This is a genomic window from Stenotrophomonas maltophilia (genome assembly GCF_001676385.1).
Lineage (GTDB): Bacteria > Pseudomonadota > Gammaproteobacteria > Xanthomonadales > Xanthomonadaceae > Stenotrophomonas > Stenotrophomonas maltophilia_J.
Genome location: NZ_LYVJ01000012.1, coordinates 1 through 57,671, shown reverse-complemented (window position 1 = coordinate 57,671; position 57,671 = coordinate 1). Strand labels below are relative to the sequence as shown.

The following is a 57,671-nucleotide window of genomic DNA, read 5'->3' as shown; positions in this document are numbered from 1 at the left end:
GGCCCCATGCGCCTTTCATGCCATTGCACTGGCCGAACACATGATGCAGCAGTACATAGGCGCTGCCCGGCGTGTGGGGGCTGGCATAGTTGCCGACGATGCCGTCGAAGCCGAACAGGGCCTTGACCGGCTCGCTCTCGAACCAGCGGTCCAGGTACTCGGCGGCCGACAGCGTGAAAAGATCCAGCAGTTCCTGCCGCAGCGAGGCATCCAGGGGGGCCAGCTCGCGACCGAGACGGCCCATCTGCCACAGCGCAGGCAACGCGCGCCAACCACCGGCAACGCCGACGTCCGGTGGCGCACGCAAGGCCCACGCGCGCAGCACATCGGCGAAGATCTCCAGGCGTGCTTCATACGCGGGCAGGCGCTGTGCATCCCGCTCGGAGAACTTCGCGATCTCGGTCCGGGTGCGACCATGCGCCGACAGCAGGTAGCGGCCGTCGGGCAATGGCAGGAAGTTGTTGACGGGCCTGTTGATGATGCGCAGCCCGTGGGCATGCAGCTGCAGGTCGTCGATCACCTTTGGCTGCAGCAGCGACACCGTGTATGACGCCACCGAGTTGCGGAAGCCTGGATGAAACTCCTCGGTGACCGCGGCACCGCCCAGAACGCCACGACGCTCCAGCACCAGCACTTTCATTCCGGCGTGCGCCAGATAGGCCGCGCAGACCAGGCCGTTGTGGCCACCGCCGATGATGATTGCGTCCCAGATCATCTGTACCTCGGAAAAAGGGGACGGAGGGGATTAAGTCGCAACTCGCGTGGCTGCACCGGCGGTGGGGATAAACGACTTAATCCCCTCCGTCCCCTTTTTGGATTGCGGCCTGGAGGGTGGCGATGTCGATCTTCTTCATCGGCATCATTGCGTTGAAGGCACGCTTGGCCAGCGCCTTGTCCTGGCTGGTCACCGCCTCGATCAGCATGCGTGGGCTGATCTGCCAGGAGATGCCCCAGCGGTCCTTGCACCAGCCGCATTGGCTTTCCTGGCCACCATTGCCGACGATCGCATCCCACAGGCGGTCGGTCTCGGCCTGGTCTTCGGTCTGGATCTGGAAGGAGAACGCTTCGCTGTGCTTGAACGCGGGGCCGCCGTTGAGGCCGACGCAGGGGACGCCGCACACGGTGAATTCGACCGTCAGCACGCTGCCTTCCTTGCCGTCCGGATAGTCACCGGGCGCGTGATGCACGGCAGTCACCGCGCTGTCCGGCAGGATGCTGGCGTAGAAGGTGGCGGCCTCGAGCGCGCCGTTGTCATACCAGATGCAGATGGTGTTCTTGTGCGCCATGTCGGGGTTCCACGGTGGACGAAGCCGAAGCGATAGCACGCCCGGTGTTAACCCGCGATCGTGCTGCATCCGCAAAAAAGAAGGGCGCCCGGGGGCGCCCTTCGTGCCTCAACAGCGGCCGTTGGCTCAACGCCAGACCTTGATCTGCTCGGCGTCGCTGCGCTGCATCGGCTGGCCGGCCTTGCAGCTGAAGGTGGTGCCGAACGCCGGCAGGTTGGCCAGCGTGCCATTGCTGCGCCACACACCCGGTGCACGGATGTCGGCGGTCAGGCGGCGCACGGCTTCATTGGGCGACAGCTGCTGTGCCCACAGTGCCGACCAGGCGCGGAAGAACCCCTGCTGCTGTGCCGGCTTGGCCTTCGGCTCCTGCGCGGTGTAGGCCGCCCAGGCCAGTTCCAGGCCGGCGATGTCGGCCAGGTTCTCTTCCTGGGTGAGCGTGCCATTGACCTTGGCACCTTTGACGCCGGGGAAGTCGTAGGCGCCGTACTGGGCAGCCACGCGGTTGCCCAGCAGGGTCCAGGCGGTCTTGTCGGCCGGGGTCCACCAGCTGCGCAGCTCGCCCCTGGCGTCGACCAGGGCGCCCTTGGCATCGATGGCGCGGGTCAGCTCATGGCCGACCAGTCCACCGAAACTGCCGAACTTGTCGGCGGCATCGGCCCTGGCATTGAACACCGGGCCCTGCAGGATCGCGGCGGTGACGATCAGGCGGTTCTGCGCCAGGTCATAGGCCAGCGATGGCTGCTGCGGCAGCACATCCCAGCGACGGTCGGCATTGCCCTTGCCGATGCGCTTCATTTCCTCGCGATGGCGCCAGGTCGACGCGATCAGCATGTTGCCACCGAACGAGCCACGGCCCATCGGCTGCACGCTGTAGTCCAGGTCGCGCAGCGGGGTACCGATCTCGATCTTCAGCGCGGCCAGCTTGGCCTGCGCTTCGGTTTTGGCTTCGGCACTCATCCAGCTGCTGTTCTTGACCGCCTCGATCTGGACTTCGCGCACCCTGTCGACGATCCACGCCGCCTGGCGACGATCTTCGGCCGACAGGTACCGGGCGGCATACTCACGGCCGACCATCGGGCCGGCGGCCACATTGATGGCGTCGAGCACGCTTTCCCAGCGCTGCGGCGGCAGGGTCTGGCCTCGCAGCACGCGGCCGCGGAACTCGAATTCGGCGTCGCGGTAGGCCTTGGACAGGTACGGGGCCATGGAATCGCCCACGCGCCAACGCAGGTAGGCCTTCCACTGGTCCGGCTTGAGCCGGGTGACCATGCTGTCGAGCTGCCTGAACAGGCCCGGGTCGGCCAGTGAGACCAGGTCGTCATCCACGCCCTGTGCCTTCAGGAACGCATCCAGCTGCAGGTTGCGGTAGCGGCTGTTGAGGTCGCGGGTGGTGATCGGTGCGTAGTTGTTGAACGGGTTGTTGATGCCGGCCAGCGACTGCGCGTTGCGTGCCAGCTCGGTTTCCAGCGTGATCACCGCCTGCGCTTCGGCCTCCAGCTTCGCGGCCGGTGTACCGGTCAGTGCCAGGATCTGCTTGACGTAATTGCGGTAGCGGCCCATCAGGGCGACGGTGTCGGCGTCGGTGCGGGTATAGAACGCCGGATCCGGCAGGCCCATGCCACCCTGCATGAAGTAGCCGATGTGGCGGTCCAGGGCCTTGAGGTCGACGTCCGGGCCGAAGTTGAACGCCACCGGGATACCGACCTGGTGCAACGCGGCGATCGAGGCGGGGATATCCTTGGCCTTCTTGATCGCGTTGATGCGGGTCAGCAGCGGCGCGATCGGATTGGAGCCGTCTGCTTCCACCGCAGCTTCGTCCAGGCCGCTGGCCCAGAAGTCGCCCAGCAGTTTCTGCACGTTGCCCTGCGGCGCCTTCATCGCGGCGTCGAGCAGTTCGCGCTGCTGCTGGCGGCTGCGATCGACCAGCTGGCCCAGCGCGGTGGTGGCGCCGGTCTGCGGCACCGGATTGGCCTTCAGCCAGCCTGCGTTGGTGGCGGCGTAGAAATCGCTGCACTGGGCGCTGACCGCCGGAGCGCGGGCGGCCTTCTTCTTGGCGGCGAACGCATCATGGGTCGGGACCAGGGTCGCCAGGCTGATGCCCAGGGCGATGGCAAGCGGACGGAAGTTGGGCATGTGGAACGAATCCGTGATGGATTGAGGGCGCGCGCACTATAGCAAGCCGTGCATGGGCGCGGGATGCATGCATCACCGCGCGTTCCAGCCTTTCCCGGCAGAGCGGGGTGCAGAAGAACAAAGGCCCGGAACATTCCGGGCCTTTGCAGGGGTTGCCTCGGCGTCAGCCGGGGATTACCAGATCACCACCTGTTCTTCGCCGGTGCGGGCCATCGGCGAGCCGGCCTTGCACTGGAACGCGGCGGCGAAGGTCGGCAGGTTCGACGGCGCGCCCATGGCACGGAACTGTGCCGGTGCGTGCGGGTCGGTGGCCAGGCGGACCTTGGCGTTTTCCGGGGTGTACTTGGTGCGCCACACGGTGGCCCAGTTGAAGAAGAAGCGCTGGTCGCGGCTGAAGCCGTCCACCTTCGGGTCTTCCTTGCCGGCGCTGGCCTTCTGCAGGGCATCGTAGGCGGTGGCCAGGCCACCCAGGTCGGCGATGTTCTCGCCCAGGGTCAGGTGGCCGTTAACCGCCTGGCCGTCGACCTTGTACTGGTCGAACTGCTTGACCAGCTTGCCGGTCAGGCCTTCGAAGTTCTTCTTGTCCGCCGCAGTCCACCAGTCTTCCATGTTGCCGGTCGGCCCGAAGCGCGCGCCCTGGTCGTCGTAGCCGTGGGTCATTTCATGGCCGATCACCGCACCGATGCCACCGTAGTTCAACGCGTCGTCGGCGTTCGGGTCGAAGAACGGCGGCTGCAGGATGGCGGCCGGGAACACGATCTCGTTCTGCAGCGGGTTGTAGTAGGCGTTGACCGTCTGCGGCGTCATGCCCCACTCGGTCTTGTCCACCGGCTTGCCGATCTTGGACAGGTTGAACCTGTAGTTGAACTCGTTGGCCGCGCGCACGTTGCCCAGGAAGCTGTCGCGCTGGGTCTGCAGGCCGGACCAGTCACGCCACTTGTCCGGGTAGCCGATCTTCGGGGTGAAGGTTTCCCACTTGGCGATGGCCTTGGCCTTGGTCTCGTCGCTCATCCAGCTCAGGCCCTGGATGCGCTCCTTCAGCGAAGCGGCCAGGTTCTTCACCAGGTCTTCCATCTTCGCCTTGGCTTCGGGCGAGAAGGCGACCTTCACGTACAGCTGGCCGAAGGCTTCGCCGGCATCGTCTTCGATGGTGCCCAGCACGCGCTTCCAGCGCGGCTTCTGTTCCTTCTGGCCGTTGAGGGTCTTGCCGTAGAACTCGTAGTTTTCCTGCACGAAGGCGTCAGCCAGATAGGGCGAGGCGCTGTCCACGGTATGGAAGCGCAGATAGGCGCGCCACACCGACGGATCGGCATCACCCAGCGCCTTGCTCACTTCTTCGTGGAAGGCTGGCATGGCCAGCGAGAACTTCTCCGGCGCGGCCACGCCCTGCGACTTGAAGAACTCGGTCCAGCTGAAGTTCGGCGTCAGCTTGTCGGCATCGGCCAGGGTGACCGGGTTGTAGTACAGCTCGACGTTGCGCGACAGCTCGACACGAGACTTGGACGCCTTGGCCAGGCGGGTTTCGAACTTGACCACGTCTTCGGCCTGCTTGGCGGCATCGGCCGCAGCGACACCGGACAGCTCCAGCACCTTGGCCACGTGCGCCTGGTAGGCCTTCAGCTTGTCGGCGTTCTTGGCGTCGGTGTAATAGGTGCTGTCCGGGAGGCCCAGGCCGCCCTGGCTGGCGTAGGCCATGTTCACGGCCGAGTTCTTGAAGTCGGCTTCGGCACCGAAGCCGAACAGGATGTTGTCACCCTTGGCCGCGCTGGTGCGCAGGTAATTGGCGATGGCCGCCTTGTCCTGCAGGCCGTCGATCGCGGCCAGGTCGGCCTTCAGCGGCTCGATGCCCTGGGCGTTGATCTTGGCTTCGTCCATGCCGGTGGCCCACAGGTCGCCGACGATCTTCTCGATGTGGTTCGGGTTCTTCACCTGCGCGACCTGTTCGGCGAGCTGGTGCTGCACGGCCACCGAGCGCTCGTCGAGGATGGTGAACGCGCCCCAGCTGGTGCGGTCGCCCGGGATCTCGTTGGCCGCCAGCCATTTGCTGTTGACGTAATCACCGAAGGCGGTGCAAGCGTCCTTGCTGGCATCCAGGTCGCCCGGCTGGAAGGCGTTGTAGGCGGGCAGCTTGCTCTCGTCGAGCGTGTAAGTGGTTGCTTCGGCGGCAGCCGGCGTGGAGGCGGTGGCGTCCTTGGCCGGGGTGTCAGTCTTGCCGCAGCCGGCCAGCGCGGCCGAAACGGCCAGGGTCAGCAGCACGATCTTGGGAGTACGGGTCACTTGGATGGCCTCCAGGCCGGGTAAGTCAGGGAAGGGCCGCGGGGACGGCCGTGGGCCGAACGATACGCCGCCGGCCTGGCCTGCAAGGGTGTCGAAGGTCATGGGCGGGCGCAAGGGGGCAGGCGGGCGCCGGAAAAGACAGACCCGGCAAAAGCCGGGTCTGTCGGGGGTACTGCGGTTGCTGGGCAATCAGAACTTGTAGGACACGCGCGCGAAGAACGTGCGGCCATACCAGTCGTACTGCGAGGCATACAGCGGAACATTGCCGTAGCGGGTGCCGGCGGTGTTGGAAATCAGATCCGGCTCCTTGTCGAACAGGTTGCGGACACCCACCATGATGGACCAGTCATCCATCTTGTAACCCACCGAGACGCTGTGGCGGAACTGCCAGCCGGCCTTGATGTCGCGGGAGGCGTTCTGGTAGCCGGAATAGGTGAAGTTCGGGTTCAGGTCCTTGTTCGAGGTGCTGCTGGTATACGTACCCTGCCAGTTGTAGGTCCAGTCACCGCGTTCCAGGCTGACGCTGGCCAGGCCCACGGTCTTCGGGCGGCCGATGTAACCGACCTGGTCAGAGGTGGTGATGCCACTCTCGGCCGACGAATCGAACAACTGGTTGGTGTCTTCCAGGGTGTACGTCACCTGCGCTTCGGCGGACAGCTTGCCGAAGGAGAAATCATCGTCGTAGTTGATCTGCAGGTCATAGCCGCGGGTGCGCTCGCGGTTGATGTTGATGTACTTGTTGTAGACGGTTGTGATCTGGTTCGGCGACGCGGCGTCGGTCGGGCTGTTGCGAACCAGCTGGTCGCAGAATGCGTTCGGATACACCGCCGAACCGTAGCAGCCGAACACGATGTCGTACTCGTCGAGCTGGGTGATTTCGCCGCGGACGTCGTAGTCGAAATAGTCCAGCGCCACGTTCAGGTTGGCGAACGTCGGCGTCCAGACCAGGCCGAGGGTCCTGGCCTTGGAGGTTTCCGGCTTGAGCTGGCCGGCGCCACCACCCGAATAGATCGTAGCGCTGCTGCCGCCACCGGCGTAATTGTCCGGAATGCCAGCGGCACCGCAGTTGGCACGGATGAAGTCGTTGTTGCTGTCGCCCCACAGGATGCAGGGGTCGATCTGGTTCTGAGCCAGGAATCCGGTCTGGTTGCCCAGGTACAGCTCATACAGGCCCGGAGCACGGTACGAGGTGCCCACCGTGCCGCGCAGACGCAGCGAAGGCACGATCTGCCAGTTCACGCCGGTCTTCCACACCTTGTCCGAACCGGAAACCGAGTCGTACTTGAATACGCGGCCGGACAGATTGACCGACAGCGACTCGATGCCCGGAATGCCCTTCAGCAGCGGCACGTCCACCTCGGCAAAGGCCTCCTTCACCTTGTCGGTACCCTTGGTGATGTCGGCCGTACTGGCGCCCCAGATGTTGCCCGAGCGGGAGAACTCCGAAGGAGTGTCATTGATCTTGTACTTGCGGAATTCCACGCCGATGGCAGACGCAACGTCGCCGGCCGGCAGGGTGAACAGATTGCCGCTGACGATGGCATTTGCGCTGGTCTGTTCGTACACGGTGTTGCCGGTGTGCCACTGGCCAATGGCATCGACGAGCTCGGACATGCGAGCTCCGCTGAGGAAGCCGGGATCGAAATAGTTCACCGGCATGTCGTCGTTGGTGTAACTCAGGTCACCGGCGCGGCTGGCGTCGATGGCAAGGCCGCTGTAATCACCGCTGGAGCGGCTGTAGCTGGCGTTGACTTCCCAGGCCCAGCTGTCGGTCCACTTGAACTGGCCGTCCAGCTTGGTGGTGCCATAGAAATAATCGACCGTGATCTTGTCGTCGCTGGGGAACGGCATGATGACCTGATAATAGTCATCGGCCGCTTCGCTGTAGACGACCGGGAAGAACTGGCGCCAGCTGTGGGCCTTGGTTTCGCGGCGGTTGTACAGGAACTGGGTCTTCCAGTTGACGCTGTCGAAACTGAAATCGCTGGACGCATACAGCGTCGCACGTTCGCGCTGATTGATGACTTCCTGATCGTCATAGAACGGGAAGTTCAGCACGTCCTCGTAATAGGCCTTGCCGCCATTGGCGTAGGTGGGCGTCGGGCGGGGGCGCGGCTTGTAGCCCGGGAACGGGCCGACAGTGCTGCCATCCGGTGACGGTACGTAGCGGATACCCGAGTTGCTGTACTTGATGATGGTGTTGGCATACAGGTTGCCGGTGCTGCAGCCGCCCAGATCGGTGCCCGCCAGGATCGAGCGATCCTCGCGATCGATCCGCTGCCCATCGGTACCCCACACCATGTCCTGGGCGCATCGGAAGAAGTCACGATCGCCAACGGTCAGCGCATTCAGGCGATCCCACTGCGCGGCAGCGACAATGCTGCCCTTTTCGAAGTTCCAACCGTTGGCGATGGACGCGGAGAACTGCTCGCCAGCGCCATGTTGCGGAACGCTCATCGAGTACGTCATTTCCGGACGGTCGATGCTCTTCTTGGTGATCAGGTTGACCACGCCGGCCAGTGCGTCCGAGCCGTAGATCGAGGATGAACCATCCTTGACGACCTCCAGGCGCTGCAGGATGACCTGCGGAATCACGTTGAGGTCGAATGCGCCGACCTGGCCGCGGGTGCCGGCTGGACCCGGACGCTGGCCATCGAGCAGGACCAGAGTACGGTTCGCGCCCAGGCCACGCAGGGACACGGTCTGCACGCCAGTTCCGCCTTCGACCACGAAGCCGCCGAACTGGTTGTTCATCTGGGTCGATCCTGCCGCGATCGACGAGGTCTGGAGGAAGTCCGCGGTATCGAACTGGCCCGCCGCAACGCCCTTTTCAATCGAGATGACCTGGACCGGAGACGTGGTCTCATATTCAGGCCGCTTGATGAGCGAGCCGGTGACGCTGATCGCGTCCAGGTTGGTTGGGCTCTTGGACGAGCTGCTCGACGACTCGGACTGCGGTGCCTCGACTTCCTGTGCGAATACCGGCGCCGCCTGCAGGCAGGCGAGTACGGCAAGAGTCAACGGGACGCGGTTTGGCTTGGTGCGGCGGTTGGCGTTACGCATTTCGGTTGGATCCCCACTCGTTATGCTTCGGTTAAGCGAGTGTAGATAACGCGTTAGGTAAATGCAACATGAATGAAGGTCCGCTTAATTAATTGTTTTTATTAGGATTTTTTGGGTTTCTCAAAAAAATCCCCCGGAAACTTGCAGTTCCGGGGGACGCTTTTCACATCTTCATGCTAGGGGATGCGCTATAGGCCGTTGGGACCACAGTCATTCTTCAGGAACGATTCGATGAGGCCCAAGGTCTGCCGCTGCTGGCGCGGATACCAGGGCATGCTGTGCTGCTGGTCCGCGATCAGGTGGAATTGCGCGGGAACCTTGTTCTTGACTGCGTCGTAGAAGCCCTGCGCGTGGAAAGCGGGGGTGCGTACGTCGCGGTCGCCAACGAACAGCATCACCGGAATGTTGGCCGACGCAGTGTTGCGCATCGGGTCCATTCCCTTGACCGTCTGGCCCTGCAGGATGCGCTGGATGCGGTTGTCGCTCCATGAAGTGCCGAGACGGGCCAGATCGGTCACCGGCGCACCGGCGATCGCGCACTGGTACGGCGAGCCGGGCCGCACCGTGGCTGCGGCTGCTGCGAAACCGCCATACGAATACCCGAAAATGGCGATGCGGTCCTTTGCTGCATATCCCTGAGCGACCATCCAGGCCGCCCCGTCGTCGTTGTCATCCGACATTTTCTGGCCCCATTCGCGGTCGCCGGCGATCCACAGGTCGCGGCCCAGGCCGGAAGATCCGCGGTACTGGGGCCTCAGTACTGCATAGCCGCGGGACGTAAGCAGGGCAATCCAGCCGGAGGGGTCCCATTGCATATAGTCGCGAGCCCAGGGGCCGCCGTGTGGGTGGATGACGGCCGGCGGCGCCGCGTCGCCCTGCTTCCAGCCTGCAGGAAGATCGAGAATCGCAGGAATCTGCCGTCCGTCGCGCGCCTTGTAGGTGACCCAGCGTTGCTCACCCACCAGGCCCTTGCCGATCCAGGGGCGCTCGTTGCCGAGGTTGACGACCTTCTTGCGGTCCAGCAGCAGGTAGTACGCGGAGGGCGCATCGGGACTGCTTGCGCGGAACAGGATGCGCGAGAAGTCATCGTTGTAGCGGGTGATGTCGATCTGGCGATCCGGCACGGCCGTCTTGAGCGACTCATGGATCGACTTCAGTGTTGGATCGACGTAAACGGTCTGCATGCCCGGGCCGTCGATGGTGAACCCGACCACCTGGTTGAAAGTGCTCGGCTGGGTGCTGAACACCAGGCTGGCGATGGAAAAATTCGGGTTGGCCAGCACCGGTTCCGGGTCGAACTTCTGCGTCGTGGCGTCATACAGGTGCGCCTGGACCTTGTCGGAGAAAAGATCCGTCAGCACGTAATACTTGCCACTGGCATCGTCGACGCCCGCCAGCTCCACCGTATGACGGTTGGACAGGCGGGAATCAAGCGGCTTCTGGGCGACGTACTGGCCCGTTTTCGGATCCAGTATCGACAACTGCTGATCGTAATCACCGCTGACTGGCTCGATCTGTGCCTTTGCCAGCACCTTGCCGCTGCGAGGATCGAACAGGGCCGGCTGGGCGCGGGTTCCCCCACGGAACAGTAATTCGGTTTCCTTGGTCTTCAGGTTGTAAAGATAGTAATTGGAGGTCAGCGTGATTTCGCTGAGCTGGCGGATGATGACCCGGTCCGGGTCCAGCGGCAGCATGTTGACCAGCGAGGCGCTGCCGCCCAGCTCCAGGCAGCGTTGGGTCTGCTCGCTCACACCAAGCTTCCGGGTGTTGTCAGCGAAGGCCTCGCTGAAGCTCTTCTGAGACTGGTCGGTCAGGTAGGTTTTCACCACGAACGTCTTGGTCGCTCCGGACACGCTGCCTTCACCGCAACCACCGAGCTGACCGGTCCATTCCTGGCGACCCACGGCAAGGATCTGGCCGGCCTTCAGCGCACCGGCAGCAATGAATTTCATCCGGTCGCCAGACGGCGTAATGACTTTGGGCGGGCCGCCCATGGAATCCGTGTCCCAGCTCGCCAGCGCCGTTTCCTCGGGGTTGCCGGGCGAAGGAATCAGGGCGACCAGATACTTCCCATCCGGGCTGAGCGATACCGACTGCAGCGCAGGCAGCCGTGCCAGGTCTTCGACGGGAATGGGGGAGGCCTGTGCAAGGGTACTTGCCAGCGCCAATGAAAGGGCCGTGCCCAGTATGCGTGCGGAAATAACGTGCATGTCTCGTCCTTTGCTGCGCGTTGTTCGGGGAATGCTGACTGGATCGTGAACAGGTTGTGACGGTATCAGATGCGCTCGATTTATGTCAGTGCTGGCAGGTGGCGCTGCAACCGTTTGTGCAAGGCAAAAAAAAAGGCCCCGCCGAAGCGGGGCCTGGTCCGGAATGAAACCCGGAAAACGACGGGATTACTTGCCGAAGTCGTACTTGGCCTGGACGTACACGGCGCGGCCGTAGACGTTGTACAGGTAGTTGTTGTACGGCGTGCCCGAAGTGCCCTGATAGCTGTGGGCCTGCTGTTCCGGCATCTTGTTGAACACGTTGTTGACCATCAGCGACAGGGTCAGGTCATCCTGCGCACGGTAGTTCAAGCTGAGGTTGTACGTGGTGTAGGAACCCCACTTGCCTGCCTGGTAGCCCGAAGCCGCATGGGTGTACCCGTAGCCGTTCAGGCCGGCCAGGTAGTTCGGGGTGTGGCCGATGTAGTTGGCGTACAGCGTGGTGGTCCACTTGTCCAGCGACCAGGCCAGTGCCGCGTCGGAACGGACCTTGGCGTAGCTGTCGTAGTTCCACATCGCCTTCGGGTTGCCCAGCAGGTCCTGGTACTGCTCGCCCGGCTGTGCCTGCACCTCACGCTTGAGCATGTTGGTGTAGTTGCCCGAGAGCTGCAGCGAGCCGAAGCGGCCGATGTCCTGCAGGTACTTGAAGCCAACGGTCACGGCCTGCAGGTTCTGGCGGGCCACGTTCATCTTCGGCGTGTACAGCGAGCTCAGGTTGCCGGCCGAATCGCGCACGACCCAGTCGGCCACGTTCTGGCAGGTGGCCGAAGAGCCGTTCGGCAGGCCATTGCGGCAGTAGTACTCGGCCAGCAGCAGCTGGTCGGTGCTGGCGGTGTCGACTTCGTTCTCGATCTTCCAGTTGTAGTAGTCAGCCGAGATCGACAGGTTGGCCATCGGCGCCCACACGATACCCGCGTTCCACACGTCGGCGGTGATCGGCTCCAGGTCCGGGTTGCCGGCGCGTTCGGAGTACACCGAGACGCTGTCGGCGTAGCGGCAGGCGTCGGTATTGCCCGGCACGTAGCCCAGCTGGCCGCAACGGTAGTAGTCGGTCGAGTTGGCGGCGTAGTAGCCACTGCGGCCCTGGAAGGCATCGGGCAGGGTCGGCGCGCGGAAGGCGGTGCCGTACTTGCCGCGGAACAGCAGGCTCTCGATCGGACGGAACTCGACACCCACGCTGTAGGTCGCCTTGTCCACGGTGTTGTCGGCGATCTTGAACGCGTCATAGCGGCCGGACGCGGTCACGGTCAGCGAGTCCAGCACCGGCATGCGCAGCTCGCTGGTCACCGCATAGTTGCTGCGGTGGCCATTGCCGGCCACGGCGGACGAGCCCCACACGTCACCGTCCAGCAGGCGCTGGTCGGGGCTGTAGTCCCAACCCTCGCTGCCGCCTTCGACGACCACGGCCAGGCCGGCGTCGCCGCCCGGCAGCGCGAACAGCGAACCGTTGGTGACCTGGGCGCGAGCCAGGTTCTGCCAGGTGCGGCTGTGGTTGGTGGTGTAGCCGGTGAAGCTGGCGAAGTCTTCCGGCGAGATCGGCGCGTAGAAGGCGGCCCAGTTGGTGTTGTAGATGCCGAAGCCGTCGCGGGTACCCAGCTGCGGGCCCAGCACCTTGTCCGCGAAGTAGCTGTTGATGGCGCTGCCGAAGCGCTGGAACTTGTTCTCATCCAGGCGGTATTCGCCACGGGTGAAGCTCAGGCTGTAGTCCCAGTTGCCCACGGCGCCCTTGCCGCCCAGGGTCACCTGGTAGGCACGGCTCTTGTCGTTGTTCAGGATGCTCTTGTAGCCTTCGCCGCCGATGTCTTCCGGCGCGAAGGCGCGCTGCAGGTTGACCAGCTTGCCCGACGCCTGGTCGTAGAAGCCGCCCATGGTGCTCTTGGTGCCCCACCACAGGTAGTTCGAGCCCGAGGTGAACTCGGTCTTTTCCTTGCTGTACAGCACGTCGGCGAACAACTGGAAGCTGTCGTTCACGTCGAAGGTCATCGACGAGTAGAACTGGCCGCTGTCCTTGCTGTTCTTCAGGGTCTTGTAGCCGGCACCGTAGACCGAGCCGCAGGACTGGCCGGTCGGGCGGTTGCCCAGCACGGTGGTACCACCGAACTGGCCGGCCACGTTGGCGCAGTTGCTCGGGTCCATCATGTACAGCGCATTGGTCTTGGCGTCGATGACCGCAAAGTCATTGCTCGGCAGCTGTGCGGTGTAGCCGTGCGTGTTGTTCTGCCGGGTCAGGTCACGCTGGTAGCCCCAGATCGGGTTGCTGCTTTCGATCTGCACGTTGACCAGGGCGTTGAAGCGGTTGTCCAGCGCCGAGAAGCCATGGGCGCCGCTGACGCGGAAGCTGCTGCCGCCGCCTTCAGTGTAGGCACCGCCGCGCACGGACAGGCTGCCGCCTTCCATGTGGTCCTTCAGGATGATGTTGACCACGCCGGCGATCGCGTCCGAGCCGTACAGGGAGGACTGGCCGCCCGGCAGGACTTCGATGCGCTCGACGATGTCGATCGGAATGCCGCTGATGTTGTTGAAGGCGTCGCCGCCGTTGTACAGCGCCGGATAGGACAGCATCGGGCGGCCGTTGATCAGGTACTTGGTGTAACCCGGGTTCAGGCCGAACATGCCAGCGGCTTCGGCGCCCTGGGTGAAGGAGGCCGAGGTCTGGCCGCCCTGGATGCCGCCGGTGGTCAGCGACGACTGCTGCAGCACTTCGGCGACGCTGTTGAAGCCGCGGGCCTGGATGGCTTCGGCGCTGATGGTCATGACCGGAGTCTGGGTCTCGACCTGGGTCTGCGGAATCAGCGAACCGGTGACGGTGATCTTGTCGAGGTTGGTGGCCTTGTCCTGGGCCATGGCCGGCGAAGCGGCAACCAGGGCGGAAATCAAGGCGACAGCGAGAGAGTTGCGACGTGCGGTGTTGCGAGTGACTTTCATGTAGTTCCGTTTCAGAGAGCAAAAACAATTCGGCACTGCGCCATGCGCCATTCGCGCGCCTGCTCGATGGCAGCCGCAAGCCCAAAAACAGTGCTGAACGAACGTAACATGAACTTAACGAATTTTGCACGAATCTGTAGCAGCCCTGAATTTCAGTCAGGTTACGTCCAGCTTGTATGATGTTGGGTTATTCCCCCTGATGCCGCTGGTGCTTCCGTGAACAGTTCTCCCCGCCGTCCCCATGCCAGCCAGGTCCAGAAGGGGCTGACGCCGCATGCCCGCATCCGCAACGTGATCGCGGTGGGTTCGGGCAAGGGCGGCGTGGGCAAGTCGACCACCGCGGTCAACCTTGCCGTGGCCCTGCAGCAGCTCGGCGCGCGGGTCGGTGTGCTTGATGCGGACATCTACGGTCCCAGCGTGCCGGCCATGCTGGGCCTTTCCGGACGCCCGGAAAGCCCGGACAACAAGAGCATCGAGCCGCTGCGCGCATTCGGCGTGGACACCATGTCGATCGGTTACCTGATCGAAGAAGACACGCCGATGATCTGGCGCGGGCCGATGGCCACCTCGGCGATGACCCAGCTGTTCAATGACACGCTGTGGGACGACCTGGATTTCCTGCTGATCGACCTGCCACCGGGCACCGGTGACATCCAGCTGACCCTGACCCAGAAGATCCCGCTGGCCGGCGCGGTGATCGTCACCACGCCGCAGGACATCGCCACGCTGGATGCGAAGAAGGCGCTGAAGATGTTCGAGAAGGTCGAGGTGCCGGTGCTGGGCATCGTCGAGAACATGGCAGTGCATACCTGCAGCCACTGCGGGCATGTCGAGCACCTGTTCGGCGAGGGGGGCGGCGAGCGCATGGCCGCGCAGTACGGCGTACCGCTGCTGGGTTCGCTGCCGCTGCAGATCGGCATCCGCGAGCAGGGCGATGCCGGCACGCCGATCACCGTGGCCGAGCCCGATTCAGTGCCGGCCCGGGCCTATCGCCATGCCGCGCAGCGCCTGATCGAGGAAGTGGGCAAGCGCCCGCGCGCATCGATCCCGATCCTGTCGTCGCTGCTGTAAGTGCCCGGGCGGGGAGCGCCGGCGACGCCGGGCCCCCTGCTAGAATCCTTGCGCCCCCTCGTACCCAGGACAAAGCATGAGCATCAAGAGTGACCGTTGGATCCGTCGCATGTCCGAGCAGCACGGCATGATCGAGCCGTTCGAGGCCGGGCAGGTCAAGCAGGCCAACGGCCAGCGCATCGTCAGCTACGGCACGTCCAGCTATGGCTACGACGTGCGCTGCTCGCGCGAGTTCAAGGTGTTCACCAACATCAACTCGACGATCGTCGATCCCAAGCATTTCGACTCGGGCAGCTTCGTCGACATCACCGCCGACGAGTGCATCATCCCGCCGAACAGCTTCGCGCTGGCGCGTACCGTCGAGTACTTCCGCATCCCGCGCGACACCCTGGTGGTGTGCCTGGGCAAGAGCACCTACGCGCGCTGCGGCATCATCGTCAACGTGACCCCGCTGGAGCCGGAGTGGGAAGGCCACGTCACCCTGGAGTTCAGCAACACCACGCCGCTGCCGGCGCGCATCTATGCCAACGAAGGCGTGGCGCAGATGCTGTTCTTCCAGGCAGCGGCCGATGACGTCTGCGAGACGTCATACCGCGATCGCGGCGGCAAGTACCAGGGCCAGACCGGCGTGACCCTGCCGCGGACCTGACGATTGCAGGCGATTTGTAGAGCCGAGCCATGCTCGGCTGCCCTGCATTGAAGCCGAGCATGGCTCGGCTCTACATGAGGGAAGGCGGCGCAATGCGCCGCCTTCCTTATTTGCCGCGGCCGAACAGCATTGCGATGCCGACGCCCACCAGTGCCACCGGCCACCAGGTCAGCAGCAGCTTGGACAGGTTCAGGTGCGTCCAGCCGAGATTGCTGGCGAGCATGAACAGGCCGATCAGGATCAGCAGGATGGCGGCAACGAGGTTGAATCGCATCGGCGTGGCGGAGGCTCAGGACTGGGCCGGATATCCTAGCCGTTCCTTCCAATAGGCGACATGCTGGTCCAGCGCCGCCGGCTCGTAGCGGTGCGCCGGGCCGCTGCCCCAGACCGGGCCGGGCCAGGCCGGATCACCGTCATGGCGGCCGATCACATGGAAGTGCAGCTGGCGCACGATGTTGCCCAGCGCGCCGATGTTGATCTTCTCCACGCCATCGTGGCCCTTCAGGGCCTTGCAGGCACGGTTGAGCTCGGTGCGCAGCTTGTCCTGCTGCTCGCCGTCCAGCTCGATCCACTCGGTCACCCCGGTCAGGCGCGGTACCAGCACCAGCCAGGGGAATCGTTCGTCGTTCATCAGCCGCACTTGCGATAACGGTCCTTCCGCCACCAGCACGCTATCGGTGGCCAGGCGTGAATCGAGTTCGAATTCGCTCATCCAAGATGCTCCGTGAAGAAGTCCAGGGTGCGTTGCAGCGCCAGGGCGGCGCTGTCTGGATCATACGCATGTCCGACCTCGCGGTTGAAGGCGTGGTCGGCCGGATAGACATAGGTGGCCATCTGCGGCAGCTTCTCGCGATGGGCCTGGACCGCTTCCGGCGGGATGCTCCTGTCCTGGGCGCCGAAGTGGAAGATCACCGGGGCCTTGGGCGCCTCGTCCAGGAACGGCACGTTGCGTGCGCCGTAATAGCTGACCGAGGGCAGGCCCAGACGCAGGGCCGACAGCAGGGCCACCGTCCCGCCCCAGCAATAGCCCACCGTGCCGACCTTGCCATGCGGTGCCAGCCGGGTGGCGGCGGCACGCACGACTTCCAGCGCCTTCTCCATGCCCAGCGCGGCGACCCGTTCCAGGCCCTGCTTCACGCCCTCGGCGTCGTAGGGCAGCGCATCCGGATCGGCCTCGGCACCATCGACCAGGTCGAAGAACGACGGCGCCAGCACCGCGTAGCCTTCCGTGGCGAAGCGCTCGGCGACTCCGCGGATGTGCGGATTCGCACCGAAGATCTCCTGCACCACCACCAGCCCGCCGCGTGGAGTGCCCTCCGGCAGGGCCTGCCACGCCCGGACCGGCCCGTGGTGCGTATCCAGAGTGATCCATTCGGCCATCATCATCTTCCTCGTTGCAGGGAACAGATCTGCATTGTCGGTGCTGCGCGGGTTAGCGTGGTGTCAGCGGCTGTGCGTGATCAGGCGGCTGCCCGTTCAGAGCGCGGCCGCCAACCCCGGTATACTGGCGCCCTTTCAGGCCCCCGGCCCCCAGGAACCCCTGCCATGCCGGCAGGGGCCCAGGCCCCCAGAGTCCCGCGATTCCATGTCCCAGCTGAACCCCAAAGTCGGCTTCGTCAGCCTTTCTGCCGCATGATTCAGTTGGTTTGACTATCAGGTTGCCTGAGTGTCGCAAGTGGCCATGACCACGAAGGTGATTGCGGTACGCTTCAATCGCAGCGTTTCCAGCAGTAGACGCTACTGCCATGAGGGTACGGCGGCGCAGCGCCCGCGGAATCTGTCCCACGGCCAGGCCGTTGTGCCGGCGGCGAGGCGGGCACGTCTGCCACATCTTGAGCATGGTGGCGCCGGCAACCGGCAGCAGCACGCAGATGGCCAGCAGGGCGACGAAATCAGCCGTTGGCCACCTCCTGCGTTGCCTGCGCCACGGTAGCGGCAGTAGCCCGCTTGCCGGGCAGCATGTTGGCCAGTTCGAACGGGAATGCCACTGCCCCCCCCCCGACTTCTACTGGACGACACGCTTTGTCAGCTTGCCCGACGATCCTCTGACTGTGATCGCCTGCGAGGGGGGGGGGCGAAGCGAGAAGGCGATGGGATCGGGTTTGCAAGTCTGGATCGGCACCAGCAGGGCCCGGCAGACCGTTCCGTTGGAGCACCTGCTACCGGATTTTCCGCCACTCAAGCCCGTTCGGCTGATGAATGGTCGTTTCCCTGGATCTGACAAAGGGCGTTGTTGCTCCACTTCTGCTTGTCAGTGCATTGGAGAGTAAATCCGCCATCGATGGTGTTATTAGATCCTGTCTTGCGCCACTGTATTCATCGCGCTGAAATCGCCCATCTTTGAATCCGTAATGATAATAGGCGCCATGTCCTGTCGATATCATCACTGAGCTGCATCGCTTGACTGGAGGATGGATGGTGATCTTGCGGTCGGTGATACTTGAATGGGTGTTTCGTGCCGCTCTTCGGGGAAGTAATCATAGATGCTCTTGCCGCTGTATTGAAACTCCACCCCTTTTACTGGAATTACTCCCTCCAGCAAGGGGAGCAGTGAGCGGGATATCTCATGCAAATTATCCTCGAATTGGGCTCCATACATTTCAGGTACGAAGTCTCTACCCAAGTCAACTATGAGCAGCTCTCCTGTCTTGTTGAACTTCACTGAAACCCTATGGCTGTTAGAGGCTTGTCCGGGTAGCGGCGGGAGCTCGTCTACAATTTTCTGCGCCTCTTTGGTGAGATCGCTCTCTACCTGTGCCCGATCAGTGGCCTTCATATGGACGACATTTTGGGGGCTATCAGCGACGCTGGAATGGGGGGTTGCCACCACGATCCAAGGGGTCATTAATGCGCCAATGCCAAGAATGGGTGCCAGGTATGACGTATGGCTGAATTTCATAAAGTTCCCTCTTTTGAGTGAAAACTATTGCGGTCCGATGATGTAACGACTCTCTGTCGTCGCAGACATGGCGTCGGCCACACAGCTATTGCCGCGGGTCCGCTTACGCTTTCCCCGGCCCGAGCGTCATCGCCTTTCAGATGCGTCGTGTTTCGGAAGGCCTGTGCTTCGTTACCTCTTGGTGATCATCCTTTCCTAAAGGAGAAGCTCGCGGATCCATGCAGAATCGAGCTGCGTGGGCGCCATGAATCTGCCCTCTCGAGTTGATGCGGACCGCAGATGGAGCATAGGTGCAGGGTTGGCGCGCAGGAGTAGGAGAATTCCTACATGAGCGCCGGTATGCGCCGATTTTAGATCTGCGTCCATGAAATATCGCTTGCAGCGAGTTGTGGTTAGCTTTGACGCGGACAATCACGGGGCTGGTGGCTGGTTTGAAGCCGCTCCGACCTCGGCCCCTGGGCCTCCTGACCCTGCGCCAACCACGGGCGGGGTCGTGGCGGTGCAAAATGTGGGTAGCGAGGCATTAGGTCCGCTTGCCCGACAATGCCGCCAAGATATGGGGGGCTGGGAGGAGCTGCGCGAACGGCTTGTCCCGGCTTGATGCTAAGCCGTCGCTTGCCTTGATAAAGTCGTGGCTCCTACTTATGCAGGAAGCTCTTCGGACAGGCCTAACACTTCTTCCGCATGGTGCCGTTCACCTGCTTGGTCCGCCGGGCTACCGCCGTTGGTCAACTGTAGACCTTCCTCGGCTAATGATGCGCATGATCCTGACCGCCCCGTGGCCATCCCGGAACTTGCGGATGGCGAGCATCGCCGCTTAGGCACGCTCGGGCACGAGCTGGAACGTTTTGTTCTGCGGGTCCAGTTGGGTCCAGCTTGAACCCTTGCCGTTCCAGATGACGCCGCACGAGGTCCCGTCCTGCCACCCCCTGCATTGGCGGTGGATGGCGGCGCGCACGCGCTTGCTCTTCGTGTCCGATTCCTCGTACGCCCGGATCATCACCAGCAGGCTGTAGACCCGGGCTAGCGTGGTGTCAGTGGCTGTGCGTGATCAGGCGGCTGCCCGTTCAGAGCGCGGCCGCCAACCCCGGTATACTGGCGCCCTTTCAGGCCCCCGGCCCCCAGGACCCCTGCCACGCCGGCAGGGGCCCAGGCCCCCAGAGTCCCGCGATTCCATGTCCCAGCTGAACCCCAAAGTCGGCTTCGTCAGCCTTGGCTGCCCGAAGGCCCTTGTCGACTCCGAGCGCATCCTCACCCAGCTCCGCTCGGAAGGCTACGACATCGTCCCGTCCTACGATTCGGCCGATGTGGTAGTGGTCAATACCTGTGGCTTCATCGATTCGGCGGTGACCGAATCGCTGGACGCGATCGGCGAGGCAATGAACCAGAACGGCAAGGTCATCGTCACCGGCTGCCTGGGCAAGCGCCCGGAGCAGATCCGCGAGGCGTACCCCAACGTACTGGCCGTGTCAGGCCCGCAGGACTACCAGAGCGTGATGGAAGCGGTGCACGAAGCGCTGCCGCCCAAGCACGATCCATTCGTCGACCTGGTGCCCGACTACGGTATCAAGCTGACCCCGCGCCATTACGCCTACCTGAAGATCTCAGAAGGCTGCAACCACACGTGCAGCTTCTGCATCATTCCGTCGATGCGCGGCAAGCTGGTGTCGCGCCCGGTCGATGAAGTGCTGCGCGAAGCCGAGCGCCTGGTGCGGGGGGGCGTGCGCGAGCTGCTGGTGGTTTCGCAGGACACCTCGGCCTACGGCGTGGACGTGAAGTACGCCGAGAGGATGTGGCGGGACAAGGCTTACCAGACCCGCCTGAAGGCGCTGTGCGAAGGCCTGTCCGAGCTGGACGCGTGGGTGCGCATGCACTACGTCTACCCGTACCCGCACGTGGACGAGGTGGTGCCGCTGATGGCGGAGAACCGTATCCTGCCGTACCTGGACATCCCGTTCCAGCACGCCAGCCCGCGCATCCTGCGCCTGATGAAGCGCCCCGGCGCGGTCGAGAAGACCCTGGAGCGCGTGCAGAACTGGCGCCGCATCGCGCCGGACATCACCGTGCGCTCGACCTTCATCGTCGGCTTCCCCGGCGAGACCGAAGCCGAGTTCGAAGAGCTGCTGTCGTTCCTCGACGAGGCGCAGCTGGACCGTGTGGGCGCATTCGCCTACTCGCCGGTCGAGGGGGCCACGGCCAACGATCTGCCCGGAGCTGTGCCTGAAGAAGTGAAGCAGGAACGCCTGGCCCGCTTCATGGAGCGGCAGGCGCAGATTTCCGCATCGCGCCTGGAGGCCAAGATCGGCACCGTGCAGCAATGCCTGGTCGACGCCATCGAAGGCGACATCGCGGTGGCCCGCTCCCGGGCCGATGCGCCGGAGATCGATGGCCTGGTGCACATCCAGAATGCCGACCAGGTGCCGCTGCGCGTGGGCGAGTTCGTCGACGTGGAAATCACCGAGAGCGACGAGCACGACCTGTACGGCGACGCGTTGCCGGCGGCTGCCCGCCCGGCATTCGACCTCAGGGTGCTGTGACGGAAGGAGCGGCCGCCCCCGGTCACGGAGGCGGCTCCCGGCGTTTCGTGCCACCGCCGCGTGCGGCGGTCGATGCGCGAGTGTTCGAGCATCCGCTGTTTGCGCAGCTGCAGGGCTACCGTGATCTGCTGGCCGGACCCGATTGGCCGTCCATTGCGGATCTGGATGCGCGGCTGGCGCTGCCCGGCAGACGCCTGGTCGAACAGGATGCCACGTTGCTGGCGGACGGCCTGCACTACGAAGCCCGAATCGCGCAGGGCCGCATCGCCACCCGCGCCGACAGCTGGCACGACCTGTTCAATGCACTGGTGTGGGCCTGCCATCCGGACCTCAAGCGGGCGCTCAACATGCAGCAATGCCTGCACATCAAGACGATGCCGCCTGGCCAGCGCAACCGCGCGCAGGCCGCGTTGACCCAGTTCGACGAGAGTGGGGTGATCGTGCGCGTGCGCAACGGCACGTTGCTGCGCGCGTGGGACAGGCATGACTGGCCTGCACTGTTCGAGCCGGCACACTGGCACAGCGGTGACATCGCCATCGCGGCGGTGTTCGGGCATGCGCTGATGGAGCAGGCACTGTTGCCGGGGCGATTGCTGGTCGGCAAATGCGTGGTGGTGCAGGGTGATGCCGATGATGCCTGTGTCGACGCGGTGACCGCGGCCATTGCCGAGGGCAGGGCCGTGACCGATCCGTTGCAGCTGCGGCCCCTGCCATTGGCCGGCATTCCCGGCTGGCACGCCGTGCAGCATTGCGCCTTCTATCGCAATGCCGACTATTTCCGCCCGCTGCGCGCAGGGCGCACGTACCCGCCACCGTTGTAGAGCCGAGCCCATGCTCGGCTGCGTGGCGCATCAGCCGAGCATGGGCTCGGCTCCACATGGACAGCGAGGCCGAGCATCGGCTCGACGCTACGACGGCTCGTATTCCACCCCGATCACCGCAAAGGTGAACTGCCCGCCGGGCAGCTCCACCGAGAACTCGTCATCCAGGCGCCTTTTCAGCAGTGCACGCGCCAGTGGCGAATCGATGCTGATCCAGCCCAGGCCAGCATCGGTCTCATCCGGCCCCACAATGCGGTAGCGGCTGGTGTCGCCGCTGTCCACGTTTTCCAGTTCCACCCACGCACCGAAGAACACCGCAAGCGGATCGGCCGGCGTGGTATCGACCACGCGCAGCGATTCCAGGCGCTTGGTCAGGTAGCGCACGCGGCGGTCGATCTCGCCCAGCTGCTTCTTGCGGTAGGTGTACTCGGCGTTCTCCGAGCGGTCGCCTTCAGCGGCGGCCGCGGCCAGTGCCTTCACCACCTCGGGGCGTCGCACGCGCCACAGCTCATCCAGCTCGGCCTTCAGCCGTGCGTGCCCGGAAGCGGTGATCAGGGCAGTGCTCTTTTCTGCGGGGGGGCGCCAACGGGACATGCAATACGACTTCTTTTCGGATGACGAATGGGGAGCGGGGTCAGGGCCATTTCCAGCGGAAACGGCCCTGAACTCAACAGTGGCGGCTCAGCGCTTGCCGCCGAAGATGCCACCCAGAATCCCGCGCACGATCTGGTTGCCCAGCTTGGTACCGACCGTGCGCGTGGTCTGCTTGGCCATGGTCTCGATCATGCCCTGGCGGCGCTTGGTGCCGAAGATCGCATCCTTGATCGCCTGGCCGAAGCCGCCCTCCCGCGCGTCGTCCTGTTCGCGGCTGCGCGCGGCCGGTGCCTGCGCCTGTTCGACGGCTTTCTGCGCGCGCTGGGCCAGCAGTTCGGCGGCCGATTCGCGGTTGATCGCGGTGTCATAGCGGCTGCCGACCGGGCTGCCGGCACGCACCTGCGCGCGTTCGGCGTCGGTGATCGGCCCCATCCGGCAGCGCGGCGGCGCGATCATCGTCTGCTGTACCGGCATCGGCACGCCCTTGTCCTGCAGCGTGGAGACCAGCGCCTCGCCGGTGCCGAGCTGGCTCAACACCTTGGCCACGTCCAGCTTCGGGTTCGGCACGAAGGTTTCGGCAGCCGTCTTCACCGCCTTCTGGTCGCGCGGCGTGAACGCGCGCAATGCATGCTGCACGCGGTTGCCGAGCTGGCCGAGGATGTTGCCCGGCACGTCATCGGGGAACTGCGAGCAGAAGTACACGCCCACGCCCTTGGAGCGGATCAGGCGCACCACCTGCTCGATGCGCTGCACCAGCGACGGCGGAGCGTCGTCGAACAGCAGGTGTGCCTCGTCGAAGATGAAGACCAGCTTCGGCTTGTCGAGGTCGCCCACTTCTGGCAGCTGCTCGAACAGTTCCGACAGCAGCCACAGCAGGAAGGTGGAATACAGCTTGGGCTTGAGCACCAGCTGGTCGGCGGCGAGGATGCCGATCATGCCGCGGCCGTCGTGATTGACCCGCATGATGTCGGCCAGCTCCAGCGCGGGTTCGCCGAAGAAATTCTCGCCACCATCCTGCGCCAGGCGCAGCACCGCGCGCTGGATCGCGGCGATCGACTGCGCGCTGACCAGGCCGTACTCGGTGGAGATGTCCTTGCGTTCCTCGGCGACGAGGCCGAGCAGGGCACGCAGGTCATCCATGTCCAGCAGCAGCAGGCCACGGTCGTCGGCCAGCTTGAACACGATGTCGAGCACGCCGGCCTGGGTATCGTTCAGTTCGAGGATCCGCGACAGCAGGGTCGGGCCCATTTCACTGACGGTGGTGCGCACCGGATGGCCGAGCTTGCCGTACAGGTCCCAGAAAATGGCTGGACTGGCGGCCGGTGCATAGTCGGCCACGCCGATCTCGGCCGCGCGCTTGAGCAGGTTTTCGGCGCCGGTGCCGGGCACTGCCAGGCCGGAAACATCGCCCTTCACATCAGCAAGGAAGACCGGCACGCCCAGCCGCGAGAAGCCCTCGGCGAGGGTCATCAGGGTCACGGTCTTGCCGGTGCCGGTGGCGCCGGCCACCAGGCCGTGGCGGTTGCCGAGTTTCGGCAGCAGGGTGACAGCTACGTCGTCGGTGATGCCTTTGCCGAGCAGAATCGGATCCATGGTCCAGCCCTTGTGGTGAATAGCCCAATGTTAACCGCCGGCAGCGACGGCCCGAAGGTCGGCTTGCCCCGACCTCGGCGGCGCCGCTACTCTGCCAGCCTGTTTCGTACACAGTGCCATCAATGCCCGTTCCTGTCCTGATTTCCCGCGGTTGGCCGCTGCTGGCCCTGGCCGGCCTGGTTTCCCTGGCGCCTGACGCCCACGCGCAGCGGGTCTCGGCCCGGGACAAGGCGAAGGTGGATGCGCTCCAGCAGCGCATGACCGCCGCCGAGAAGCGCTACGGCGATGCCCTGCTGCTGGTCGCCAATGCCGACCCCAAGGGCAGCAACGAAGCCGACGCGGCTCTGGAGGACATGGAAGATGTCCTCAACGACTGCGTCAAGCAGAAAGGCTGCCAGATGGGTACCCTGCTGGCCAGCTACAAGCGGCTGCTCAAGCACGACGCCGATGCGGCCGCCAGTGATGACGTGGCCGACGAGAGTGGCGACCGCCTGGAAGCAGACCCCGACCATGTCGGCCCGCTGACCGCGGACGTGCCCGAAGCCGCCCGCGCCGCCGCCCTGCTGAACGACAAGCGCCATGCCTTCGACAGCATGGTCGAATACAACCCGGCGGTGCAGGCCGGCATCCGCCGCTGGCTGACCGACATGCGCCCGGCGCTGCTGACCAGCTACGAGAATTACCAGAACCTGCGCGCGGTGATGTGGCCGGAATGGGAAAAGCGCGGCCTGCCCGAAGCGCTGCTGTTCGGCATCATGGCCAAGGAATCCAATGGCCGCGTGCATGCGTCCTCGCGCGCCGGTGCCGCCGGCCTGATGCAGTTCATGCCAGCCACCGGCCGCCGCTTCGGCCTGGGCCCGGACGGCACCGGCTTCGATACCCGCTTCGATGCGCGCAGTGCGGCCGAGGCCAGTGCCAGCTACCTCAACGAGCGCCTGCGCGAGTTGAACAACAACGTGGAAATGTCGGTGGCCGCCTACAACGGTGGCGAAGGCCGTGCCGCGCGGGTGTTCAGGCAGAGTGGGGGGCAGAGTTTCTGGACCGACAGCGTCTACAACCAGTTCCCCGGTGAAACCAAGGACTATGTTCCGATGGTGATCGCCGCTGCCTGGATCTTCCTGCACCCGCAGCAGTACGGCGTCGAGTTCCCGAAGATCAGCGCGCAACCGGCGACGCTGCGCCTGGCCAAGTCCACCACCATCTATGAACTGACCATTTGCCTGGGCAGCCACGGTACGCGCGACGGCTACATGCGTGCGCTGCGCAATCTGAATCCGCGCTATGAGGCCGACGGCTGGATTCCGGCCGGTACGCTGATCAACGCCACCACCCGCATCGCCGGCCTGTACCAGCGCAACTGCGTCAGTGGCCCGCGCGCCGACCTGGCCCGCACGCTGATTACCGCTGATCTGAATGCCGCCATCGTGCGCCCGGCCGCAACCAGCTACACCGGCAGCGTGGCCGTGGGCGGTGTGGTGCCGGTGGCCGATGCTGCTGCCTCCAGCAGCGTACCGGCCACGCCGGTGGCTCCGGTGGCTGCGCCGCGCGCGGCACGGCCGAAGCCGGCGCGCAGCCACAAGGTGGCCAGGGGGGAGACCCTGGGTGCCATTGCCGCGAGGTTCCAGTGCGACGTTCCGACCCTGGCCCGTGCCAACGGCCTGAAGGCCCCGGCCTACACCCTGCGCCACGGCCAGACGCTGAAGCTGCAGGGCTGCGACAAGTAACTCTCACGACCTGGAATCTGCATGGACCTTGAAGCCACCCGCAACCTGTTCGCCAACCTCCGCGAGAACACCGACTGGGATGTCAATGCCCCGTTGCTGTGGGGGTACTTCTTCGTGCACTCCACCGGCGAGCCGCTGCAGGCGCTGGCGGCGCACCTGCAACAGCACGGTTACAGCTTCGTGGAGTTGTTCGAACAGGAACCGGAAGAAGGTGAGGCGCCGTTCCATGTGCTGCATGTGGAACGCGTGGAAATCCACGACGAAGCCTCGCTGGATCGCCGCAACCAGGAATTGGCGGCGCTGGCCGCGGAGTGGGGCGTGGAAGACTACGACGGCATGGACGTCGGCCCGGCCCCGGTCCTGCAGTAACAACAGAAAAAGGGGACGGAGGGGATTAAGTCGTTTATGCATAAACGACTTAATCCCCTCCGTCCCCTTTTTTTTTCTCAGCGCAGTTTTGCCAGGGCCTGGCCCAGCTGCACCGGATGCTCGGCATCCAGATGCGGTGCGAACTCGGCCACGCCCGGCGGCAGCAGCACGATCACGGTCGAGCCGTAGTTGAAGCGCGCCATCTCGGCGAAGCGCTCCAGCCGGATGCCGCGGCCGCGATAGTCCTTGCGGGTGATGCGGTCACCGTAGTGCGGGATTTCCTCGCCGCTCCAGACTGTTTCCACGCCGGACACCAGCAGCGCTCCCACCATCACACTGACCATCGGGCCGAAGCTGGTGTCGAAGTGGCAGACCAGGCGCTCATTGCGCGCGAACAGGCGTGGCACGCCGTTGACCGCCGCCGGGCCAACGCTGAACAGGCGCCCTGGCACGTGCACGGTCTCGCGCAGGGTGCCGGTCCACGGCATGTGCACGCGATGGTAATCGCGCGGTGACAGGTACACGGTGGCGTACAGGCCGTCGTTGTATGGCTTGGCGTCCTCGGGACTGCCCAGCAGTTCGGCGGCGGTGAACGACTGGCCCTTGGCCTGGAAGATGCGGCCGGCCTCGATTCTGCCGAGTTGGCTGATGCGGCCGTCGGCGGGCATCACCAGCGTACGCGGATCGGCGTCGGCCACGCGCGCGCCCGGCTTCAGCGCACGGGTGAAGAACTGGTTGAAGGTCGCGTAGCTGCGCGGGTCCGGGTTGGCTGCTTCGTCCAGGTTGACGTTGAACTTGCGGGTGACCGTGTCGATCAGCCAGCGCGATACGCGCGGATCGTCCGAGTACGCCAGCGAACGCGCCATCGAGGACAGCAGGCGGTGGGGCAGGGCGTACGTCAGGGCGGTGGTGAGGCTCATGGGGCGGTTTTCTCGGTCAGCTTCTGCAGGTCGCGGGCAATGGCCGGCGCGTTGAACGGGGGGCGCACCAGGCCGGCAAGGCGGCCCTGCGGGTCGAGCACGGCCAGGCTGGCCGAATGCTCGACGGTGTAGTCCTCGGGATTCTCGTCGAAGTGCTTGCCCGGCACCTTCTGGAACACGAAGCCCAGCGAGGTGGCGAAGCGCTCCAGCGAGGGAACGTCGGCGGTGGCGGCCAGGGTGTCCTTGTGGAAACCGTGCACGTACTCGCCGAGGCGGGTGGCGCTGTCACGGTCCGGGTCGACCGAGATGAACAGCACGCGCGGGCGCAGGCTGTCGGGCAGGGTTTCCCACTGGTTCTGCGCGCCGGCCAGCTCGGCCAGGGTGGTCGGGCAGACGTCGGGGCAGAAGGTGAAGCCCAGGAATACCAGGGTCCAGTGGCCCTTCAGCTCACCCGGGATCAGGCGGGTGCCATCGGACTGGGCCAGGTTGAAGTCGGGCAGTTCGCGCGGCTGCGGGTACAGCGTGACCGCTTCGGTGGCCGGAGCATTGGCCGGTGGCTTCGGCGCGAACACCTGCTGGGCGGCCAGCAGGCCCAGGCCCGCGGCCAGGGCGATCAGCAGGATGATGCCGACGTTGCGATTGAACATGGGAGCCCCCGCGGGAAGTGGGCCCCATCATACCGGCTGTGGCCTGATCGTTTCCGCCGCAACGGATGCCGCGACGGGCGCCAGCCCCTATAATCGGGGGCCACTTTGCCCGCAGTACCGCCATGACCGCCGAAACGGCCGCCGAACTCCACACGATCATCGATCTGATCCGCTACGGCACCAGCCGTTTCAACGAAGCCGGGCTGACCTTCGGACACAGCTATGACAACGCGCTGGACGAGGCCACCCAGCTGGTGCTGCACAGCCTGCACCTGCCGCACGATCTGGGTCCGGCCTATGGCCAGGCGCGCCTGCTGCAGGCCGAGAAGCTGCGCGTGCTGGAACTGTTCCAGCGCCGCATCGACGAGCGCATCCCGGCCGCCTACCTTACCGGTGAGGCGTGGTTTGCCGGCCTGAGCTTCAAGAGCGACAAGCGCGCGCTGGTGCCGCGCTCGCCGATCGCCGAGCTGATCGAGTGCGGCTTCGAGCCGTGGCTGGCCGGCCGCGACGTGCACCGGGCCCTGGACCTGTGCACCGGTTCGGGTTGCATCGCCATTGCCATGGGCCATTACTTCCCGAACTGGGAGGTGGACGGCGTCGACCTCAGCGATGACGCCCTGGCGCTGGCCGAAGAGAACAAGGAGCGCCTGCAGGCGCACAACGTCACCCTGATCAGGTCGGACCTGTTCAGTGGCCTGACCGGCCGCCACTACGACCTGATCGTCACCAATCCGCCGTATGTCACCAACGACGAGACTGATGCCCTGCCGCAGGAATATTCCTACGAGCCGGAAATGGGCCTGCGTGCCGGTGATGATGGCCTGGACCTGGTGTTGAAGATCCTGCGCGACGCCCCGCTGCACCTGAGCGAAGACGGTCTGTTGATCTGTGAAGTGGGTGAGTCCGAGCAGCACCTGGTCAAGCTGCTGCCGGAGGTCGACTTCGCCTGGATTGAATTCAAGGTGGGCCAGATGGGCATCTTCGCGGTCGAATGCCGCGAGCTGATCGCCCACAGCGCCCGCATCACCGAACTGGCGGCGCAGCGCCCGTGAGCTCCAATTCGTTCGGCAGGCTGTTCACCGTCACCACGTTCGGCGAGTCGCACGGGCCGGCCATCGGCTGCGTGATCGATGGCTGCCCGCCGGGGCTGGCGCTGGACGCTGCCGAGTTCGCCCACGACCTGCAGCGCCGTGCCACCGGCAAGAGCCGGCACACCTCGGCGCGCCGCGAGGCGGACGAGGTCGAGATCCTGTCCGGCGTGTACGAGGGCCTGACCACCGGTACCCCGATCGCGCTGCTGATCCGCAACACCGACCACCGCAGCAAGGACTACGCCAACATCGGCCAGCAGTTCCGCCCGGGCCATGCCGACTACAGCTACTGGCACAAGTACGGCATCCGCGATCCGCGCGGTGGCGGCCGTTCCTCGGCGCGCGAGACCACCATGCGCGTGGCCGCCGGCGTGGTCGCCAAGAAGTGGCTGGCCGAACGCTTCGGCGTCACCGTGCGGGGCTACCTGTCGCAGCTGGGCGACATCACCCCGGCCGGTTTCGACTGGTCGGTGGTGGAAGACAACCCGTTCTTCTGGCCGCACGCCGCGCAGGTACCGGAACTGGAGGCGTACATGGATGCGCTGCGCAAGTCCGGCGATTCGGTCGGTGCGCGGGTGGACGTGGTGGCCGACAACGTGCCACCGGGTTGGGGCGAGCCGATCTACGGCAAGCTCGACGGCGAGGTCGCGGCCGCGTTGATGAGCATCAATGCGGTGAAGGGGGTGGAGATCGGCGATGGTTTCGCCAGTGCGGCGCAGAAGGGTACCGAACACCGTGACCTGCTGACCCCGCAGGGGTTTGCCAGCAACCATGCCGGCGGCATCCTCGGTGGTATTTCCACCGGCCAGCCGGTGGTCGCGTCGATTGCCCTGAAGCCGACTTCCAGCCTGCGCCTGCCGGGCCCGTCGCTGGATACCGCCGGCAACGTGGTCGAGGTGGTCACCACCGGTCGCCATGATCCCTGCGTCGGCATCCGTGCCACGCCGATCGCCGAGGCGATGGTGGCGCTGGTGCTGATGGACCAGGCGCTGCGCCACCGCGCGCAGTGCGGCGATGTCGGCACGATCACCCCGCGCATTCCCGGGCAGATCGATGGCTGACGCGCGGCCGACCGTGTGGGTGAGCCAGCCGCTGATCGACGCGGCCATCGCGCCGCTGCGTGATCGCGTGCAGCTGCGCACCACCGACACCGTCACCGCCTGGTCGCCGAACCAGATCGCCGCACAGCTGGCCCGCGCCGACGGCGCGATCATCACCCTCAACGAGCGCATCGGCGCAGCCCAGGTGGCCGATGCCACGCAGCTGCAGGTGATCGCCAATGTCGGGGTCGGCTACAACAACCTGGACGTCGATGCGCTCAGCGCGGCCGGCATCCTGGCCAGCAATACGCCGGACGTCCTGACCGAAACCACCGCGGATCTCGGTTTCGCCCTGCTGATGGCGGCCGCGCGCCGGATCACCGAGTCCGAGCGCTGGCTGCGCGATGGCCAGTGGCAGCAGTGGTCGTTCCAGACCATGCTCGGTGCCGATATCCACGGCAGCACGCTGGGCATCCTCGGCATGGGCCGCATCGGCCAGGGCATCGCCCGCCGCGGTGCGCACGGGTTCGGCATGAAGGTGCTGTACCACAACCGTTCGCAGCTGCCGGCCGCGACCGAAGCCGAACTGGGCGCCACCTATGTGGACCTGGATTCGCTGCTGGCACAGTCCGACCACCTGCTGCTGGTGCTGCCATACACCCCGGCCTCGCATCACCTGATCGATGCCGCCGCGCTGGCGAAGATGAAGCCGTCGGCTACGCTGGTGAACATTGCCCGTGGTGGCCTGGTCGACGAAATCGCACTGGCCGACGCGCTGGCCAACGGCCGCCTGGCTGCCGCCGGCCTGGATGTGTACGAGGGTGAGCCGGAGGTGCGCCCGGAGCTGCTGGCACTGCGCAACGTGGTGCTCACGCCGCATATCGGCAGCGCCTCGCTGGCCACGCGCGCGGCGATGGTACAGCTGGCCGTGGATAACCTGCTTGCCGGGCTCGGCCTGGACGGCGGCCCGTTGCACATGCCGAGCGCGATCAACGCTGACGCGGCGATGGCTGCGCGCGTGACGCTGGGCAAAAAAACCGGGAAACGATAGGGAACCTCCGCGCGCCCCTGCCTGAGGAGGTTCCCCGAACCCAGCTGTCGTGCGTGATTTTCCCCATTCCCCGTTTTCGTGAGAGTTTTCCCCATGAGCAATGCACAGCGCAGTTTCCACGTTGCCGTCGTCGGCGCCACCGGTGCCGTCGGCGAGACCATGTTGTCGATCCTGGCCGAGCGTGATTTTCCAGTCGGTACCCTGAGCGTCCTGGCGTCGGAGCGTTCGGCCGGCGGCGAGATCGAATTCAACGGCCAGAAGGTCACGGTCCAGGACCTGGCCACCTTCGATCCGAGCGGCGTCGACATCGCGCTGTTCTCGGCCGGCGGCAGCGTGTCCAAGGAATACGCGCCGAAGTTCGCCGCCGCCGGTGCGGTGGTGATCGACAACTCCTCGGCCTTCCGTTACGACGATGACGTGCCGCTGGTGGTATCCGAGGTCAACCCGGAACAGGTCGCCAACCGCCCGCGCGGCATCATCGCCAACCCGAACTGCTCGACCATGCAGATGCTGGTGGCACTGGCACCGCTGCATCGCAAGTACGGCATCGAGCGCATCAATGTGTCCACCTACCAGTCGGTGTCCGGCGGTGGCCGCTCGGCGATGGAGGAGCTGGGCAAGCAGACCGGCCAGCTGCTCAGCTTCCAGGAGATCGATCCGCAGCGTTTCCCGGTGCAGATCGCCTTCAACCTGATCCCGCACATCGACGACTTCCAGGACAACGGCTTCACCAAGGAAGAGATGAAGCTGATCTGGGAGACCCGCAAGATCCTCGGCGACGACAGCATCCTGGTGAACCCGACCGCGGTGCGCGTACCGGTGTTCTATGGGCACTCCGAGTCCGTGGCGATCGAGACCCGCGACAAGGTCACCGTGGCCGAAGCGCGTGCGCTGCTGGAGCAGTCGCCGGGCGTCGAAGTGGTTGATCGCCACGAGGCCGGCGGCTACCCGACGCCGGTCACGCACGCTTCGGGCACCGACGCGGTATACGTTGGCCGCATCCGCGAGGATCTGTCGCACCCGCGTGGCCTGAACCTGTGGATCGTGTCGGACAACGTGCGCAAGGGTGCCGCGCTGAACGCCGTTCAGCTGGCCGAGCTGGTCGCTGCCGAGCGGGGTTGATCACAGCGGCCGGGCAATGCCCAGCCTCTTCTGTAGAGCCGAGCCCACGCTCGGCTCAGGCAATGCAGCCGAGCATGGGCTCGGCTCTACATGGGTGCGGACCCCGGTCCGCACGCTTTATAGTGTCGCCCATGAATAAACGGGCCAAGGGCGCAAAGCGCCCGCTCACCTATCTTTCCGCTGCGTTGCTGGCCCTGGCCAGCAGTTCGGCGTTCGCCCTGGGGTTGGGCGACATCCGTGTCCTGTCCAAGCCGGGCCAGCCCTTGCTGGCCGAGATCCCGGTCGTCTCGGCTGACCCGTCCGAGCTGGAGAACCTGCGCGTGGCGCTGGCCTCACCGGTCACCTTCGAGCGGGTCGGCCTGCAGCGGCCAACCGGGCTGGTCAGCGAGCTGCAGTTCGAGCTGACCCGCAACGCGCAGGGCAGGGCGGTGGTCAGGGTGACCTCGCAGGCGCCGGTCGAGACCCCGTCGCTGAGCTTCCTGATCGAAGCCGACTGGGGCCAGGGCAGGTTGGTGCGCGAGTACTCGGCGCTGGTTGATGCACCGTCCAGTGCGCTGGCGGTGGCCGAGCCGGAGATCGTTGCGCCGGCGGGCACTCTATCCAACACCATCACCCGCGAAGCGCCGCCGGTAGTGCCTGCGACAGCGGATACGGTCAACCCGCCAACGCCAACGCCAACGCCAACGCCAACAGCCACACCTGCACCTGTGCCGGCACCGCCTCACGCCGTCGCCTCGGCGCCCGCCAAGCCATCGGCCGACGGCAGCGTCACCGTGCAGCGCGGCCAGACCCTGTCGCAGATCGCCGTTGCCGTGGCGCGTGGCCATCAGGTCAGCCGCGACCGTGCGATGATCGCCCTGCTGCGCGCCAACCCGGAAGCCTTCATTCGTGGCAACGTCAACCTGCTCAGGCAGGGGGCGGTGCTGCGCATGCCAGGCAACGAAGCGCTTGCTGCGGTCGACGCCGCCGAGGCCGCTGCGCTGGTGCGTGAACATGCCGCGCAATGGCGGCAGGCGCGTGCCGTGCCGCAACCGACGGGTACGGTGGCGCCGGTCGCGAGGGCGGCAACCGCGGATGCTGCGCCGCCGGCTGCGGCCAGCGGGGCACGACTTGAGATCGCCCCGGCGCTGGCGTCCGACGCCGCACGTGCGGGCACAACCACCGGCACTGCTGCCGGCAGCGAGGGTGACATGCTGGGCAACGAACAACTGCGGCAGGCACGTGAAGACATCGCCACCCGTGATGCCGAGATCGGCGAACTGAAGCAGCGCGTGGCCGAACTGGAAAAGCTGAAGGAACAGCAGCAGTCGCTGATCGCGATGAAGGACAACGACCTGGCCGCTGCGCAGCAGCGCCTGGCGCAGGCCCCGGGCGCCCGCGATGCGGCAACGCCGTGGTACTGGCTGGGCCTGCCGGTGCTGTTGCTGGCGGCTGCGGCGGCCTGGCTGCTGCGTAGGCGCAAGCCGTCGCCGTTGCCGCCGCTACGCGAAGAAGATGATGCGGCCGGCCTGGCTGCGGCCGTGCCCGCCGGGGCCGCGCTGGATACCCTGGCCGAACAGTCTTCATGGTCGTCGTCGGCGCCTGCGGGTGAGCGCCAGGAACCGGCGATGCCGGCGTGGGCGACTGAACACGAGGAGCAGGCGGGGGGGGCGGCACACGCCGAATGGCAGTCCCAGGTGCTGCGCGAGGATGAGGCACTTGCGTTGCCCAGGGCAGTGACGGATCTGCCGCGCCGGGAAGAGCCGGTCGCTGCGCGCGACGGAAACGTAGCCATTGCGCCGCAGCCCGATGAAGCCACGACAGCGGAGCCTGCGGCTGAAGTGGCGGTGCCGGACTATGCGCTGCGCGCTGAACAGCAACCCCAGTTCCGCGGTGTATTTGACCCGCCGGCCGAAGCGCATGACGCCGGGAGCGTGACCGGGGATTCGGGCTGGCCATCGCAGGCGGGGCATGAGCGCCTGGAGCTGGCGATCGCCTACCTCGACCTGGGCGACGCCCAGACCGCGCGCACCCTGCTGCAGGAAGTGGCCGAAGGCGGCGACCTGCACAGCCAGGCGCAGGCCCGCGAACTGTTGGCCCGCCTGCCGTGACCCACCCCGTCGACCAGGACGTTGCCATGAGCCGCGAGCGCCGCATCGATTACGTCGAATTCGCCTCCAGCGACCCGGCGGCCAGCCGTGCCTTCTTCGAAAAGGTATTTGGCTGGTCGTTCGTCGACTATGGCAGCGACTACACCGCCTTCGACGACGGCCGCCTGCAGGGCGGTTTCTTCCGCAGCCCGCCTCAGCGGGCCAGCGGCGCAGGTGCTCCCCTGCTGGTGCTGTATGCCGACCAGCTGGCACCGGTGGAGGCCGCCGTGCGCGATGCCGGCGGCGAGATCGTGCGGCCGGTGTTTTCCTTCCCCGGGGGCAGCCGCTTCCAGTTCATCGAGCCCGGCGGCAACGAGCTGGCCGTCTGGTCCGAACGCGACCCGGCCTGAGCGCCGCCCCACCCGCAACATCGAGGTAGCACATGCGTTACGCGCTTGGCGTCGAGTACGACGGCAGCGATTTCCGGGGCTGGCAGAACCTGGGCGAGGGCGGCCCCAGTGTGCAGGCCAGCCTTGAGCAGGCCCTGTCGTCGGTGGCCGACGCGCCGTTGCAGGTGGTCTGTGCCGGGCGCACCGACGCCGGCGTGCACGGGCAATGCCAGGTCGTCCATTTCGATACTGACGTGGCGCGCGACCCGCGCGCCTGGGTGCTGGGCACCACCACCCGCCTGCCGCGTTCGATCGCGGTGCGCTGGTGCGTGCCGGTCGCCGATGATTTCCATGCCCGCTTTTCCGCACGGGCACGCCGTTACCGTTATCGCCTGCTCAACCGCGAGGTGCGGCCGGCACTGGGCCGCCAGACCCTGAGCTGGGAGCGGCGCGCACTGGATGCGGCCCGCATGCACGCCGCTGGCCAGGCCCTGCTTGGCGAGAACGACTTCAGCGCGTTCCGCTCGGTGCAATGCCAGGCGCTGCACGCGCGGCGCGAACTGCAATCGCTGCAGGTCAGCCGCCACGGCGAGGTGATTGAAGTCGCAGTACAGGGCAATGCATTCCTTCATCACATGGTCCGCAATATCGTCGGTTCGTTGATCCTGGTGGGCAGTGGCGAGAAGCCGGTGGAATGGATCGCCGAACTGCTGGCCGGGCGCGACCGCACCGTAGCCGGTCCTACCGCACCGCCGCAGGGCCTGGTGTTCCTTGGGCCCCTGTACCCCGACAACTGGCATCTGCCCGCCGAGGTCACGCTATGAGCCGCTCCTACTACCGTACGCGCATCAAGTTCTGTGGAATGACCCGCGCCGGCGATGTCCGCCTGGCCGGTGAGCTGGGCGTGGACGCGGTGGGTTTCATTTTTGCCCGCGAAAGCAGTCGCCGCGTAGCGCCGGCCGAGGCGCGGGCGATGCGCCAGGCGATCGCGCCGATGGTCGACGTGGTGGCGCTGTTCCGCAACAACAGCAAGGAAGAGGTGCGCGAGGTGCTGCGCACGGTCCGGCCGACCCTGCTGCAGTTCCACGGCGAGGAAGACGAAAGCTTCTGCCGCAGCTTCAACATGCCCTATCTGAAGGCGATCGCGATGGGCGGGCGTGATGAGGTCAATGCCCGTACCCTGCAGCTGCGCTATCCCAGTGCCGCCGGCTTCCTGTTCGACAGCCATGCGCCGGGCGGCGGTGGCGGTACCGGCGTGGCCTTCGACTGGGGCCGGATCCCCACCGGCCTGCATCGGCCATTCCTGCTGGCCGGCGGCCTGAACCCGGAAAACGTCCATGACGCGGTGCTGGCCACCCTGCCGTGGGGCGTGGATGTTTCCAGCGGCATCGAACTGGAGCCCGGCATCAAGGACGGCTACAGGATGCGCACGTTCGTCGAGGAAGTGCGCCGGGCGGATTGCGCGGTTCTCGAGTGATTGGAGTCACTATTTGCCGTGATTTGGACCTGGATTTGAGCCTGCACGCATTCTTCACATAGGATGGTCCCAAGCGCGCCTGCCATGAAGGCCGGCGCGGGGATCGGCGGGGCGTGCAGTGCGCGCTTCGAACGGGCGGCCTCCGCCCACAGCCCAGGAAGGCAAGCGATGCAGGAGTTCCTCACCGTCGTATTCGGGTTCCCGACCCTGCCGTACAGCATTCTGCTGATGGTGGCGGTGCTCTATTGGGCGATCGCGGCGTTCGGCCTGGTCGATGACGGTTTCGGCGACCTCGGCGCCGACGGTGTACTCGACGGTGGCGGCGATCTCAGTGGCCTGTCGGCCGTGCTGGCACGCTGGGGCCTGGGCGGCGTTCCGATCATGGTGGTGGTCACGCTGCTGGGCCTGTTCGGCTGGCTCATCACCTATTTCATCCATCTGTTCGTACTGCTGCCGCTGCCGGACGTGCTGCGCTGGGGACTTGACACGCTCGTGGCGGTGCTGGCACTGCTGCCTGCGGTCCCGCTCACCGCCCTGATCCTGCGCCCGGTTCGTCGCTTCCTGCTGCGCCTGCGGCCGGTGCCGCAGGCATCGCTGCTGGGCCGGGTCGGCGTGGTCGCATCGCCGAAGGTCGATGCCCGCAGCGGCTACGCCACTTTCGATGATGGCGGCGCCGGCCTGGTCCTGCAGGTTCGCAGCGACATCGAACTGCAGCGTGGCGAGCGCATCGTACTGGTCGAGCACAGGGCCGAACGACACTGTTACCGGGTGGTCCGCGCTGATGCGGTCGCCCTCGATTTCCAGGACAACCTGCTTCCGGGCAACAAGGAGAAACATCAATGACGTTGGCGTCCCTCTTACCGATCCTGGCCGTCGTCGGCGGCCTGCTCGTACTGCTGCTGGGTGTGGCCGGCCTGTTCAAGGCCTTCTACCGCAAGGTCGACCAGGGTGTGGCCCTGATCGTCAACGACATGAGCTCCACGCCCAAGGTGCACTTCACCGGCGCACTGATCATCCCGGTGCTGTACCGCGCCGAGCTGATGCGGATCAGCCTGATCACCCTGCAGATCGACCGCCGCGGCAAGGAGGGCCTGATCTGCCGTGACAACATGCGTGCCGACATCGCCGTTGCCTTCTACCTGCGGGTCAACGAGACCCAGGCCGACGTGCTGCGCGTGGCCAAGGCCATCGGCGCCGACCGTGCGTCGGACAAGCACGCCGTCGATGAGCTGTTCAACGCCAAGTTCTCCGAGGCACTGAAGACGGTCGGCAAGAAATTCGACTTCACCGAACTGTTCGAGAAACGCCAGGAATTCCGCGACGAGATCATCGCGGTGATCGGCAACGACCTCAACGGCTACGTGCTGGAAGATGTGGCGATCGACTACCTGGAACAAACCCCGAAGGCGCTGCTGGACCAGTTCAACATCCTCGATGCGCAGGGCATCCGCAAGATCACCGAGCTGACCGCCGCGCAGAACGTGGTGACCAACGAGCTTGAGCAGAACGAGAAGCTCGCCATCACCAAGAAGAACGTGGAGGCGCGCGAAGCGCTGCTGGCGTTGGAACGCCAGCAGGCCGAAGCCGAAGCGCGCCAGAAGCGCGAGATCGAGACCATTCGCGCGCGCGAGGAAGCCGAGACCGCCAAGGTGCAGGAAGAGCAGCGCCAACTGGCCGAGAATGCCCGGATCGAAGCGCAGCAGCTGATCGAGATCCGCGACCAGAACCGCCTGCGCGAAGTGGAAGTGGCCGAGCAGAACCGCCAGCGCGCCGTTGCGATCGAGGCCGAGCGGGTGGAACGTGCCCGCCAGCTGGAGCAGGTCACCACCGACCGCGAAGTGCAGCTGCAGGGCGTGGAACGCGACAAGGTTGTCGAGCAGGGCAAGATGGACGTGGCCAACATCACCCGCGAGCGCATCTCCATCGACAAGACCGTGGCGCAGGAAGAAGAACGCATCAAGGAAGTGCGCGAAGTTTCCGAGGCCGACCGCCAGAAGCAGGTGCTGATCCTGGAAGCCGAGGCCAAGGCGCAGGAAGCGCTTGTGCGCGAAGTGAAGGAAGCGCAGGCGCGCGAGACCGCTTCCAAGCATCGCGCGGTGGAACTGACCACGCTGGCCCAGGCCGAGCACGAAGCGGCCGGCAAGCAGGCCGAAGCCAAGCGCCTGCTGGCCGACGCCCTGCGTGCCGAACAGGCTGCGCCGGGCCTGGCCGAAGCACAGGTGCGTGAGGCCTCTGCGCTGGCCATCGAGAAGGTCGGCATCGCCGAGGCGCGCGTGATCGAAGCCAAGGCCGAGGCCAGCCTGAAGCAGGGCAGCAACGAGGCCCGCGTGCTGGCCGAGACCCTGCAGGCACAGGCACAGGGCGAGGAGAAGATGGGCCTGGCCCGTGCCACCGCCACCGAGTCGCTGGGCAACGCAGAAGCCAGCGTGGTGCAGAAGAAGCTGCTGGCCGAGGCCGAAGGCCTGGTGCGCAAGTTCGAAGCCATCGCCTCGCTGAGCGACCAGGCACGCGGCCACGAAGAGTTCCGCATGATGCTGGACAACAGCCTGAAGCAGGCGCTCGCCTCGATCGAGGCCGGCAAGGAAGTCTCGCGCGAGAACGCCAACGTCATTGCCAGCGCGCTGCGCAACGCCGACATCGACCTGGTCGGTGGCGACGGCGGCATGTTCGAGAACCTGGTCAAGGCGGTGTCGCTGGGCAAGTCGATCGAAGGCTTCGCCGGCAAGAGCCCGATCGTGCAGGAGCTGATGCAGCGCTACCTGGGCGTGGCCGTGGCCGAACCGGCACCGCGGCAGATCGCCGAGGACGCCGAAGCGGTGCCGACCGTGTCGGCCACCGTGGTCGACAGCGCCCTTTGATGCATCGGGCGATGGCCGCTGCGGCCATCGCCCGCCCGCGCCGGCCGCACAGCGGCCGTCCGCCCGTGAGCCGGAAGCCTGCTGATGTCTGAAACCCATCCGTCCGCCGAATCCACCGCGCCGGAGGCCGGCGGCAACACCGTCGATCAGGCCGTCGCCCAGGGCGGCGCCTATGAAGTGCTGCGCCGCCGCCTGACCGAACAGGGCCAGCGCCTGCAGGCCTTGGCCGAATCCCTCAATCGCCAACGGCTGGCCGAATTCGGTGACAGCCGGCTGGAAGTGGTCGGGCGCTTCCGCATCCGCAGCGAGAACAACTGCGTTGGCCGCGACATCGTGCAGGTCGGACCGGACCGCCTGCTGTTCGGCTACAACGTGTTCATCGGGCTGAAGACACAGACCCGCATCGAGGATGTGTTCGGCCTGTACCGGCTGGTGCAGGGCAACGACGGCTACGACGTCGCTGCGCTGGACGTGAAGGGCAGCTTCCTCGACCAGCCCGGCTTCGTGCACGACTTCAACGAGCTGTATGCCTACTACAAGCACGCACGCCTGCTGCAGCTGATCGTGGTGGGCGACAAGCTGCTGGCCTCGTTCCAGATCGGCGAGCGCAGCAGCGACGTGCGGGTGTTCCGCTGGGCGCTCTCGCGTGATGGTGAACTGACCTATCTGGATGCGCGCGGTGAGCGCGATATCGCATTGCCGCCACCATTCGACTTCGAATGGACCAAGGCCACCCGCGACATGGCGGTCAATGGCCGCCACTCGCACCTGAACATCCTCGACACCCTGTTCGTGGAGACCACCGGTGGCGATCTCACCATCAAGGTCGAGAACAACACCGAAACCGGTCAGGGCATCTACAGCGAACCGGTCGAAGACAGCACGCAGTCGCTGGACGATGCCCAGTTTGAGTTCGCCCGGGTCGGTTCGCTGGTGCTGCTGAAGGTGCTGCCATACCGCGAGACGGAGTGGCGTGGCCTGATCTACAACACACTGACCGGCGGCATCGTTCGCAATGATGCGATCACGCAGGCCTGCGTGCAGCTGCCCGAAGATCACGGCGTGATATTCCCCGGCGGCTATTACCTGCAGGGCGGCGAGCACAAGGCCTTCGACGCCTCGATGGCCGGCATGCAGTTCAAGCGCAGCATCCGCTCGCCGAACGGCGAGGACGTGCTCTACATCTTCTATGAGCGTGAAGGCGGGCGCTCGGCGCTGTTCGTCTATAACACCATCCAGCGCGTGCTGCAGAACCCGGTGTTCGGCCATGGCTACGCCTTGATGCAGGACGGGCGCATGGTGCTGTTCCATGCCGAAGGCGACGAACCGACGCGCATCCATCCGATGCAGGTCTGGCAGACCCCGTTCAGCAGTGACGAATTCGCCGCGAGCCGACCGCCCGGCAATACTTTCATGGGCCGCATCGGCAATGCCGAACTGGTGCGCGGTATCTCCAACCTGTTCAACCTGGCGCGCGAGATCGACGGCCAGGACGTATCGGCACAGCGCTACCAGCGCCTGGTGGCCGATACCCGACGCCTGTTCGACGCGCACCACTGGCTGGGCGACGAGGCCTGCGATGGCGCCGAGGTGCTGCTGCGGCAGATCAGCGCCACCGGCGAATCGGTGCTGGACGAATACGAGAAGGTGCAGTCGATCCGCCAGCAGTCGGCGCAGGCGATGGTCGAGGCAGAGGCCGCGTACAAGGTGCTGCTGGGCCGCCTGCAACCGCAGAACTGGAGCGAGGTGCAGGCCTTCGTCGAGGCCCTTAATGCGATCGCCGCACTGCGTGGGCGGCTGCTGGCCATCCGCGAGCTGCGCTACATCGACACCGCGCGCATCGAGGCGATGACAACCGAACTGGTCGAGGCGCAGGACCGTGTCGGCGCCGCTACGGGTGACTTCCTCGCCGGCGAAGCCGCGCTGGCGCCGTTGACCACGCGCCTGCAGGCGCTGGACGAGGCCGCGCAACAGGCACAGACAGCCCGCCAGCTGGACCAGCAGTTGGAGGGGCTGCGTGGCATGGCGGCCGACCTGGACATGCTGTCCGAGCTGATGGCCGGCCTGAAGGTGGACGATGCCACCGCCCGCACCCGCGTGGTCGAGTCGATCTCGGTGCTGTACGGTCGCCTCAACCAGGCCCGCGCACGCGCGGACCAGCGCCGCCGGTCACTCGGTTCGGCCGAGGCCGTGGCGCAGTTCGCCGCGCAGTTCGCGCTGTTCTCGCAATCGATCACCAGCGCGCTGGCGCTGGCCACCGACCCGGAGCGCGCCGACGAGCAGCTGTCGCGCCTGCTGGTGCAGCTGGAAGAGCTGGAGAGCCAGTTCGGCGAACACGAGCAGTTCCTCGGCGACATCCTGAGCAAGCGCGAAGAGCTGGTCGAAGCCTTCGAGACGCACAAGCAGGCCTTGCTGGATGACCGCCAGCGCAAGGCGCGTTCGGTGCTGGATGCGGCCAATCGCATCCTCGACGGCCTGGCCAAGCGCACCGAGCGTTTCGCCGCTGCCGATGAGCTCAACGCATTCTTCGCCGGCGATCCGCTGATCCTCAAGCTGCGTGAGCTGGCCGAGCGCCTGCGCACGCTGCACGACAACGTCAAGGCCGACGACATCGAAGCGCGGCTCAAGGGCGTGCGTGACCAGGCGGTGCGCCAGCTGCGCGACCGCAGCGATCTTTATGAAGCCGGCGGCAACGTGGTGCGGCTGGGCCCGCGCCATCGCTTCAGCGTCAACACCCAGGTACTGGACCTGACCCTGCTGCCGCGTGGCGATACGCTGGCCATCCATCTGACCGGCACCGACTTCCTGGAGACCCTGCACGATCCCGAGCTGGATGCGCTGAAGCCGTTCTGGCCGGTTACCCTCGACTCGGAATCGCCCACGCTGTATCGCGGCGAGTATCTGGCCGGCAGCCTGCTGATGGCCGCGCAGGAAGGCCGCGACGGCCTCGACCTGGCCACGCTGCAGCATGAGGCCGCCAATCCCGAAGCACTGGATCAGCGCGTGCGCGCGTTCGCCGCGCCGCGCTACCGCGAAGGCTATGAGCGCGGCATCCATGACCATGATGCCGCGCTGATCCTGCGTGCGCTGTTGCCCTTGCAGCAGGCGGCCGGCAGCCTGCGCCATGCACCACGGGTACGTGCGCTGGCACTGCTGTTCTGGGCCACCGAGCAGCGGCGCGAGGCGGTCGCGCAATGGCCGGCGCGGCAGGTGGGCGCCGAGGCGCTGGCACGCCTGCTGGGGTCCGAGGAAGGGCGGCTGGCGTTGCGCGCGGAAATGGCCGAGGCGCTGCTGGCGTATGCACAGGCCCACGCGTTGCCTTTCGACGCCGATGCCGCGCAAGCAGCGGCCGCCTATCTGGGCGAAGAACTGGCGGCGGGTGATCCGGTGTTCAGCAGCAGCCGCCATGCGGTGGCACTGCTGGAAGCGTTGGCGCAGCAGCTGGAACGGGCCGGGCAGCGCGACGGTGTCGAACGCGCCTTGCAGCGCAGCCAGGATCCGCTGGCCACGCGCTGGGCGCTGGCCGGCCAGTGGCTGCGTGCGCTGGCGCGGATGCCTGCGCATGCCGCGCATGCCGGTTATGTCGACGAAGCCGCGGCGTTGTTGCTGGTGCAGCGGCAGCTGCGCAGCCGCGCAAGCGACGCCGCGCTGCAGTCGCAGGTCAGCGGACTGCTTGGCGAACACGCGCGCATCAGCAACGGCACGCTGGTGGTGTCGCTGGATGATTTCCTGGCACGCCTGCAGCAGCACCTGCGCCATTTCGTGCCGGCGTTCCATGCCTACCAGGCGCTGCGCCAGGGCATCATCGGCCGCGAGCGCGAGGCCCTGCGGCTTTCAGAGTTCAAGGCGCGGCCGCTGACTTCGTTCGTGCGCAACAAGCTGATCAACGATGTCTACCTCGGCGTGATCGGTGACAACCTGGCCAAGCAGATGGGCACGGTCGGCGAGAACAAGCGCAGCGACCTGATGGGCCTGCTGATGATGATTTCGCCCCCGGGCTACGGCAAGACCACGCTGATGGAATACGTGGCGCACCGCCTGGGCCTGGTCTTCATGAAGATCAATGGTCCGGCGCTGGGGCACGAGGTGCGGTCGCTGGACCCGGCCCAGGCACCGGACGCGACCTCGCGGCAGGAGCTGGAGAAGCTCAACCTGGCACTGGAAATGGGCAACAACACCATGCTGTATGTCGACGACATCCAGCACACCCATCCCGAGTTCCTGCAGAAGTTCATTTCGCTATGCGATGGCACCCGCCGTATCGAGGGCGTGTGGCGCGGCCGTACCCGCACCTACGACATGCGCGGCAAGAAGTTCTGCGTGGTGATGGCCGGGAACCCGTATACCGAGTCCGGCGAGGTGTTCAAGATTCCGGACATGCTGGCCAACCGTGCGGACATCTACAACCTCGGTGATGTACTCGGTGGCATGGAGGCAGCCTTCACCCTGAGCTACATCGAAAACAGCCTGACCTCCAACCCGGTGCTGGCGCCCCTGGCCACGCGGGACATGGCCGACCTGTACGTGCTGGTCGAGCGTGCGATGGGCAAGGAGGTCTCGACCAACGGCCTCAGTCACGCCTACAGCAGCGCGGAGATCAATGAGATCACCGCCACCCTGCAGCGCATGCTGCGCGTGCGCGACGTGGTCTACCGCGTCAACCAGCAGTACATCGCCAGTGCCGCACAGGACGACCGCTACCGCACCGAGCCGCCGTTCCGCCTGCAGGGCAGCTACCGCAACATGAACAAGTTGGCCGAGAAGATCTCGCCGGTGATGAACGAGGACGAGCTGCAGCAGCTGATCTCCGATCACTATCTCGGCGAGGCACAGCTGCTGACCACCGGCGCCGAAGAGAACCTGTTGAAGCTGGCCGAACTGCGCGGCGTACTGGACGACACGCAGGCGCAGCGCTGGGCACAGATCAAGCGTGATTTCCTTCGCAACAAGGCCATGGGTGCCGACGACAGCGATGTCGGCGGGCGCGTGGTCGCGCAGCTGGCCGATATCGCCACCGCCCTGCAGTTGCCGCCGCCGGCGCCGGAAGCGGCCGTCGTGGCCGACCCGGCGCCATGGCCGGCGTTGCTGGAGGCGCTGCATCGCCTTTCTGAAGCACGTCCCGCCACCGCCGCACCGGTCCCCGTCCAGGCAGCCCCCAGTGCGCCGGCCACAGTCCTGGCCGAAGACCTGCAGGCGGGACTGGCACCGCTGGTGGAACTGCTGGCGGCATCGCAGGCGCAGCAGGTGCAGGTGTCGCAGACCCTGGCTGCATTCGCCGGCTGGGCGCGGCGGCAGGTCGAGCGCGGCGCGCCGGGCGCTGTGGTGGCGCAGCATGCGCGTGTGCGCCGCGCCGCGACGCCGGAGGAGCGGGCGCTGGATGAGGCGCTGATGCGCCACTTCTATGGTGAGTCATTGCCGCCGGAAGACGGTGACGGCATCCCGGCGTCCACGCCGAATCCGCCGCCGCTGCCGTGACCACGCAGGCGCCACTGCCGCCGCCGATGTTGCCGGGCACGGCCGATGTTGCTGTGCTGGCCGACTATGGCGCGCCGTTGCTGCAGGCGCTGACACGGCGCGAAACGTCGTTGCCGGCGGGTGCAGGCGAAGGCCTGGTGGCCGCACTGGCCCGCATCGCCCAGGCCCTGCAGGCGGGCAACCCGGCGCGGCTCCGGCAGCAGCAGAGCTGGTGGGGCCGACTGCTGGGGCGCGATGTGGCTCTCGAGGCGGAAGGGTGTGCGCTGCGGTCGCAGCTGGGCGTGCTGGCGCTGCAGGCGCGCGAGCAGGCCCAGCACCTGCAGCAGCACATGCAGCTGCGGGCCGCGGCCATCGTCGATCATTCAGAGGCGGCCACGGCACTGGAGGCCTGGGCCGAACTGGCTGCGTCGCGGCTGGCGTCGCTGGACAGCGCCGGCCAGAACGCGCTGTCGCAGCGACTGGATCATCTTCGCCGGCTGGCCACGCTGCGCCGTCTCGAGGCCGGCCAATGGCAGCTGTTGCAGGACCAGGACAGCGTGCTGCTGCAGCGCTTCGCGCGCATCCATGATGTCCTGCTGCCGGCCTGGCGGCAGGCTGCACTGGCGGACCAGACAGTCATCGCGGCTGCGTTGGCCGGCAAGGCCGCCACGTTGCACGCACAGATCGATGACGAGGTGGCAGCGGCTCAGGCTAGACTGCCTTGAGCCGGCCGCCGCTGCCGCTTACCCAACTGCAAGGAGACTGCCGATGACCCAGGACAGCCAGACCCCCGGTGCCCTCGTGCCCGGCACGACCACCGTCGCTCCGCTTGATGAAGGTGCACTGCAGGCACTGGGATTGGCCCGCGAGGATCTGCCCCGCATCGCCGAAATCCGTCGGGAGCTGGACGATCTGCGCCCGGGCAATCTGCAGGTCTTCGGTCGTGAAGCGGCCACGCGTACCGCGACGTTCTCCAGCCAGCTGCTGGACCAGGTGCGCAATCGTGATCTGGACGCCAGTGGCGAGAAGCTGGGCGAGGTGGTGCGTATCGCGCGCAGCCTGAAGCTGGATGGCTTCGCCCAGCGATCGAAGGTGCCGGTGATCGGTGGCCTGATCGACCGCCTGCGCGTATCCAAGGGCGAGCTGGTGCAGAAGTTCAGCGACACCAACGCGCAGATCGAGCAGTTGCTGGGCGACGTCGGTGTGCAGCAGGCGTTGATGGGCAAGCGCGTGGGCGAATTCGACCGCATGCACGACATCGTCCGTGAAGAACGCCATGCGCTCGGCCTGTATGCGGCAGCGGGCAAGCAGCGGCTGGCCGAACTGCAGGCCGAACAGCTGGCCGGGCAGGGCAGTGAGGATCCGCAGCAGCGCATCCGCCAGGGCGAGATCGACAACGCGATCCGTTTGATCGAGAAGCGCGTGTCCGACCTGCAGCTGATGCAGCATGCCGCCGACCAGTCGCTGCCGATGATCCGCCTGATCCAGGCCAACGCGCTGCAGCTGATCGAGAAATTCAACACCGTCCGCGACATCACCATTCCGTCGTGGAAGCGCCAGTTCGCCATCCAGCTCTCGCTGGGCGAGCAGAAGGCCGCGGTCGAACTGTCCACGGCCATCGATGATGCTACCAACGAGCTGATGCGCCGCAATGCCGACCTGCTGCGCCAGGCCTCGGTGGATACCGCGCGCAGCAACCAGCGCGGCGTGATCGACGTGGCCACGCTGCGCCACGTGCACGACCAGCTGATCGCCACGGTGGAAGAAGTGCGCAGCATCCATCGTGAGGGAATGCAGCAGCGGCAGCAGGCGGAAGTGGAACTGTCGCGCCTGCGCGAGGACCTGCAGCAGCGGCTGGCCGCGCCCACGGCGCCCTGAACGTAAAAAGGGGACGGAGGGGATTAAGTCGTATTCGCCACATACGAGGTGATTCCGTCCGGCCCCTTTCGCGTTGTCAGCGGAGTTGCTGGCCCACCCAATCGGCCAGCGCATCCACGCGCGCATCGTCCGGTCCGTCCGGCCGCGCCAGCACCCAGAAGCCGCCGGTGGCTGCAAACCCCCACGGTGCGACCAGCCGGCCCGCGGCTAGGTCTTCGGCCACCAGTGGCTCGGGCGCAATTGCCGGCCCCAGCCCGGCCACGGCGGCTTCCAGAAGGTAGTACAGGTGCTCGAAGGCGCTGCCCAGCTGCAGTTTCGACCCGTCCAGACCATGCGCCTGCGCCCACGCCGGCCACGCCTGTGGCCGTGAGCTGGTGTGCAGCAGCGTCTCCTGCAGCAGTGCCGAAGGCGGTTCATGCCGCAGGCGTTGCGCGGCCGGGTGCGATGGCGCCACCACGACGCCGACCCGTTCCGGCGCCAGCTCACGCACCTGCCAACCGCGCGGCCACGGCCCCTGTGCCAGCAACAGCACCGCGTCCAGTGCTGCCTGCGCCTCGGTAAAGCTGCCATCCAGCGCCGACCACTGCAGGCGCACGCCGGGCAGGGCGGCCTGCAGCGCAGGCAGGCGCGGGATCATCCAGCGCGCCAGCACGCTGCCGCTGCAGCCGAGCACCAGTGCCGGCGATGCTGCTGGCCGCCGCAGTTCGCGCACGCAGTCTTCGATGCCGCTGAAGGCTTCGCTGCACGCGGCCTGCAGGCGCGTGCCCGCCGCGGTCAGGCGCAGGCCACGACCGGCGCGCCTGAAAAGCGCCAGGCCAAGGTGGTCTTCCAGCAGCTTCAGCTGCCGGCTGACCGCACCGTGGGTGACGTGAAGATCCTGCGCGGCGCGGCCCACCCCGCCCAGACGGGCGGTGGCCTCGAACGCACGCAGCGCATTGAGCGGTGGTAGCAGGGAACGGCTCATGTGAGATTTCCTGACAATATGCGCCAGATAATATCCATTTTCCGGTCAAGACCCGTGCGCTAGAGTATCCATCTGTCTCGAACCTGCGGTCGCTTCCATGTCTGCCTCCCCCATTGCCGACTACCACGCCTTTCCGGATGCCCAGGGCCACTTCGGCCGCTATGGCGGCAGCTTCGTTGCCGAAACCCTGGTCGGCCCGCTGCAGGAGCTGGCCCAGGCGTACGACCAGGCCCGCCAGGACCCGGCGTTCCAGGCGGCCTACGACCGCGACCTGGCCCATTACGTGGGCCGGCCGAGCCCGATCTACCACGCCCAGCGCCTGAGCGACCATGTCGGCGGCGCGCAGATCCTGCTCAAGCGCGAAGACCTGAACCACACCGGCGCGCACAAGATCAACAACACCATCGGCCAGGCACTGCTGGCGGCGCGGATGGGCAAGAAGCGCATCATCGCCGAGACCGGTGCCGGCCAGCACGGCGTGGCCAGTGCCACCGTTGCCGCGCGGCTGGGCCTGGAATGCGTGGTGTACATGGGGGCCACCGACATCGAGCGGCAGAAGATCAACGTCTATCGCATGAAGCTGCTCGGCGCGACGGTGGTGCCGGTCACCTCCGGCTCGGCCACTCTGAAGGACGCGCTCAACGAAGCGATGCGCGACTGGGTGACCAATGTGCAGGACACCTTCTACATCATCGGCACGGTCGCCGGTCCGGATCCGTATCCGCGCATGGTGCGCGACTTCAACGCCATCGTCGGCCGCGAGGCGCGCGAGCAGATGCTGGCCGAATATGGCCGCCTGCCCGATGCGATCACTGCCTGCGTGGGCGGTGGCAGCAATGCCATCGGCCTGTTCCATGCCTTCCTGAACGATCACCAGGTCGAGATCGTCGGCGCCGAGGCCGCCGGTGATGGCATCGGCACTGGCCGCCATGCCGCCTCGATCGCGGCCGGTCGTCCTGGCGTGCTGCATGGAAACCGCACCTATGTGCTGTGCGACGACGATGGCCAGATCATTGAGACCCACTCGGTGTCCGCGGGCCTGGACTATCCGGGCGTCGGCCCGGAGCACGCGTTCCTGGCCGATACCGGCCGCGCCCGCTACCTCGGCATCACCGATGATGAGGCGTTGCACGCCTTCCACCTGCTGGCCCACACCGAAGGCATCCTGCCGGCGCTGGAATCCAGCCACGCGCTGGCGCAGGCGATCAAGCTGGCGCGCGAACGTCCGCGTGACCAGATCGTGCTGTGCAATCTGTCCGGCCGCGGTGACAAGGACGTGCACACGATCGCTGCGCGCGAAGGCCTGGTGCTGTGAATTGCATGCTGCGCCACGGCGGGGCGCTGGTGCTGGCGGTCGGCATGGGAGGCTGCAAACCGCCTGATCCGCCCGTCATGGCGCCGGCGGCGGCGTCTCGTGCGGCCATTGCGCCGGCACGCGAGGCCGCCAGCAATGAGGACGACGCCGCCCATCGACCGATCGAGGACGCGCCATCGCCCGCAGCCGACGCCCCGGCCGCACAGGGGGTTGCGCCTGCTGTGGTTTCGGTGGCGCTGGATCACGCGGGCGAGGTGCTGATCGGCCAGCGCTTCAGCGAACTGGAGGACGAGGCGCCGTGGCATTCGGCCGGCCTGGCCGAAGCAACGGCGGGGCACTGCGAGTACTACGAGCGCGGCACGCTGCCCGAGGGCGTGGCGATGATGGTGCAGGACGGCGATGTTGTGCGTTTTGATCTTGCCCCGATCGATGACTCGGGGCAGGTAGTGGTCCAGCCCGGGCCGTTCGGCCTGCGCCTGGACATGCCGCGTGCGCTGGCCCTGCAGCATCTGCCTGCGGGCGCGATCGCTCACGCCCACGGTGACGACGCTGGGGCGGGTGCCGGTGAATCCTTGCTCTGGCAGGACCCCGGTTCCGACCTGGCGATCCGCGTGGAGATCGTCGATGGCACGGTTTCCAGGATGTATTGGGGCGCCAGCGGCGCCGTTGACCTGATCGAAGGATGTACCTGACATGCCCGTTTCCCGACTCGATGCCTGTTTCCAGCGCCTGCGCGAGCAAAAGCGCAAGGCGCTGATTCCCTTCATCACCGCCGGTGACCCGTCGCTTGAAGCCACCGTGCCGGTCATGCACGCGCTGGTCGGGGCCGGTGCCGACGTGATCGAACTGGGCGTGCCGTTCTCCGACCCGATGGCCGATGGACCAACCATCCAGCGCAGCTCCGAGCGCGCGCTGGCGCGCGGTGCCGGCAGTCGCTACGTACTGCAGGCCGTCGCCCGGTTCCGGGAGCGCGACGTGCAGACCCCGGTGGTGCTGATGGGCTACCTGAACCCCGTGGAGATCCAGGGCTACGCGGCGTTCGCCAGGGCGGCCGTGGAGGCAGGCGTGGACGGCGTGCTGCTGGTCGATCTGCCGCCGGAAGAGGCCGGTGAAGCACAGCAGGCCTTCGATGCCGCCGGGCTTGCGCTGGTCCTGCTGGCATCGCCGACCACCAGCGAGGCGCGTGCCGGCAAGCTGCTGGCACTGGCCCGCGGCTACCTCTACTACGTCAGCTTCGCGGGCGTCACCGGTGCCTCCGAGCGCTTGGACAGCGCTGCTGCCAGCGCCCGCCTGCAGGTGCTGCGCGAGCGCGCTGCGGTGCCGGTGGTGGCGGGCTTCGGCATCAAGGACGCGGCAAGTGCCGCAGCCATGGCTCGCCAGGCCGATGGCGTGGTGGTCGGCAGTGCGCTGGTTGCCGCCCTCGCCGAGGCGGGTTCGGCAGACGATGCAGCGCAGCGGGCCGCCAGCTTCCTCGCCCCGTTGCGGCAGGCATTGGACGCGTGAGGGGAGGGCCGGGCATGGCCCGGCGTCCACCGCGCGATGTTTTCGCGCTAAACGTACGTCCCAGCATGGTTTTTTCCCGGCCGCCCGCTGGCGGCCAAGGGGTGCACGGGCGGGGGCTGCGGAGCTAGACTGTCCGCCTTTGCGGCCCTGGGGCCGCCCTGAACGGAAGTGTCCTCCCGCATGAGTTGGCTCAGCAAGTTGATGCCGTCCGGCATCCGCACCGACAACACCCCCAGCAAGAAGCGCAGCGTCCCCGAGGGCCTGTGGGAAAAGTGCAGCAACTGCGGCAGCGCGCTGTACCGGCCGGAGCTGGAAGAGAACCTGGAGGTGTGCCCGAAGTGTGGTCACCACATGGCGATCCGCGCGCGCGCGCGCCTGGCGGCGCTGTTCGACGCTGACAGCACCACCGAGATCGGTGCGCGCCTGGGCCCGACCGACCTGCTCAAGTTCAAGGACCAGAAGAAGTACAGCGAGCGCATCAAGATCGCCCAGAAGAACACCGGCGAGTACGACGCGCTGATCGCCATGCGCGGCCTGCTCAAGGGGCGCGCGCTGGTGGCGTCGTCGTTCGACTTTGCCTTCATGGGCGGCTCGATGGGGTCGGTGGTCGGTGAGCGCTTCTCGCTGGCTGCGGAAACCGCCGTTGAAATCGGCGCGCCTTACGTATGCTTCTCGCAGAGCGGTGGCGCCCGCATGCAGGAAGGGCTGTTCTCGCTGATGCAGATGGCCAAGACCTCCGCCGCACTGGGCAAGCTGCGCGAAGCGGGGCTGCCGTACATCTCGGTGCTGACCCATCCGACCACGGGGGGCGTGTCCGCCTCCTTCGCGATGCTGGGCGACATCAACATCGCCGAGCCGCAGGCGCTGATCGGCTTCGCCGGCCCGCGCGTGATCGAGCAGACGGTGCGCGAGAAGCTGCCGGAAGGCTTCCAGCGCTCGGAGTTCCTGCTCGAGCACGGCGCCATCGACCAGATCTGCGACCGCCGCGAACTGCGCGACCGCCTCGCCGACCTGTTGGCGATGCTGGGCCGCCAGCCGGCGCCGGGGGTGGCTTGATGGGGGGCCGCAAGTACTTCGGTACTGATGGCATCCGCGGGCGGGTCGGCCAAGGCGTGATCTCGGCCGACTTCGTGTTGCGGCTGGGCAATGCCCTGGGCCGTGTGCTGGTGGCCCAGAGCGACCAGGACGGGCGTCGGCCGATCGTGGTCATCGGCAAGGACACCCGCATTTCCGGCTACATGTTCGAGGCAGCGCTGGAAGCGGGCCTGGTCGCTGCGGGGGCCGATGTGCAACTGCTCGGCCCGATGCCGACCCCGGCCGTGGCGTTCCTGACCCGCACGCTGGGGGTGGACGCCGGGATCGTCATCAGCGCCTCGCACAACCCGCATTACGACAACGGCATCAAGTTCTTCTCCGCCCAGGGCGAGAAGCTCGACGATGCCACCGAGCTGGCCCTGGAGGCGGCGCTGGAGGTTCCATTCAGCACCGCCGAATCGGAGAGGCTGGGCAAGGCGTCGCGTGCGCGCGAAGCGGTCGGACGCTACATCGAATTCTGCAAGGCGAGCGTGCCGCGCACGTTCGACCTGCGTGGCATGCGCCTGGTGCTCGACTGCGCGCATGGCGCCACCTACCAGATCGCGCCACTGCTGTTCCGCGAACTGGGCGCCGAAGTGATCGGCATCGGTGCCGAACCCAATGGCGTCAACATCAACGCCGGCGTGGGCTCCACCCATATCGACAACCTCGCAGCCAAGGTCCGCGAGACGCGTGCCGACCTCGGCATCGCCTTCGATGGCGATGGCGACCGGGTGCTGATGGCCGATGACCAGGGCAACCCGGTCGATGGCGATGACCTGCTGTACATCCTGGCCCGTGCATGGAAGGCCGACGGTCGCCTGCATGGCCCGGTGGTGGGTACCCTGATGAGCAACTATGGGCTGGAAAAGGCCCTTGCCGACCTGGAAATCCCGTTCGTCCGCAGCAATGTCGGGGATCGCTACGTGCACCAGGCACTGGTCGAAGGTGGCGGCGTGCTCGGTGGCGAGGCTTCCGGCCACCTGCTGTGCCTGGATCGGGCGACCACCGGTGATGGCATCGTCAGTGCGCTGCAGGTACTGGTGGCGCTGCGCAACCGCGGGCAGTCCCTGCGCCAGGCGCTGCAGGGGCTGGTACGGGTACCGCAGAAGACCGTCAACGTGCGCTTGGGCAATGTCTCGGCCAAGGCCACGGTGCAGGTCGGCAGCGTGCAGGCCGCGCTGGCCGTCGCACAGCAGGCGGTCGCCGGTCGTGGCCGCGCATTCCTGCGCCCGTCCGGTACCGAGCCGGTGGTCCGGGTTACGGTCGAAGCCGATGACGCTGCACTGATGCAGGAGACTCTCGATCGCCTGTCCGAAGCGGTGCGCGCCGCCGTTGCCTGAGCCAGGGCCCGCAAACGCGACACCCGCAACGCCCCGGGAAATCCGGGGCGTTGTTCCTTGCAGGGCCCTCGCGCGGCAGCCTCAGGGGCCCGGCACCATCTTCTTCTGGCGTGCCTTGAAGCCGTTGAACAACGGTCCGATCAGCGGGTTGTAGCCCAGCCTGATGCGCTTGCGCAGCCAGCTGGCCGGGCGGTTGCGGATTGCGAAACGGTAGATGCGCTCCGGGTCGCCACCAATCACGTTGCGTCCGAAGGGATGGGTGGTGTGCAGGTAGCGGAAGCCGTGATCGCGCGCGACTTCGATGTGGTCCTGGTCGAAATCGCCGTAAGGCCAGCACAGCGTATCGGATACCGCACCGAGCTGGTCCAGAAGGACCTGGCGCGAGATCGCCAGGTCATTGCTGAGGCCGGCACGGCGCTGCGCACGGTCGAGGTCGTCGCGGCGCAGCCAGCGGGTATGGGTATGGGTGTGGCAATGCACCTCGAACGTGCCTGCGGCAATGGCCGCGCGTGCCTCGCTCCAGCGCATCATCACGTCGTCGCTGCGGCCCTGCTCGAAGATGGCCGCTTCGCAGCTGCGATGATCCGGCGTTGCCGGCAGTGCCGCCCCGGCGATGCCCGCATGCGGGCGTTCCGGGCCTTCGCCCATCCAGCCGGTCACCACGAACACCACTGCATGCATCCCGTACTTCTGCAGGATCGGGTGCGCATGCACCCAGTTGTCCAGATAGCCGTCGTCGAACGTGATCACGATCGACCTGCGCGGCACGGGCTTGCCGGCCAGGAAACCGGCGTACTGGTCCAGCGTCAGCGACGTCCACCCATTGCCCGCCAGCCAGGCGATCTGGCTTTCAAAGTTCTCGGGCGACACGGTGATCATGCCCGGCGAAGGGCTGACGTGATGGTGCATCAGCACCGGTACGGTTCGCGCGTCAGGCATGTCCAAGCTCCTTCAGCCACTGGTGGTAATAGTGTTCGGTGGCCTCGCCGTGGCCATCCGGGGTGAAGCGGTGCGCGCTGTGCATCCAGTCCCAGCCGGCCCGGCCCATCTGCCTCCGCCGTTCCGGATCGTCCACCAGCAGGCGCAACGCCCCGGTCAGGGCGGCATTGTCGCCCAGCCGGGTGAGGATCGCATTGCTGCCATCGATCACCATTTCCGGCACCCCGCCGACCCTCGTGGCCACGATCGGCACGCCGACGTAGGCCGCTTCCAGGAACACGGTACCGGCCGCTTCCTTGTGCGACGCCAGGGCGAAGATATCGAAACCGGCCATCAGCCGGCAGGCTCCGTCGCGGTAGCCGAGCAGGTGGATCTGCTGCTGCAGCCCATGCTCGGCGCGCAGGGACTGCAGTCGATCCATCACGGGCTGCCCATCGCCGATCACCACCAGGTGCAGGTTCGGGTGGGTCCTGCACAACGGCACCATGGCCCGCAGCAGGTCGGCATGGCCCTTGGGCTCGCGCAGCACGGCAACGCAGCCGACCACGACGTCCTGTTCACCGAAGCCGAGCTCGGCGCGCACTTCCGCACGTACGTCCTGCAGGCACTGCCAGGGATCGGCCTTGCGGATCTCGCTCCAGCGTGGTGGTACGGCGATCGGCGCCACGATGCCGATGTGCGTGGCCGGAACGCCGCGCTCGACCAGCAACTGCTTGACGAAGCTGCTTACGGTCAGCACCCGGTGCGGCAGGCCCGTGTAGGTCAGCAGTGAATTGACCGGGCTCATCAGGTGCCGCGAGCGCACCACCAGCGGCGTTCCGCCCAGCCGGGCTCCAGCGGCGGCGATCAGGGCATCGCGGCGGCTGGTGGTGTTGACCACGTCATAGCGCTCGCGGCGTACCAGCCGTGCCACCGACCAGATGCCACGCAGCAGGCGGGCGAAGCCGCCCATGCGCAGGGTATGCACGGTGAAGCCGTCCTCGCGCGCCAGCGTGGCCAGCTTCGCGTCGGGCTGGCACAGCAGCGATACCTCGTGGCCGCGCGCGCGCATCACCTGCATGTGGCGCAGGATGTAGGTTTCCTGCCCGCCCATTCCCTTGGCGGCTTCAGTGTGCAGGATGCGCAGCGGACGGTTCATGCAGGATCGATCCTTGAGGGTCAACGGTTGCGGAAGCGGGTCAGCGCTTCCCATGCAGCGCGGATGGCGGACGCATCCGGGGCCTGCCGTGGCAGCGGGCGGTAGTCCAGGTCCAGCGCGGTCGCGTTTCCGAACTTGTCGAACACATAGATGGCATCGCCATGCCGGACCGCCCGCTGCGACCAGCTTTCCACCACCAGCGCACGTCCGCCGGAGGCTTCGGCCAGCAGGTCCTGGCCGGTGCTGAAGTCGCTCAATGCGTTTTCGCAACCCAGTGCATGGCGCATCAGGGTCGGCACCCAGTCTTCATGCGAGCTGATGCGCGCGTCCCGGCCCGTGGGCTGGCCCGGCCAATGCAGCACGAACGGCACCTGCAGCTGGTAGTCCGAGAAATTGCCGTTGTGGCCCCAGTAGTTCAGCTTGAGGTCGTTGAATTCTTCTGCGTGGTCGCCGGTGACCAGCACGATGGTGTCCTGCTCAAGGCCCTGTGCGCGCAGATCGTCCATCAGCTCGCCGATCAGGTGATCGGCATAATGCACGGCGGTCCGGTAGCGGTTGAGCTCCGGCGCCGGATCGTGGTCGGGGCCGAACTTGGGGAAGTCGATGTCCTGGGCCATCGGCGTGGCCACTGCCGGATAGCCGGGCGGCATGTGGTAGGGCGCGTGGGTGGCATCAAGGAACACGAAGCCGAACCACGGTGTACGCGCAGCCTGGCTGGCACGGATGTCCCGCCGCAGTGAAGCAACGATGGCCTGGTCGCGTTCCGCGGAGTCCAGTGCCGGCGGTCCCTGGTGCAGCCGGTCGCGTACATCGGCAAAGGCGGTGCGATCGAATTCCGGGCTGTACAGGGGGGCGCTGCCGTACAGGTGCAGGGCGTATCCCTGTTGGCCCAGTACCTGGAACAGCTGCGAGCCGCGCTGCTCGTCGAGCATGCTCTGCCAGTAGCCGCCAGGCAGGCCGTAGAGCAGGCCGAACAGGCCGTAGCGGGTGGCATTACCGGTACTGAAATGGCGGTCGTACACGCGCGAAGACTGCGCGAGCGCCGAGACGTGCGGCATCAGCTGCGGGGTCAGGGCATCGTGGCGCAGCGACTCCAGCACCACCATCAGCACGTTCGGCCGATGCGGGCTCTGGCAGCGCAGCGGCTGCAGCGGATACAGCAGCTGCGCATGACGCGGGTCAGGCAGGCCTGCCTGCTGTTCGCTGACCACGCCCAGCCTGCGCATGAAGCTCTTGGCGGTGATCGGCTGGGCCCATGGCAGGTAGTTCCATTGGCTGATGACGTCACGGTCGCCGCGGGCATCGTAGTACGCCGTCGCGACCTGGCCACCGGCCATCAGCAAAGCGGCCAGCGCCCATGCCTGCACGATGCGGCGGCGACGCGGTGGCGCTGGCAGCAGTCTCCAGCAGGCCCAGGCCAGCAGCGCCTCGGCGGTGAAGATGGCGCCGCCCAGCAGGCCGACCTGCATCCAGGTCTTGGGCGACAGGGCGACCTGGTCGTGCAGGGCGCCACCGAACACCATGTTCACCACCATGGCATTGAGGTGGAAGCGATACAGGGTGAAGACCTTGGCGTCGACCAGCAGCAGGGACAGCCACAGGCCCTGCAGCAGCACCGCACTGATGCTCAGCGTGCGCGCGCGGCCTGGCCACAGGCCCAGCAGGAGCGGCAGCAGGCCGGCCAGCGCACCGAACGCCAGCAGGTGTCCGGGCAGGGCGACGGCCAGATAGGCCAGGCCTGCGCCGCCTCCCGGGTTGTCGGCCAGGGGGACGTTGCCGAGGGTGATCATCATGGCCAGGAGCGCGTTGCAGGCCACGAACAGTGACCACCAGGCCAGTCGATGCCAGCGGCGAGCCGGGCCGGGAAGCAGAGGGGCGTCGGCGGAAGGAGCAGCGGAGAGCATGGACGATCGAGGTGGCAGGCGGGGCGGGACGGGGTCGGCCCGGTTGTGATGGAATCGTTAACCCGCGCGCGGGTTGCGCATTGTATCGGTTTGTTTCTTCGTATCGAGTGGCGCGCACGGGTCGATCTGTCACAATGTTCAGGTGGGCCATGAATGCGCAGGCCCCGCAGACCCAACGACAAGCCAGGAACCGCTGTGAGCCAGATTCCCACCCTCGACATCACCCGTTTCGACAGCGACCGCGAGGCCTTCGTGGCCGAGCTGGGCGCGGCGTACCGCCAATGGGGATTCGCAGGTATCCGCAACCACGGCATCCCGCAGGCCGACATCGACGCGGCCTACGATGCCTTCAAGGCCTTCTTTGCCCTGCCCGAAGAGGTCAAGCGCAAGTACCACGTGCCCGGCAGTGGTGGCGCTCGCGGCTACACGCCGTTTGGCGTGGAGACCGCCAAGGGGTCCAAGCACTTTGACCTGAAGGAGTTCTGGCACATTGGCCGCGAGATCCCTGACGACTCCAAGTACCGTGACGTGATGGCGCCGAACCTGTGGCCTGTCGAAGTCGAGGGCTTCCGTGAGCGCGGCTATGGGCTGTACCAGGCGCTGGACAACCTGGGCTCGCGCGTGCTGTCGGCGCTGGCCCTGCACATCGGCCTGCCGGAAGACTTCTTCGCCGACAAGACCAACTTCGGCAACTCGATCCTGCGTCCGATCCATTACCCGCCGATCACCACCGACGACATTCCGAACGTGCGTGCGGGTGCCCATGGCGACATCAACTTCATCACCCTGCTGGTGGGCGCCAGCGCGGCCGGCCTGGAAGTGCAGTCGCACGACGGCGAATGGGTGCCATTCACGTCAGACGCGGACACCATCGTCGTCAACATCGGTGACATGCTCCAGCGCCTGACCAACCATGTGTATCCGTCGACCATCCATCGGGTGGTCAACCCCCCGGGCGACCTGGCGCGCCAGCCGCGCTATTCGGTGCCGTTCTTCCTGCACCCGAATCCGGATTACCTGATCGACGTGCTGCCCTCGTGCATAACCGCGGACAACCCGAGCCGGTACCCGGAGCCGATCACCGCCCACGGCTTCCTCGAGGAGCGCCTGCGCGAGATCAAGCTGAAGTAAAGAAAAGTGAGGCCGCCGAAAGGCGGCCTTTTTCTTTGCAGGGTTGCACCCTGTACCCGCAGAGGCCAAGGCCAAGGCCAAGGCGGCTCTGGGGTGTTCCGTGGGGAGGCGGGGAGGTGTCGGATGGGTTTACGGCGTCCCCCGACATCCCCACCC

44 protein-coding genes (1 of these 44 running past the window's edge) are annotated in these 57,671 nt (G+C 66.2%); 25 read left to right on the top strand and 19 right to left on the bottom strand.

All coding sequences use genetic code 11. The features are described 5' to 3' along the window. The 7 genes from A9K58_RS15510 to A9K58_RS15480 all read right to left on the bottom strand — a co-directional run. Nucleotides 1–715: the beginning of a phytoene desaturase family protein gene (locus A9K58_RS15510; protein WP_065200198.1), read on the bottom strand. Its footprint begins 869 nt before the window's first position; the window shows 715 of its 1,584 coding nt (coding positions 1–715); it begins with the start codon at nt 713–715; its stop codon lies beyond the left edge, outside the window. Between the two features lie 76 nt (nt 716–791). Then, nucleotides 792–1,286, bottom strand: a complete 495-nt coding sequence (locus A9K58_RS15505; protein ID WP_065200197.1) for a VOC family protein — start codon at nt 1,284–1,286, stop codon at nt 792–794. A 126-nt stretch (nt 1,287–1,412) separates the two neighbouring features. Further along, complete coding sequence (locus tag A9K58_RS15500) at nt 1,413–3,419, bottom strand: M13 family metallopeptidase (RefSeq protein ID WP_065200196.1); 2,007 nt, start codon at nt 3,417–3,419, stop codon at nt 1,413–1,415. Nucleotides 3,420–3,593: 174 nt separating this feature from the next. Continuing rightward, nucleotides 3,594–5,696 carry a M13 family metallopeptidase gene (locus A9K58_RS15495; protein WP_065200271.1) on the bottom strand — a complete coding sequence of 701 codons (2,103 nt, stop codon included), beginning with the start codon at nt 5,694–5,696 and terminating at the stop codon, nt 3,594–3,596. 189 nt (nt 5,697–5,885) lie between these two features. Continuing rightward, entirely contained in the window at nt 5,886–8,759 is a 2,874-nt protein-coding gene (locus A9K58_RS15490) for a TonB-dependent receptor domain-containing protein (protein ID WP_065200195.1), read from the bottom strand. Nucleotides 8,760–8,947: 188 nt separating this feature from the next. Beyond that, on the bottom strand, nt 8,948–10,969 hold the full coding sequence (locus A9K58_RS15485; protein WP_065200194.1) for an alpha/beta hydrolase family protein: 2,022 nt from the start codon (nt 10,967–10,969) through the stop codon (nt 8,948–8,950). A gap of 186 nt (nt 10,970–11,155) precedes the next feature. Continuing rightward, the gene (locus A9K58_RS15480; RefSeq protein WP_065200193.1) at nt 11,156–13,951 is read right to left on the bottom strand and encodes a TonB-dependent receptor plug domain-containing protein; all 2,796 of its coding nucleotides are present in this window, start codon (nt 13,949–13,951) and stop codon (nt 11,156–11,158) included. 216 nt (nt 13,952–14,167) lie between these two features. Here A9K58_RS15480 and apbC point away from each other — a divergent pair, with 216 nt between their 5' ends. Together apbC and dcd are read left to right on the top strand one after the other, a co-directional pair. Continuing rightward, nucleotides 14,168–15,022: an iron-sulfur cluster carrier protein ApbC gene (apbC, locus tag A9K58_RS15475; RefSeq protein WP_065200192.1), complete on the top strand. Its 855-nt coding sequence runs from the start codon at nt 14,168–14,170 to the stop codon at nt 15,020–15,022. 76 nt (nt 15,023–15,098) lie between these two features. After that, nucleotides 15,099–15,671 carry a dCTP deaminase gene (gene dcd, locus A9K58_RS15470; protein ID WP_014037995.1) on the top strand — a complete coding sequence of 191 codons (573 nt, stop codon included), beginning with the start codon at nt 15,099–15,101 and terminating at the stop codon, nt 15,669–15,671. Between the two features lie 106 nt (nt 15,672–15,777). Here dcd and A9K58_RS19725 read toward each other — a convergent pair whose 3' ends face one another. The 4 genes from A9K58_RS19725 to A9K58_RS19550 all read right to left on the bottom strand — a co-directional run bounded on the left by A9K58_RS19725 (nt 15,778) and on the right by A9K58_RS19550 (nt 18,570). Beyond that, a complete protein-coding gene (locus tag A9K58_RS19725) occupies nt 15,778–15,945 on the bottom strand; it encodes a LiaI-LiaF-like domain-containing protein (RefSeq protein WP_005410498.1) in 168 nt (55 codons plus the stop codon). Nucleotides 15,946–15,960: 15 nt separating this feature from the next. Beyond that, complete coding sequence (locus A9K58_RS15465; protein WP_065200191.1) at nt 15,961–16,383, bottom strand: HIT domain-containing protein; 423 nt, start codon at nt 16,381–16,383, stop codon at nt 15,961–15,963. After that, complete coding sequence (locus A9K58_RS15460; RefSeq protein ID WP_065200270.1) at nt 16,380–17,051, bottom strand: dienelactone hydrolase family protein; 672 nt, start codon at nt 17,049–17,051, stop codon at nt 16,380–16,382. The genes A9K58_RS15465 and A9K58_RS15460 overlap by 4 nt, the downstream gene beginning before the upstream one ends. A 1,003-nt stretch (nt 17,052–18,054) precedes the next feature. Next, the gene (locus A9K58_RS19550) at nt 18,055–18,570 is read right to left on the bottom strand and encodes a hypothetical protein (RefSeq protein ID WP_155760524.1); all 516 of its coding nucleotides are present in this window, start codon (nt 18,568–18,570) and stop codon (nt 18,055–18,057) included. Between the two features lie 1,175 nt (nt 18,571–19,745). Between A9K58_RS19550 and rimO the strand changes: the two genes are divergently transcribed. Next, nucleotides 19,746–21,107 (top strand): 30S ribosomal protein S12 methylthiotransferase RimO, encoded by a 1,362-nt coding sequence (gene rimO / locus A9K58_RS15450; protein WP_065200189.1) that lies wholly within the window; start codon nt 19,746–19,748, stop codon nt 21,105–21,107. Then, complete coding sequence (locus A9K58_RS15445; protein ID WP_065200188.1) at nt 21,104–21,928, top strand: DUF3025 domain-containing protein; 825 nt, start codon at nt 21,104–21,106, stop codon at nt 21,926–21,928. Before rimO ends, A9K58_RS15445 begins: the two co-directional genes overlap by 4 nt. An 87-nt stretch (nt 21,929–22,015) precedes the next feature. On the opposite strand, the gene greB is transcribed toward A9K58_RS15445, so the two are convergent. Together greB and A9K58_RS15435 are read right to left on the bottom strand one after the other, a co-directional pair. Continuing rightward, complete coding sequence (gene greB / locus A9K58_RS15440; RefSeq protein WP_065200187.1) at nt 22,016–22,522, bottom strand: transcription elongation factor GreB; 507 nt, start codon at nt 22,520–22,522, stop codon at nt 22,016–22,018. Nucleotides 22,523–22,609: 87 nt separating this feature from the next. Beyond that, the gene (locus A9K58_RS15435; protein ID WP_065200186.1) at nt 22,610–24,115 is read right to left on the bottom strand and encodes a helicase HerA-like domain-containing protein; all 1,506 of its coding nucleotides are present in this window, start codon (nt 24,113–24,115) and stop codon (nt 22,610–22,612) included. Nucleotides 24,116–24,237: 122 nt separating this feature from the next. Here A9K58_RS15435 and A9K58_RS15430 point away from each other — a divergent pair, with 122 nt between their 5' ends. Then, on the top strand, nt 24,238–25,839 hold the full coding sequence (locus A9K58_RS15430) for a transglycosylase SLT domain-containing protein (RefSeq protein WP_065200185.1): 1,602 nt from the start codon (nt 24,238–24,240) through the stop codon (nt 25,837–25,839). Nucleotides 25,840–25,860: 21 nt separating this feature from the next. Beyond that, on the top strand, nt 25,861–26,208 hold the full coding sequence (locus tag A9K58_RS15425) for a ribonuclease E inhibitor RraB (protein ID WP_065200184.1): 348 nt from the start codon (nt 25,861–25,863) through the stop codon (nt 26,206–26,208). A gap of 77 nt (nt 26,209–26,285) precedes the next feature. Here A9K58_RS15425 and asd read toward each other — a convergent pair whose 3' ends face one another. Then, complete coding sequence (gene asd, locus A9K58_RS15420) at nt 26,286–27,128, bottom strand: archaetidylserine decarboxylase (RefSeq protein ID WP_065200183.1); 843 nt, start codon at nt 27,126–27,128, stop codon at nt 26,286–26,288. Next, nucleotides 27,125–27,775 (bottom strand): SCO family protein, encoded by a 651-nt coding sequence (locus A9K58_RS15415; RefSeq protein ID WP_065200182.1) that lies wholly within the window; start codon nt 27,773–27,775, stop codon nt 27,125–27,127. Before A9K58_RS15415 ends, asd begins: the two co-directional genes overlap by 4 nt. Nucleotides 27,776–27,897: 122 nt before the next feature. Between A9K58_RS15415 and prmB the strand changes: the two genes are divergently transcribed. The 13 genes from prmB to A9K58_RS15350 all read left to right on the top strand — a co-directional run bounded on the left by prmB (nt 27,898) and on the right by A9K58_RS15350 (nt 46,204). Beyond that, nucleotides 27,898–28,827, top strand: coding sequence for a 50S ribosomal protein L3 N(5)-glutamine methyltransferase (prmB, locus tag A9K58_RS15410; RefSeq protein WP_065200181.1), 930 nt, complete (start codon nt 27,898–27,900; stop codon nt 28,825–28,827). Continuing rightward, complete coding sequence (aroC, locus tag A9K58_RS15405; RefSeq protein WP_065200180.1) at nt 28,824–29,927, top strand: chorismate synthase; 1,104 nt, start codon at nt 28,824–28,826, stop codon at nt 29,925–29,927. The genes prmB and aroC overlap by 4 nt, the downstream gene beginning before the upstream one ends. Next, nucleotides 29,920–30,957 carry a 2-hydroxyacid dehydrogenase gene (locus tag A9K58_RS15400; protein WP_065200179.1) on the top strand — a complete coding sequence of 346 codons (1,038 nt, stop codon included), beginning with the start codon at nt 29,920–29,922 and terminating at the stop codon, nt 30,955–30,957. The genes aroC and A9K58_RS15400 overlap by 8 nt, the downstream gene beginning before the upstream one ends. A gap of 93 nt (nt 30,958–31,050) precedes the next feature. Continuing rightward, a complete protein-coding gene (locus tag A9K58_RS15395) occupies nt 31,051–32,079 on the top strand; it encodes an aspartate-semialdehyde dehydrogenase (RefSeq protein ID WP_065200178.1) in 1,029 nt (342 codons plus the stop codon). A gap of 131 nt (nt 32,080–32,210) precedes the next feature. Next, nucleotides 32,211–34,169 carry a motility hub landmark protein FimV gene (locus A9K58_RS15390; protein ID WP_065200177.1) on the top strand — a complete coding sequence of 653 codons (1,959 nt, stop codon included), beginning with the start codon at nt 32,211–32,213 and terminating at the stop codon, nt 34,167–34,169. Nucleotides 34,170–34,195: 26 nt separating this feature from the next. Further along, nucleotides 34,196–34,558: a VOC family protein gene (locus A9K58_RS15385; RefSeq protein WP_065200176.1), complete on the top strand. Its 363-nt coding sequence runs from the start codon at nt 34,196–34,198 to the stop codon at nt 34,556–34,558. 32 nt (nt 34,559–34,590) lie between these two features. Next, complete coding sequence (gene truA / locus A9K58_RS15380; protein ID WP_065200175.1) at nt 34,591–35,361, top strand: tRNA pseudouridine(38-40) synthase TruA; 771 nt, start codon at nt 34,591–34,593, stop codon at nt 35,359–35,361. Beyond that, complete coding sequence (locus A9K58_RS15375; RefSeq protein WP_065200174.1) at nt 35,358–36,014, top strand: phosphoribosylanthranilate isomerase; 657 nt, start codon at nt 35,358–35,360, stop codon at nt 36,012–36,014. Before truA ends, A9K58_RS15375 begins: the two co-directional genes overlap by 4 nt. Nucleotides 36,015–36,182: 168 nt before the next feature. Next, nucleotides 36,183–36,857: a hypothetical protein gene (locus tag A9K58_RS15370; RefSeq protein ID WP_065200173.1), complete on the top strand. Its 675-nt coding sequence runs from the start codon at nt 36,183–36,185 to the stop codon at nt 36,855–36,857. Then, on the top strand, nt 36,854–38,872 hold the full coding sequence (locus tag A9K58_RS15365; RefSeq protein ID WP_065200172.1) for a hypothetical protein: 2,019 nt from the start codon (nt 36,854–36,856) through the stop codon (nt 38,870–38,872). The genes A9K58_RS15370 and A9K58_RS15365 overlap by 4 nt, the downstream gene beginning before the upstream one ends. An 84-nt stretch (nt 38,873–38,956) precedes the next feature. Continuing rightward, a complete protein-coding gene (locus tag A9K58_RS15360; RefSeq protein ID WP_065200171.1) occupies nt 38,957–44,347 on the top strand; it encodes a DNA repair ATPase in 5,391 nt (1,796 codons plus the stop codon). Further along, nucleotides 44,344–45,051 (top strand): cell division protein FtsY, encoded by a 708-nt coding sequence (locus tag A9K58_RS15355; RefSeq protein ID WP_065200170.1) that lies wholly within the window; start codon nt 44,344–44,346, stop codon nt 45,049–45,051. Before A9K58_RS15360 ends, A9K58_RS15355 begins: the two co-directional genes overlap by 4 nt. Nucleotides 45,052–45,094: 43 nt before the next feature. Continuing rightward, nucleotides 45,095–46,204, top strand: coding sequence for a toxic anion resistance protein (locus A9K58_RS15350; protein WP_065200169.1), 1,110 nt, complete (start codon nt 45,095–45,097; stop codon nt 46,202–46,204). 76 nt (nt 46,205–46,280) lie between these two features. Here A9K58_RS15350 and A9K58_RS15345 read toward each other — a convergent pair whose 3' ends face one another. Next, nucleotides 46,281–47,168, bottom strand: coding sequence for a LysR family transcriptional regulator (locus A9K58_RS15345; RefSeq protein WP_065200168.1), 888 nt, complete (start codon nt 47,166–47,168; stop codon nt 46,281–46,283). 97 nt (nt 47,169–47,265) lie between these two features. On the opposite strand from A9K58_RS15345, the gene trpB reads away from it, so the two are divergent. The 5 genes from trpB to glmM all read left to right on the top strand — a co-directional run bounded on the left by trpB (nt 47,266) and on the right by glmM (nt 52,403). Further along, a complete protein-coding gene (gene trpB / locus A9K58_RS15340) occupies nt 47,266–48,483 on the top strand; it encodes a tryptophan synthase subunit beta (RefSeq protein ID WP_065200167.1) in 1,218 nt (405 codons plus the stop codon). Further along, nucleotides 48,480–49,175 carry a hypothetical protein gene (locus A9K58_RS15335; RefSeq protein ID WP_065200166.1) on the top strand — a complete coding sequence of 232 codons (696 nt, stop codon included), beginning with the start codon at nt 48,480–48,482 and terminating at the stop codon, nt 49,173–49,175. Before trpB ends, A9K58_RS15335 begins: the two co-directional genes overlap by 4 nt. 1 nt (nt 49,176) lies before the next feature. Continuing rightward, nucleotides 49,177–49,986, top strand: a complete 810-nt coding sequence (trpA, locus tag A9K58_RS15330) for a tryptophan synthase subunit alpha (RefSeq protein WP_065200165.1) — start codon at nt 49,177–49,179, stop codon at nt 49,984–49,986. Nucleotides 49,987–50,166: 180 nt separating this feature from the next. Beyond that, entirely contained in the window at nt 50,167–51,042 is an 876-nt protein-coding gene (gene accD / locus A9K58_RS15325; RefSeq protein ID WP_065200164.1) for an acetyl-CoA carboxylase, carboxyltransferase subunit beta, read from the top strand. After that, entirely contained in the window at nt 51,042–52,403 is a 1,362-nt protein-coding gene (glmM, locus tag A9K58_RS15320) for a phosphoglucosamine mutase (RefSeq protein WP_065200163.1), read from the top strand. Before accD ends, glmM begins: the two co-directional genes overlap by 1 nt. Nucleotides 52,404–52,484: 81 nt before the next feature. Here glmM and A9K58_RS15315 read toward each other — a convergent pair whose 3' ends face one another. Genes A9K58_RS15315 through A9K58_RS15305 form a run of 3 tightly spaced genes read right to left on the bottom strand, consistent with a single transcriptional unit; the run spans nt 52,485 to nt 56,384 of the window. Next, complete coding sequence (locus A9K58_RS15315; protein ID WP_065200162.1) at nt 52,485–53,342, bottom strand: polysaccharide deacetylase family protein; 858 nt, start codon at nt 53,340–53,342, stop codon at nt 52,485–52,487. Continuing rightward, complete coding sequence (locus tag A9K58_RS15310; RefSeq protein ID WP_065200161.1) at nt 53,335–54,480, bottom strand: glycosyltransferase family 4 protein; 1,146 nt, start codon at nt 54,478–54,480, stop codon at nt 53,335–53,337. Before A9K58_RS15310 ends, A9K58_RS15315 begins: the two co-directional genes overlap by 8 nt. A 20-nt stretch (nt 54,481–54,500) precedes the next feature. Further along, complete coding sequence (locus A9K58_RS15305) at nt 54,501–56,384, bottom strand: DUF3413 domain-containing protein (protein WP_065200160.1); 1,884 nt, start codon at nt 56,382–56,384, stop codon at nt 54,501–54,503. A gap of 153 nt (nt 56,385–56,537) precedes the next feature. Between A9K58_RS15305 and A9K58_RS15300 the strand changes: the two genes are divergently transcribed. Beyond that, nucleotides 56,538–57,515, top strand: a complete 978-nt coding sequence (locus A9K58_RS15300) for an isopenicillin N synthase family dioxygenase (RefSeq protein WP_065200159.1) — start codon at nt 56,538–56,540, stop codon at nt 57,513–57,515. Nucleotides 57,516–57,671: the final 156 nt, after the last annotated feature.

Bases quoted from the DNA above. Each gene is read 5' to 3' on its own strand.
- A9K58_RS15505 (WP_065200197.1), bottom strand. From the start codon at position 1,286: ATGGCGCACAAGAACACCATCTGCATCTGGTATGACAACGGCGCGCTC.
- A9K58_RS15500 (WP_065200196.1), bottom strand. From the start codon at position 3,419: ATGCCCAACTTCCGTCCGCTTGCCATCGCCCTGGGCATCAGCCTGGCG.
- A9K58_RS15490 (WP_065200195.1), bottom strand. From the start codon at position 8,759: ATGCGTAACGCCAACCGCCGCACCAAGCCAAACCGCGTCCCGTTGACT.
- A9K58_RS15485 (WP_065200194.1), bottom strand. From the start codon at position 10,969: ATGCACGTTATTTCCGCACGCATACTGGGCACGGCCCTTTCATTGGCG.
- A9K58_RS15480 (WP_065200193.1), bottom strand. From the start codon at position 13,951: ATGAAAGTCACTCGCAACACCGCACGTCGCAACTCTCTCGCTGTCGCC.
- dcd (WP_014037995.1), top strand. From the start codon at position 15,099: ATGAGCATCAAGAGTGACCGTTGGATCCGTCGCATGTCCGAGCAGCAC.
- A9K58_RS19725 (WP_005410498.1), bottom strand. From the start codon at position 15,945: ATGCGATTCAACCTCGTTGCCGCCATCCTGCTGATCCTGATCGGCCTG.
- A9K58_RS15465 (WP_065200191.1), bottom strand. From the start codon at position 16,383: ATGAGCGAATTCGAACTCGATTCACGCCTGGCCACCGATAGCGTGCTG.
- A9K58_RS15460 (WP_065200270.1), bottom strand. From the start codon at position 17,051: ATGGCCGAATGGATCACTCTGGATACGCACCACGGGCCGGTCCGGGCG.
- A9K58_RS19550 (WP_155760524.1), bottom strand. From the start codon at position 18,570: ATGAAATTCAGCCATACGTCATACCTGGCACCCATTCTTGGCATTGGC.
- rimO (WP_065200189.1), top strand. From the start codon at position 19,746: ATGTCCCAGCTGAACCCCAAAGTCGGCTTCGTCAGCCTTGGCTGCCCG.
- greB (WP_065200187.1), bottom strand. From the start codon at position 22,522: ATGTCCCGTTGGCGCCCCCCCGCAGAAAAGAGCACTGCCCTGATCACC.
- A9K58_RS15435 (WP_065200186.1), bottom strand. From the start codon at position 24,115: ATGGATCCGATTCTGCTCGGCAAAGGCATCACCGACGACGTAGCTGTC.
- A9K58_RS15430 (WP_065200185.1), top strand. From the start codon at position 24,238: ATGCCCGTTCCTGTCCTGATTTCCCGCGGTTGGCCGCTGCTGGCCCTG.
- A9K58_RS15425 (WP_065200184.1), top strand. From the start codon at position 25,861: ATGGACCTTGAAGCCACCCGCAACCTGTTCGCCAACCTCCGCGAGAAC.
- asd (WP_065200183.1), bottom strand. From the start codon at position 27,128: ATGAGCCTCACCACCGCCCTGACGTACGCCCTGCCCCACCGCCTGCTG.
- A9K58_RS15415 (WP_065200182.1), bottom strand. From the start codon at position 27,775: ATGTTCAATCGCAACGTCGGCATCATCCTGCTGATCGCCCTGGCCGCG.
- prmB (WP_065200181.1), top strand. From the start codon at position 27,898: ATGACCGCCGAAACGGCCGCCGAACTCCACACGATCATCGATCTGATC.
- A9K58_RS15400 (WP_065200179.1), top strand. From the start codon at position 29,920: ATGGCTGACGCGCGGCCGACCGTGTGGGTGAGCCAGCCGCTGATCGAC.
- A9K58_RS15395 (WP_065200178.1), top strand. From the start codon at position 31,051: ATGAGCAATGCACAGCGCAGTTTCCACGTTGCCGTCGTCGGCGCCACC.
- A9K58_RS15390 (WP_065200177.1), top strand. From the start codon at position 32,211: ATGAATAAACGGGCCAAGGGCGCAAAGCGCCCGCTCACCTATCTTTCC.
- A9K58_RS15385 (WP_065200176.1), top strand. From the start codon at position 34,196: ATGAGCCGCGAGCGCCGCATCGATTACGTCGAATTCGCCTCCAGCGAC.
- truA (WP_065200175.1), top strand. From the start codon at position 34,591: ATGCGTTACGCGCTTGGCGTCGAGTACGACGGCAGCGATTTCCGGGGC.
- A9K58_RS15375 (WP_065200174.1), top strand. From the start codon at position 35,358: ATGAGCCGCTCCTACTACCGTACGCGCATCAAGTTCTGTGGAATGACC.
- A9K58_RS15370 (WP_065200173.1), top strand. From the start codon at position 36,183: ATGCAGGAGTTCCTCACCGTCGTATTCGGGTTCCCGACCCTGCCGTAC.
- A9K58_RS15365 (WP_065200172.1), top strand. From the start codon at position 36,854: ATGACGTTGGCGTCCCTCTTACCGATCCTGGCCGTCGTCGGCGGCCTG.
- A9K58_RS15360 (WP_065200171.1), top strand. From the start codon at position 38,957: ATGTCTGAAACCCATCCGTCCGCCGAATCCACCGCGCCGGAGGCCGGC.
- A9K58_RS15350 (WP_065200169.1), top strand. From the start codon at position 45,095: ATGACCCAGGACAGCCAGACCCCCGGTGCCCTCGTGCCCGGCACGACC.
- A9K58_RS15345 (WP_065200168.1), bottom strand. From the start codon at position 47,168: ATGAGCCGTTCCCTGCTACCACCGCTCAATGCGCTGCGTGCGTTCGAG.
- trpB (WP_065200167.1), top strand. From the start codon at position 47,266: ATGTCTGCCTCCCCCATTGCCGACTACCACGCCTTTCCGGATGCCCAG.
- trpA (WP_065200165.1), top strand. From the start codon at position 49,177: ATGCCCGTTTCCCGACTCGATGCCTGTTTCCAGCGCCTGCGCGAGCAA.
- accD (WP_065200164.1), top strand. From the start codon at position 50,167: ATGAGTTGGCTCAGCAAGTTGATGCCGTCCGGCATCCGCACCGACAAC.
- glmM (WP_065200163.1), top strand. From the start codon at position 51,042: ATGGGGGGCCGCAAGTACTTCGGTACTGATGGCATCCGCGGGCGGGTC.
- A9K58_RS15315 (WP_065200162.1), bottom strand. From the start codon at position 53,342: ATGCCTGACGCGCGAACCGTACCGGTGCTGATGCACCATCACGTCAGC.
- A9K58_RS15310 (WP_065200161.1), bottom strand. From the start codon at position 54,480: ATGAACCGTCCGCTGCGCATCCTGCACACTGAAGCCGCCAAGGGAATG.
- A9K58_RS15305 (WP_065200160.1), bottom strand. From the start codon at position 56,384: ATGCTCTCCGCTGCTCCTTCCGCCGACGCCCCTCTGCTTCCCGGCCCG.
- A9K58_RS15300 (WP_065200159.1), top strand. From the start codon at position 56,538: ATGCGCAGGCCCCGCAGACCCAACGACAAGCCAGGAACCGCTGTGAGC.